Annotated in this window: 48 protein-coding genes (1 of these 48 running past the window's edge); 32 read left to right on the top strand and 16 right to left on the bottom strand. The window is 74.5% G+C overall.

From position 1 onward, the window contains the following. Positions 1–184 precede the first annotated feature (184 nt). Positions 185–1,777, top strand: coding sequence for a Rieske 2Fe-2S domain-containing protein (locus ACFHW0_RS03990; RefSeq protein ID WP_416605525.1), 1,593 nt, complete (start codon positions 185–187; stop codon positions 1,775–1,777). A gap of 154 nt (positions 1,778–1,931) precedes the next feature. Here the strand turns inward: ACFHW0_RS03990 and ACFHW0_RS03985 are convergent, their stop codons facing one another. After that, on the bottom strand, positions 1,932–3,527 hold the full coding sequence (locus ACFHW0_RS03985) for a phytoene desaturase family protein (protein WP_416605523.1): 1,596 nt from the start codon (positions 3,525–3,527) through the stop codon (positions 1,932–1,934). A 182-nt stretch (positions 3,528–3,709) separates the two neighbouring features. Between ACFHW0_RS03985 and ACFHW0_RS03980 the strand changes: the two genes are divergently transcribed. Then, positions 3,710–4,363, top strand: coding sequence for a hypothetical protein (locus ACFHW0_RS03980; protein ID WP_416605522.1), 654 nt, complete (start codon positions 3,710–3,712; stop codon positions 4,361–4,363). 53 nt (positions 4,364–4,416) lie between these two features. Here ACFHW0_RS03980 and ACFHW0_RS03975 read toward each other — a convergent pair whose 3' ends face one another. After that, the gene (locus ACFHW0_RS03975; RefSeq protein WP_416605521.1) at positions 4,417–5,145 is read right to left on the bottom strand and encodes a TetR/AcrR family transcriptional regulator; all 729 of its coding nucleotides are present in this window, start codon (positions 5,143–5,145) and stop codon (positions 4,417–4,419) included. Between the two features lie 103 nt (positions 5,146–5,248). Here ACFHW0_RS03975 and ACFHW0_RS03970 point away from each other — a divergent pair, with 103 nt between their 5' ends. Next, entirely contained in the window at positions 5,249–7,432 is a 2,184-nt protein-coding gene (locus tag ACFHW0_RS03970; RefSeq protein WP_416605520.1) for an MMPL family transporter, read from the top strand. Between the two features lie 71 nt (positions 7,433–7,503). Continuing rightward, positions 7,504–8,667 (top strand): alkaline phosphatase PhoX, encoded by a 1,164-nt coding sequence (locus ACFHW0_RS03965; RefSeq protein WP_416605518.1) that lies wholly within the window; start codon positions 7,504–7,506, stop codon positions 8,665–8,667. Here the strand turns inward: ACFHW0_RS03965 and ACFHW0_RS03960 are convergent. Continuing rightward, on the bottom strand, positions 8,637–9,557 hold the full coding sequence (locus ACFHW0_RS03960; RefSeq protein ID WP_416605517.1) for a YhjD/YihY/BrkB family envelope integrity protein: 921 nt from the start codon (positions 9,555–9,557) through the stop codon (positions 8,637–8,639). The two genes, ACFHW0_RS03965 and ACFHW0_RS03960, sit on opposite strands and share 31 nt — an antisense overlap. Positions 9,558–9,608: 51 nt before the next feature. On the opposite strand from ACFHW0_RS03960, the gene ACFHW0_RS03955 reads away from it, so the two are divergent. Beyond that, a complete protein-coding gene (locus ACFHW0_RS03955; RefSeq protein ID WP_416605515.1) occupies positions 9,609–10,163 on the top strand; it encodes a GNAT family N-acetyltransferase in 555 nt (184 codons plus the stop codon). A gap of 93 nt (positions 10,164–10,256) precedes the next feature. Here ACFHW0_RS03955 and ACFHW0_RS03950 read toward each other — a convergent pair whose 3' ends face one another. After that, positions 10,257–11,573: a family 43 glycosylhydrolase gene (locus ACFHW0_RS03950; RefSeq protein ID WP_416605513.1), complete on the bottom strand. Its 1,317-nt coding sequence runs from the start codon at positions 11,571–11,573 to the stop codon at positions 10,257–10,259. A gap of 524 nt (positions 11,574–12,097) precedes the next feature. Between ACFHW0_RS03950 and dxr the strand changes: the two genes are divergently transcribed. The 5 genes from dxr (at position 12,098) to ACFHW0_RS03925 (ending at position 20,460) form a co-directional block, all read left to right on the top strand. After that, the gene (gene dxr / locus ACFHW0_RS03945; RefSeq protein WP_416605512.1) at positions 12,098–13,312 is read left to right on the top strand and encodes a 1-deoxy-D-xylulose-5-phosphate reductoisomerase; all 1,215 of its coding nucleotides are present in this window, start codon (positions 12,098–12,100) and stop codon (positions 13,310–13,312) included. After that, complete coding sequence (locus tag ACFHW0_RS03940; protein ID WP_416605511.1) at positions 13,312–14,562, top strand: M50 family metallopeptidase; 1,251 nt, start codon at positions 13,312–13,314, stop codon at positions 14,560–14,562. Before dxr ends, ACFHW0_RS03940 begins: the two co-directional genes overlap by 1 nt. 9 nt (positions 14,563–14,571) lie before the next feature. Continuing rightward, complete coding sequence (gene ispG / locus ACFHW0_RS03935) at positions 14,572–15,744, top strand: flavodoxin-dependent (E)-4-hydroxy-3-methylbut-2-enyl-diphosphate synthase (protein WP_366638410.1); 1,173 nt, start codon at positions 14,572–14,574, stop codon at positions 15,742–15,744. A 91-nt stretch (positions 15,745–15,835) separates the two neighbouring features. Further along, the gene (locus ACFHW0_RS03930) at positions 15,836–16,675 is read left to right on the top strand and encodes a DUF4081 domain-containing GNAT family N-acetyltransferase (RefSeq protein WP_121396071.1); all 840 of its coding nucleotides are present in this window, start codon (positions 15,836–15,838) and stop codon (positions 16,673–16,675) included. Between the two features lie 170 nt (positions 16,676–16,845). Then, entirely contained in the window at positions 16,846–20,460 is a 3,615-nt protein-coding gene (locus ACFHW0_RS03925; protein ID WP_416605509.1) for an ATP-binding cassette domain-containing protein, read from the top strand. A 141-nt stretch (positions 20,461–20,601) separates the two neighbouring features. Here the strand turns inward: ACFHW0_RS03925 and ACFHW0_RS03920 are convergent, their stop codons facing one another. The 4 genes from ACFHW0_RS03920 to ACFHW0_RS03905 form a co-directional block, all read right to left on the bottom strand. Next, a complete protein-coding gene (locus tag ACFHW0_RS03920; protein WP_416605508.1) occupies positions 20,602–21,669 on the bottom strand; it encodes an NADH:flavin oxidoreductase/NADH oxidase in 1,068 nt (355 codons plus the stop codon). 155 nt (positions 21,670–21,824) lie between these two features. Beyond that, positions 21,825–23,129, bottom strand: a complete 1,305-nt coding sequence (locus ACFHW0_RS03915) for a dicarboxylate/amino acid:cation symporter (RefSeq protein WP_416605737.1) — start codon at positions 23,127–23,129, stop codon at positions 21,825–21,827. Positions 23,130–23,387: 258 nt separating this feature from the next. Further along, complete coding sequence (locus ACFHW0_RS03910) at positions 23,388–24,023, bottom strand: DUF998 domain-containing protein (RefSeq protein WP_416605507.1); 636 nt, start codon at positions 24,021–24,023, stop codon at positions 23,388–23,390. After that, positions 24,016–24,981, bottom strand: coding sequence for a glutathione S-transferase family protein (locus ACFHW0_RS03905; RefSeq protein ID WP_416605505.1), 966 nt, complete (start codon positions 24,979–24,981; stop codon positions 24,016–24,018). The genes ACFHW0_RS03910 and ACFHW0_RS03905 overlap by 8 nt, the downstream gene beginning before the upstream one ends. A gap of 107 nt (positions 24,982–25,088) precedes the next feature. Between ACFHW0_RS03905 and pcaF the strand changes: the two genes are divergently transcribed. The 9 genes from pcaF to ACFHW0_RS03860 all read left to right on the top strand — a co-directional run bounded on the left by pcaF (position 25,089) and on the right by ACFHW0_RS03860 (position 39,364). Then, positions 25,089–26,291 carry a 3-oxoadipyl-CoA thiolase gene (pcaF, locus tag ACFHW0_RS03900; RefSeq protein WP_416605504.1) on the top strand — a complete coding sequence of 401 codons (1,203 nt, stop codon included), beginning with the start codon at positions 25,089–25,091 and terminating at the stop codon, positions 26,289–26,291. A gap of 381 nt (positions 26,292–26,672) precedes the next feature. Continuing rightward, complete coding sequence (locus ACFHW0_RS03895) at positions 26,673–27,491, top strand: SAM-dependent methyltransferase (RefSeq protein ID WP_416605503.1); 819 nt, start codon at positions 26,673–26,675, stop codon at positions 27,489–27,491. A gap of 4 nt (positions 27,492–27,495) precedes the next feature. Further along, a complete protein-coding gene (locus ACFHW0_RS03890; RefSeq protein ID WP_416605502.1) occupies positions 27,496–29,670 on the top strand; it encodes a putative bifunctional diguanylate cyclase/phosphodiesterase in 2,175 nt (724 codons plus the stop codon). Continuing rightward, entirely contained in the window at positions 29,667–30,167 is a 501-nt protein-coding gene (locus ACFHW0_RS03885; protein WP_121396062.1) for a DUF456 domain-containing protein, read from the top strand. The genes ACFHW0_RS03890 and ACFHW0_RS03885 overlap by 4 nt, the downstream gene beginning before the upstream one ends. Positions 30,168–31,023: 856 nt before the next feature. Further along, the gene (locus ACFHW0_RS03880; protein ID WP_416605500.1) at positions 31,024–32,385 is read left to right on the top strand and encodes a glutamine synthetase family protein; all 1,362 of its coding nucleotides are present in this window, start codon (positions 31,024–31,026) and stop codon (positions 32,383–32,385) included. A gap of 131 nt (positions 32,386–32,516) precedes the next feature. Then, a complete protein-coding gene (locus tag ACFHW0_RS03875) occupies positions 32,517–33,872 on the top strand; it encodes an aldehyde dehydrogenase family protein (protein WP_416605499.1) in 1,356 nt (451 codons plus the stop codon). 4 nt (positions 33,873–33,876) lie between these two features. Next, on the top strand, positions 33,877–34,644 hold the full coding sequence (locus ACFHW0_RS03870) for a 3-oxoacyl-ACP reductase (RefSeq protein ID WP_416605498.1): 768 nt from the start codon (positions 33,877–33,879) through the stop codon (positions 34,642–34,644). Next, entirely contained in the window at positions 34,641–35,354 is a 714-nt protein-coding gene (locus ACFHW0_RS03865) for a gamma-glutamyl-gamma-aminobutyrate hydrolase family protein (protein WP_416605496.1), read from the top strand. Before ACFHW0_RS03870 ends, ACFHW0_RS03865 begins: the two co-directional genes overlap by 4 nt. 317 nt (positions 35,355–35,671) lie before the next feature. Further along, entirely contained in the window at positions 35,672–39,364 is a 3,693-nt protein-coding gene (locus tag ACFHW0_RS03860) for a SpoIIE family protein phosphatase (RefSeq protein ID WP_416605495.1), read from the top strand. A gap of 66 nt (positions 39,365–39,430) precedes the next feature. On the opposite strand, the gene ACFHW0_RS03855 is transcribed toward ACFHW0_RS03860, so the two are convergent. Continuing rightward, positions 39,431–39,748, bottom strand: a complete 318-nt coding sequence (locus ACFHW0_RS03855) for an STAS domain-containing protein (protein ID WP_416605493.1) — start codon at positions 39,746–39,748, stop codon at positions 39,431–39,433. Positions 39,749–39,843: 95 nt separating this feature from the next. Here ACFHW0_RS03855 and map point away from each other — a divergent pair, with 95 nt between their 5' ends. Together map and ACFHW0_RS03845 are read left to right on the top strand one after the other, a co-directional pair. Next, complete coding sequence (gene map, locus ACFHW0_RS03850) at positions 39,844–40,701, top strand: type I methionyl aminopeptidase (RefSeq protein ID WP_416605491.1); 858 nt, start codon at positions 39,844–39,846, stop codon at positions 40,699–40,701. Beyond that, positions 40,698–41,414 (top strand): VIT1/CCC1 transporter family protein, encoded by a 717-nt coding sequence (locus tag ACFHW0_RS03845; protein WP_366638438.1) that lies wholly within the window; start codon positions 40,698–40,700, stop codon positions 41,412–41,414. Before map ends, ACFHW0_RS03845 begins: the two co-directional genes overlap by 4 nt. A gap of 13 nt (positions 41,415–41,427) precedes the next feature. Here the strand turns inward: ACFHW0_RS03845 and ACFHW0_RS03840 are convergent, their stop codons facing one another. The 7 genes from ACFHW0_RS03840 to ACFHW0_RS03810 form a co-directional block, all read right to left on the bottom strand. Beyond that, entirely contained in the window at positions 41,428–42,153 is a 726-nt protein-coding gene (locus ACFHW0_RS03840) for a nucleotidyltransferase domain-containing protein (protein ID WP_416605489.1), read from the bottom strand. 9 nt (positions 42,154–42,162) lie between these two features. Next, a complete protein-coding gene (locus tag ACFHW0_RS03835) occupies positions 42,163–42,663 on the bottom strand; it encodes a nitroreductase/quinone reductase family protein (RefSeq protein WP_416605487.1) in 501 nt (166 codons plus the stop codon). Between the two features lie 28 nt (positions 42,664–42,691). Then, positions 42,692–45,400 (bottom strand): FtsX-like permease family protein, encoded by a 2,709-nt coding sequence (locus ACFHW0_RS03830; protein WP_416605486.1) that lies wholly within the window; start codon positions 45,398–45,400, stop codon positions 42,692–42,694. Beyond that, positions 45,397–46,155: an ABC transporter ATP-binding protein gene (locus ACFHW0_RS03825; protein WP_416605484.1), complete on the bottom strand. Its 759-nt coding sequence runs from the start codon at positions 46,153–46,155 to the stop codon at positions 45,397–45,399. The genes ACFHW0_RS03830 and ACFHW0_RS03825 overlap by 4 nt, the downstream gene beginning before the upstream one ends. Further along, positions 46,152–46,739 carry a PadR family transcriptional regulator gene (locus ACFHW0_RS03820; protein ID WP_121396051.1) on the bottom strand — a complete coding sequence of 196 codons (588 nt, stop codon included), beginning with the start codon at positions 46,737–46,739 and terminating at the stop codon, positions 46,152–46,154. Before ACFHW0_RS03820 ends, ACFHW0_RS03825 begins: the two co-directional genes overlap by 4 nt. A gap of 66 nt (positions 46,740–46,805) precedes the next feature. Further along, complete coding sequence (locus ACFHW0_RS03815) at positions 46,806–47,252, bottom strand: ferritin-like domain-containing protein (RefSeq protein WP_416605482.1); 447 nt, start codon at positions 47,250–47,252, stop codon at positions 46,806–46,808. Then, positions 47,249–47,698, bottom strand: coding sequence for a hypothetical protein (locus tag ACFHW0_RS03810; RefSeq protein ID WP_416605736.1), 450 nt, complete (start codon positions 47,696–47,698; stop codon positions 47,249–47,251). The genes ACFHW0_RS03815 and ACFHW0_RS03810 overlap by 4 nt, the downstream gene beginning before the upstream one ends. Before the next feature lie 229 nt (positions 47,699–47,927). Here ACFHW0_RS03810 and rimP point away from each other — a divergent pair, with 229 nt between their 5' ends. The 11 genes from rimP to ACFHW0_RS03755 all read left to right on the top strand — a co-directional run. Next, entirely contained in the window at positions 47,928–48,629 is a 702-nt protein-coding gene (rimP, locus tag ACFHW0_RS03805; protein ID WP_416605481.1) for a ribosome maturation factor RimP, read from the top strand. Further along, positions 48,626–49,669 (top strand): transcription termination factor NusA, encoded by a 1,044-nt coding sequence (gene nusA, locus ACFHW0_RS03800; RefSeq protein ID WP_416605479.1) that lies wholly within the window; start codon positions 48,626–48,628, stop codon positions 49,667–49,669. Before rimP ends, nusA begins: the two co-directional genes overlap by 4 nt. Positions 49,670–49,685: 16 nt before the next feature. Beyond that, a complete protein-coding gene (locus ACFHW0_RS03795; RefSeq protein ID WP_091620735.1) occupies positions 49,686–50,018 on the top strand; it encodes a YlxR family protein in 333 nt (110 codons plus the stop codon). A gap of 93 nt (positions 50,019–50,111) precedes the next feature. Then, a complete protein-coding gene (gene infB, locus ACFHW0_RS03790) occupies positions 50,112–53,123 on the top strand; it encodes a translation initiation factor IF-2 (protein WP_416605477.1) in 3,012 nt (1,003 codons plus the stop codon). Positions 53,124–53,210: 87 nt separating this feature from the next. Then, positions 53,211–53,504, top strand: a complete 294-nt coding sequence (locus ACFHW0_RS03785) for a DUF503 domain-containing protein (protein WP_101414636.1) — start codon at positions 53,211–53,213, stop codon at positions 53,502–53,504. A gap of 156 nt (positions 53,505–53,660) precedes the next feature. After that, positions 53,661–54,161, top strand: a complete 501-nt coding sequence (gene rbfA, locus ACFHW0_RS03780; protein WP_416605475.1) for a 30S ribosome-binding factor RbfA — start codon at positions 53,661–53,663, stop codon at positions 54,159–54,161. A 101-nt stretch (positions 54,162–54,262) separates the two neighbouring features. Continuing rightward, positions 54,263–55,240, top strand: a complete 978-nt coding sequence (locus ACFHW0_RS03775; RefSeq protein WP_416605735.1) for a DHH family phosphoesterase — start codon at positions 54,263–54,265, stop codon at positions 55,238–55,240. An 88-nt stretch (positions 55,241–55,328) separates the two neighbouring features. After that, complete coding sequence (locus ACFHW0_RS03770) at positions 55,329–55,736, top strand: hypothetical protein (RefSeq protein ID WP_121396043.1); 408 nt, start codon at positions 55,329–55,331, stop codon at positions 55,734–55,736. Beyond that, positions 55,736–55,945, top strand: a complete 210-nt coding sequence (locus tag ACFHW0_RS03765) for a DUF6186 family protein (RefSeq protein WP_366640208.1) — start codon at positions 55,736–55,738, stop codon at positions 55,943–55,945. Before ACFHW0_RS03770 ends, ACFHW0_RS03765 begins: the two co-directional genes overlap by 1 nt. Positions 55,946–56,490: 545 nt before the next feature. Beyond that, complete coding sequence (locus ACFHW0_RS03760) at positions 56,491–56,919, top strand: hypothetical protein (RefSeq protein ID WP_416605474.1); 429 nt, start codon at positions 56,491–56,493, stop codon at positions 56,917–56,919. 235 nt (positions 56,920–57,154) lie between these two features. After that, a protein-coding gene (locus ACFHW0_RS03755; RefSeq protein WP_416605473.1) for a DMT family transporter crosses the window boundary here: on the top strand, positions 57,155–57,671 show its 5' portion. 440 nt of this gene lie beyond the right edge of the window; 517 of the gene's 957 nt are visible here — the first part of the coding sequence; its start codon is at positions 57,155–57,157; the stop codon falls past the right edge of the window.

The raw sequence follows: 57,671 nt of genomic DNA, 5'->3' as shown, positions 1-57,671 counted from the left end.
CGCACGATCCGACCGTGCGAGGCGGGCGCCGGCCCGGAGGACGTGCGCGGGCCGGCAGGTGGGGACCAAGGGCCCGGCTCCGCACGGGCGTATCGGCACTACCGGCGTCGCGGGTAGGTCGCCAGACTCCCTCCGGTAGCGTTTCTGGCGTACACCTTGTTTGTCGTTTTGAGGGGGAACTGCGGTGCGAGTGACCGGTACGGGGCACGCCAGCATGCGGATCGACACGGCCGCGGGCAGCATCCTGTGCGACCCGTGGGTCAATCCGGCCTATTTCGCCTCGTGGTTCCCGTTTCCGGACAACTCCCTGCTCGACTGGGAGACGCTCGGCGACGTCGACTACCTCTACGTCTCCCACCTGCACCGGGACCACTTCGACGCGGCGCACCTGAAGCGCTTCGTGTCGAAGTCGGCCACCGTGCTGCTGCCCGCGTTCCCCACCTCCGAGATGGAGGACGAGCTGCGGGAGCTGGGCTTCACCAAGTTCCTGAAGGCGCCGAACGAGCAGGTCGTGGAGCTGGACGGCGGCTTGAAGATCATGATCCAGGCGCTGACCAGCCCGACCGACGGCCCGATCGGCGACTCCTCGCTGTGGGTGGAGTACGACGGGGTCCGGCTGCTCAACCAGAACGACGCCCGCCCCACCGACCTGAGCGTCTTCGCCGAGCTGGGCCACGTGCACGCGCACATGCTCCAGTTCTCCGGCGCGATCTGGTACCCGATGGTCTACGAGCTGCCGCAGGCGGCGAAGACGGCGTTCGGCAAGCAGAAGCGGGACCGGCAGTTCGACCGCACCTGGCGCTACATCGACGACCTGAGGGCCGACCACGTCTTCCCGATCGCCGGCCCGCCCTGCTTCCTCGACGACGAGCTGTGGCAGTTCAACGACATCCACGGCGACGAGGGCAACATCTTCCCCGACCAGTCGGTCTTCCTGAGCGAGTACGCGAAGGTCGGCGGCACCAACGGCGTCGTGCTGCTCCCGGGCAGCGTCGCCGAGGTCACCACGGAGAGCTGCGAGACCAGCCACCCGGTGCCGGTGGAGGAGTTCTTCGCGAACAAGGTCGCCCACCTGGAGGAGATGCGCGAGCGCAAGCGGCCCGTCATCGAGGCCGAGAAGGCGTCCTGGCGGCACCCCGAGGTGGACGTGCTCAAGGAGATGCAGCGCCGCGTCGAGCCCCTGCTGGAGGAGTCGATCTACCTGGCCAAGGGGGTCGGCGGCCCGGTCCGCTTCGACCTGGTGGGCACCGACGACTCGGGCGGCGAGACGATTGAGTCGATCGTGGTGGACTTCCCCGGCAAGCAGGTCCGGCCGTACGCCGACGAGAAGGTCCGCTACCGGTTCCGTACGGAGCGGGCGCTGATCGAGCACCTGCTGCACATCGGCGAGGTGGACTGGGTCAACTCCCTCTTCCTCTCCTGCCGCTTCTCGGCGGCCCGGATCGGCCAGTACAACGAGTTCGTCTACGCCTTCTTCAAGTGCCTCTCCACGGAACGCCTCCAGTACGCCGAGGGCTGGTACGACGAGCACGAGCGGACCAGCGACGCCGAGGACATCACCCTCGGCGACTGGGTGGTGCAGCGGCGCTGCCCGCACCTGAAGGCCGACCTGACCCGGTTCGGCATCGTCGACGGCGACCAGCTCACCTGCCAGCTGCACGGCTGGAAGTTCGACCTGCCCAGCGGCCGCTGCCTGACCAGCGTCGGCCACAAGGTCCGCGCCCGCCGCGCCGACGAGCAGCACACCCCCGCCCAGCCGGCCAAACCGGCCAACTAACCCCCCGCCCCGCGCCCCGCCGCCCCTCCCGCGTCGATCATGCAGTTGTGGTGGGTGACAAAACCACCCCAAGTCGCCTGGATCGGGCACCATAACTGCATGATCGACGCTCCCGGGCACGGGGACGGGCGAGCAGGGGAGCGGGGGCGGGTGGTCAGCGGGAGAGGTCGGTGAGGATGCGGCGGGCCGCGTTGTGGCCGGCGGCGCCGATGACGCTGCCGGCCGGGTGGCAGCCGGCACTGCCGGCGTAGACGCCGTCGACGCCCGTGGCGTACGGCATCCGGTCCGTGAACGAGACCGTGTTGTCGACGTGGTGGATGTGCCCGCCGGTGATGCCGAAGTGCGCCTCGATGCCGGGTGGCGGCAGAGGCACCGCGTCGGCGATCAGGTCGCCGGTGCCGGGGGCGTACCGCTCGCAGATCCCGATCAGGCGGTCCACGTAGCCGGGCAGCGCCTCGTCCCAGGTGGTGCCGGCCAGCTCGTACGGCACCGACTGCACGAAGAGCGCCGACGAGTGGTGCCCCCGGCCGTCCGAGAGCGACGGGTCCACCGTGGTGTGCAGGTACCACTCGATGGTCGGCTCGTCGGGCAGCCGCCCCGCCTGCACGTCCGCCCACATGGCGCGCAGCGCCGCCATCGGCGGCTCGCCGCCCCCACCGGTCAGCGAGTCCGAGCCGGGCAGCAGGTGGATCGTCGAGCCGAACGGGCTCGGCGCGTCGCCGGGCAGGCAGGAGAAGCGGGGCAGGCCGGTCAGCGCCAGGTTGAGCTTGAGCGTGGTGCCGGGTCGGCGGACCGCCGCCATCCGGTCGGCCAGCGGCGCCGGGAGCGCGCCGTCGGGCAGCAGGTCCATCAGCCGGTACGGGTCACAGGCGCCGAGCACCACCCGGGCCGCGACCTCCCGCCCGTCGGCGAGGACCACCCCGCCCGCCGCGCCGCCGTCCAGGGTGATCGCGCTGACCGGCGCGCCGGTCAGAATCGTCGCGCCGGCGGCCCGGGCGGCGTCGGCGAAGACGCGCGACACGGTGCCCATCCCGCCCTCGGTGATCATCCACGTGCCGTCGGAGCCCGGCAGCCGGCACATGTTGTGGACGAGGAAGTTGTGCCCGGTGCCCGGGTCGTCGGGGCCGGCGTTGAGCCCGGAGAGGCCGTCGGTGACGGCGTACATGCTGACCAGCAGCTCGGAGCGGAAGTCGAAGCGGGCCAGGTGGTCGGCGACCGAGCCGCGGACCAGGTCGACGAAGACCTGCCGCAGCGCCGGCCGGACGTGCCGCTCGGCGGTCTCCTCGACGGGCAGCGGCTCGGCCAGCCAGGCCGGGGCGAGATCGTCGCGCAGCGCGGCCAGCTCGGCCTGGAGGGCGTCGTCGGCGGCCACGTCGGCGGGGCAGAAGAACTCCGCGAGCTGCGCCCGGGTGGCCGCCGCGTCGCTGCCGAAGAGCAGGTACGGCGAGCCGGGGCCGCCGGGGGTGGGCAGGAAGTAGTGCGGGTCGCGGCGCAGCACGGGGATGCGCACGTCCAGCGTGGCGAGCAGCTCCGGCGGCATCAGCCCGAGCAGGTACGACCCGGTGGAGTGGCGCAGCCCCGGCACCTTGCGGAACGGCGCCTCGGTGCGGGTGGCCCCGCCGACGACGTCCGCCGCCTCCAGCACCAGCACGTCCAGCCCGGCGCGGGCGAGCAGGATCGCGGACACCAGACCGTTGTGCCCGGCGCCGACGATCACCACGTCGGCCCGGGGCGGCAGCTCGTCACCCATGCCGGGGGAGCCTACTGCCCGCAGCCGCCGCCGGTCAGCCCTTCACCGCCTGTCGGCCGCTCGTCGTCGGCCGCCCGTTGCCGGCGGGCCCGGTGCCCCGGGAGCGACCGTGGGTCCCACAGTGCGGATCATGACGAAGGGGCAGGTGGAAGGGCAGGTTGGCCCCGGTAGGCTCGCCTGCCATGGCAGCACCCTTCGCCCTGCCCGCCCCCGCCCCGAACGCCGCGGTGATACCCACCGGGCGACGTCGTGCCCGGACCGGGCTGCCCGTCGCCCTGCTCCTCGTCCTGGCCGGGGTCGGCGGGCTCGTCGCGGCCGTCGCGGTCATCGGCGGGAGCCACCAGCCACGGTCACCCGTCGCGGGGCTCGTCGCGGCGAGCATGCTGGCGGCCCTCGGTGTGCCGGGCGGCCTGCTCCTCGTGGTGTTCTGGCGGCAACGGCGGACGAGGATCCTCGTCGACCACGTCGGCATGTGGTTCGACACGGGCACCCGGTGCCAGGTCATACCGTGGCGCACGCTCGCCGGCGTCGGCCTGTTCCACAGCCAGGGGCACAGGTCCAGCTTCCACTCCCTGGAGCTGTACCCGACGGGTCCCATCGACCGCGACGACCCGGTGCTGTGGACGCTGGTGCGCGAGGAGGAGCCGTTCCGCCCCGGGCTGCCCCGCCTGCGCCACCGGCTCCGGGTCGAGGCCGCCCACGTACCCGTGGCCGTGGCGGCGGTCCGCCACCACGCGCCGCACCTCTGGCTCGGTGAGTCCTGGCGCGAGCGCAGCCACGTCGGCCGGCCCGACCGGGCCGGGCACCGGGAGCGGACCCGGGCGCGAGGGCGGTAGCCCGTCCCGCCGATCTGCCGGCCCCAGACGCCCCGGAGACGCCGACGTGCCCCTCAGGAGGGCGCGTCGTCGCCCGTCGGCGCGTCGCCCCGCAGTTGGGCGGTGAACGTCTCCAGCTCCAGCTCGAACAGCGCCTCGGCGTCGGTGACCGCCCAGTCGAACTGGTGGAAGACCTCCATGGCCACCAGGCCGTAGAGCCGGGTCCAGCCGGAGAGGAAGGCGTACGCGACCTCGACCGGCACCTCGCCGTGGCTGAGCCGCAGCGGCTCCAGCCGCCGTCCGCCCAGGTGCCGCCGGAGCAGCTCGGGCGGCGGGGTGCGGAAGGGGGAGCGGCGCCAGAGGGCGAGGAACGGTCGGATGAAGACCGCGCCGAGGCGGGCGCCGGGATGGTCCGGGTCGGCGCAGTCGTCGACGGGGGCGTTGCGCCCGGGGGTCGGGGCGCCGAAGATCAGCCCGAACTCGGCGGGATGCGCCACGGACCAGGCGCGGAAGGTACGGGACATGGCCAGCAGCTGGTCGACCGGCTCGCCCCCGGCGTCGTCCCGGGCCGCCTCCAGCCGCAGCCGCAGCTCGTCGTAGAGGTCGCCGGCAAGCGCCGCGACGAGCGCCTCCAGGCTGGGGAAGTAGCGGTAGATGGCCGGCGCGGTCATGCCCATGTCGCGGGCGATGGCCCGCAGCGACACGGCGTCGGCCCCGCCCGTCACCAGCAGCCGCCGAGCCCCGTCCTTGATCTCGGCGACCGTCGCCGAGCGCAGGCGCTCCCGTCGGCTCGGTGCGCCCATCCGGCTGACTCCCTTGACCGAAACGACCGCCGTTGCGATAGTTAACGGCGTTCACTCAAATAAGCGATGGTCACAGCGTAGCCGTCGTCGGAGGGGGAGGCGAATGTTCGCCTGGTGGGGACACATGGTCGTGCGGCTGCGCTGGTCGGTGCTGGCCGCCGCCCTGGTGCTCGTCGCGGTCGGCTCCACCTGGGGGGTCGGGGTCTTCGGGCAGCTGACCGGCGGCGGCTTCGACGATCCGGCCAGCGAGTCCAGCCGGGCCGCCGAGCGGATCACCCGGGAGCTGGGGCCGCAGGGCGCCGACCTCGTCGTGCTCTGGTCCAGCGACGCCTCGACCGTCGACCAGCCCCACTTCCGTGACCCGGTCGCGGCCACCGTCGCCCGGCTGCGCGAGCGCCCGGAGATCACCAGCGTCACCACCTGGTACGACACCCAGGCCCCCGCGCTGCTCTCCACCGACCGCCGGGCCACCTACGCCCTGGTGCAGCTCCGCGCCGCCGACAAGGACGACAAGGCCGCCGCGTACGAGGAGCTGCGGCCGGCGCTCGCCGCGCCCGGCGTACGGACCGAGGTCGGCGGCGCCACGGCGGCCCTTCAGGAGTCGAACACCCAGACCACCAAGGACATCACCCGCGCGGAACTGCTCTCCATGCCGGTGCTCCTGGTGCTGCTCGTGCTGATCTTCGGCGGGCTGGTGGCCGCCTCCACGCCCCTGCTGATCGGCGGGCTCGCCATCCTCGGCGCGTTCGTCGCCGTCCGGCTGGTCAACATGGTCACCGACGTGTCGGTCTTCGCGATCAACGTCATCACCCTGATCGGCCTGGGCATGGCGGTCGACTACGCCCTCTTCGTGGTCAGCCGGTTCCGCGAGGAGTTGGCCGCCGGGCACGACACCCCGGCCGCGATCCGGCGGACCATGGCCACGGCCGGGCGGACGGTGCTGGTCTCCGGGCTCACCATCGCGACCGCCATGGCCAGCCTGCTGATCTTCCCGCAGGCGTTCCTGCGCTCGATGGCGCTCGGCGGGATGGCCGCCGTGCTGGTCGCCATGCTGGCGGCGTTGACCGTGCTGCCGGCCCTGCTCGCGGTGCTCGGCCACCGGATCGACGCGCTGCGCGTACCGCTGCCGTGGCGGCGTGGGGCGCGCGGTGCGCGGCCGGCGAACGGTGCGACGGGCGGCGCCTGGGCCCGGATCGCGCACAGCGTGATGCGCCGCCCGGTGCGCTACCTGGTCGGGGTGACCGTGCTGCTCCTGCTGCTGGCCACGCCGATCCTGCGGATGGAGTTCGGCGGGTTCGACGACCGGGTGCTGCCCGCGACCGCCGAGCCCCGGGTGGTCTCCGAGCGGATCGCCGCCGAGTTCCCCGGCGGCACGATCGCGCCGATCGACGTGCTGGTCTCCGGGGCGTCCCCGGAGCAGGTGCAGCCCTTCGCCGACCGGGTGGCCGCGGTGCCGGGCGTGACCGGGGTGCAGGTGGCGGCCAACCGGGGCGCGTCGACGCTGCTGACGGTGACCTACCCGGGAGAGCCGACCGGCGACGCGGCGCACGACGTGGTCCGGGCGCTGCGCGACCTGCCGCCGCCGGCCGACGCCGAGGTGCTCGTCGGTGGCCGGCCCGGCGTCGACCTCGACCTGATCGACGGTCTCGCCGAGCGGCTGCCCTGGATGGCCCTGCTGATGGCCGCCGCCATCCTGGTCCTGCTGTTCCTCGCCTTCGGTTCGGTGGTGCTGCCGGTCAAGGCGGTGCTGATGAACCTGGTGTCGATCGGCGCGTCGTTCGGCGTCGTGGTCTGGATCTTCCAGGACGGGCACTTCGCCGACCTGCTCGGCTTCACCCCGACCGGGTTCATCGAGCCGAGCAACCCGATCCTCATGCTCGCCGTGCTCTTCGGGCTGGCGACCGACTACGAGGTGTTCCTGCTCTCCCGGGTGCGCGAGGAGTGGGACCGCACGGGCGACAACACCGCGTCGGTGGCCGTCGCGCTCCAGCGCACCGGGCGGATCATCACCGCCGCCGCGCTGCTGCTGATCATCGTGGTGGCCGGCTTCGCGACGGGCGAGATGGCGTACATCAAGCTCATCGGGATCGGCATGATCGTGGCGATCGTGGTGGACGCGACGCTGGTCCGGGCGCTGCTGGTGCCGGCCACGATGCGGCTGCTCGGCCGCTGGAACTGGTGGGCCCCCGGCCCGCTGGCCCGGGTCTACCGCCGCTTCGGCATCAAGGAGTCCGACGAGCCCGGGCCGGCGGCTCCGGAGGCCCGTCACCCCGCGTTCACCAAATAGAGGCTTCCATCGATGCCCCGTCGGCCCTAGCGTCGACGGGGCATCGTCCCCGCACCCTCCGGGAGCCTCCGATGGACCGTCGTACCCTGCTGCGCGCCACCGTCGCCGGCGGCGCCGCCTTCGCCGGCAGTCTCTGGGCCGGCGCCGCGCTCGCCGCCCCCGCCCAACCCGGACCCGGCCCGTACGGCGATCTGCTCGCCGCCGACGGCAACGGCCTCCAGTTGCCGGCCGGCTTCACCAGCCGGGTCGTCGCCCGATCCGGGCAGCGGGTGCCCGGCACCTCGTACCTGTGGCACCTGGCTCCCGACGGCGGCGCCTGCTTCCCGGCCGGGGACGGCTGGATCTACGTCTCCAACTCCGAGGTGCCGCTGATCGGCGGCGCCTCCGCGGTGCGCTTCCGGGCCGACGGCTCGATCGCGGCGGCGTACCGGATCCTCGGCGGGACCAACGTCAACTGCGCCGGCGGGGCGACCCCCTGGGGCACCTGGCTGTCCTGCGAGGAGGTGCCGTTGGGGCGGGTGTTCGAGACCTGGCCGGACGGCAGCCGGGCGGCCGAGGAGCGGACCCGGATGGGCCGGTTCACCCACGAGGCGGCCGCCTGCGACCCGGATCGACGGGTGGTCTACCTGACCGAGGACGAGGACGACGGCTGCTTCTACCGTTTCGTCCCCGACACCTGGGGCGACCTGCGCACGGGGAAGGTGCAGGTGCTCTGCGCCCCGGCCGACCAGGTGACCGGGCCGGTGACCTGGCGGGACCTGCCGGACCGGGACGGCTTCCCGGTGCCGACGCGTTGGCAGGTCGGCGCGGCCCGACACTTCGACGGCGGTGAGGGGTGCTGGTACGACCGGGGCACCTGCTGGTTCACCACCAAGGGCGACAACCGGGTGTGGGCGTACGACGCGGTCAACCAGCGTCTCGACCTGGCGTACGACGACTCGCTGGTGCCGGCCGGGGCGGCGCCGCTGACCGGCGTCGACAACATCACCGGCACCGCCGGCGGGGACCTCTACGTCGCCGAGGACGGCGGCAACATGGAGATCAACGTCATCACCCGGGCCGGCGTGGTCGCCCCGTTCCTGCGCATCCTCGGCCAGTCCGGCTCGGAGATCACCGGCCCGGCGTTCTCCCCGGACGGGTCACGACTCTACTTCTCGTCCCAGCGCGGCGCCTCCGGCAACTCCACCGGCAGCGACGGGATCACCTACGAGGTCGCCGGCCCCTTCCGAGCCTGACCGTCGGGCCGCCCGGCCGGTGCGGCGCCGGCCCCGCCGTCGAGCGCGGCTTCGGCCGGCGCGGCGCCGCGGCGGTCGCGCCACCGGGACAGCGCGAGGGTGGCGGAGTAGCCGGCCAGCACGATCACGTGGAAGAGGTAGAGCCAGAGCAGGACCGCCACCCCCGCGCCGATCTCGTCGAAGCCCCCGAACGGCACCCCCAGGTCGATCGGGAGCGAGGCGAAGAGCACGAAGCCGTGCAGGAAGCCGGAGAGGTTGGCGGCGGTGAACGACCCGACGCCCAGCGCGGAGAGCCAGTCCGGCGACGCCGGGCCGACCACCCGGAACACCCAGAGCAGCACCGGGGTGAGCACCAGCCAGACCGCCAGGAACGACAGCACCACCCCCAGCGCGCCGGTCCAGCCGCCCTGCCGGACCAGCCCGGTCGTCGTGGGCAGCGCGAGCAGGATCGACAGCAGCAGGGCCGGGGCCGGCGCCAGCAGCGGCAGCAGCAGCAGCCGGCCCCGCCAGCCGACCAGCGACTCCTCGCTGCGCGGCACGGCGACCGAGACGAAGGCGCGGCGCAGCCCCTCGCCGTAGAGCGACGCCGGCAGCAGCGACGCCAGGGCCAGCAGCGGGGTCAGCCCCACCCCGGCCCCGACCAGCGCCTGCACCGCGTGGGGCGCGCCGATCGCGTCCGGCAGCGTGTCCACGGCGTACGAGGTGAGCCGGCGCACCCGCTCGGCCCCCGCCAGCAGCGAGGTCAGCCAGATCGCCAGCAGGGCCACCGGCACCACGGCGATCGCCCCGTAGAAGGTGATGGCGGCGGCGTGCAGGGACAGGTCCCGGCCCCGCAGCGGGCGGAACGCCGCACTGGTGATCCGCTTCGCCCGTTGCCATCCGCCGCCCATCGCGGCTTCTTTCCCCGTACCGTCCCGCGTCACTCATTATGATCACGGGACATGACCGTTCTCACCACCCAGCGCCTGGTACTGCGGGAGTGGACCGAGGACCCGGCCGACCTGGCCCGGCTCTTCGACATCTACTCCCGGCCCGAGGTCACCCGCTGGCTGGGCGCGCCCGGCCTGCCGCTGACGGACCCGGCGCAGGCCGCCGACCGGCTCGCGATGTGGCGGGAGCGGCACGCGGGGCACGGTGGCCGGTACGGCACCTGGGCGATCGAGGTCCGCGACACCGGCGTGGTGGCCGGCACGGTGCTGCTCAAGCCGCTGCCCGGCCGGGACGAGAGCGTGCCGACCGAGGACATCGAGGTGGGCTGGCACCTGCACCCCGACTCGTGGGGCCACGGGTACGCCACCGAGGCGGCCCGGGCGGCGGCGGCGCGGGAGCTGGCCGCCGGCACGCGGGAGGTGTACGCCGTCGTGGCGCCCGGCAACGAGGCGTCGATGGCGGTGGCCCGCCGGCTCGGCATGACCCACGTGGGACGGCGCTCGGACTGGTACGGCGGCGAGTCCCTGGAGACCTTAGTGCTGACCGCTCCCGTCGCCGGGGCCTGACCCCGCTCCGCGTGGAGATCCTGGTAGGAACCGGCCCCCGGAGGGGCACCTTCCCACCAGGATCTCCACGCCCTCTCGGCGCGGGCAGGGCGGCTACGCCACCTCGACGAAGTCGAGTTCCGCCCAGCGGCTCAGGTGGGTGAACCGGAGGGTGTTGAAGCCCGCGTTGAGCGTGACGTCGACGCCCACCTGGCGCCAGACGTCCCAGCCCGTGTCGGGGTAGGTGACGACCTTCGGGTTCGCGCCGTTGACCGTCAGCGTGTGCTGGGCGTCGCCGTAGCCGGCGGCGTAGGCGACGTGGGCGCGGTAGCCGCCGGCCCGGGGCGCGAAGACCGTGACCTCGACCCAGCTGTCCGCGTGGTCGATGTACGCCACCACCTGTCCCTGGGACGTGTTCGGGGCGGCGCGCACGGCGCACCGGTTGAGCCCGCCGCGCTCGGCCTCGTACCGCACCCGGCTGCCCCGCACCACGGGGTTCCCGCCGGCCCAGCCCAGCGCCGCCACGTACATGCCCCGGGCGGAGTAGTTGTTGATCCAGCCGTGGAAGACGATGTGGTCGCCGCCCGCCTCGCGCACCACGTCCGCGCCGCCCGGCCCGCGTACCGCCGAGTCCAGCGACGCGGTGGTCATCAGCGAGCGGTACGCCTTGGTGTACGGGCCGGTCAGCGAGGCGGACGTGGCGTAGCTGGTCTGGTAGCCGTCGCCGCCGTAGCCGCCGAGCGAGTAGAAGAGCACGTACTGCGCGCCGACCTTGGTCAGCACCGGCGCCTCGATGATGCCGCCCTCCTCGGCGCGACCGCTGCGCAGCAGCTCGACCCGGGCGCCCTGGAGGGTCACCCCGTCGGCCGCGACCCGTTGCAGCCAGAGGCTCGTCGGCTGGCCGATGGCGTTGCCGTCGTCCTTGTAGAGCAGGTAACGCAGGCCGGTGCTGTCGGTGAAGCTCGCCGCGTCGATGTCGCCACCCTCGCCGGCGTTGCAGACCAGCGGCTGGGTGCCGACGGAGGTGAACGGGCCGAGCGGCGACGTGGCCAGCGCGGCGCCCAGGCACTGCCGGCCGGTGGCCCGGCTGCGGGCGGTGTAGTAGAGCAGGTACCGCCCGTCGGCCCGCTGGGACACGTCGGGCGCCCAGGTCAGGCCCCCGTTGGCCCAGGCGCCGAGGGTCGGCATCGCGTCGGGCCGCCTGGTCCACGCCCCGGTCAGCGAGGTGGCCGTGGCGACCGGGACGTTGCCGTGGCCGTTGTTGGTGGAGTACGCGTAGTAGGTGCCGCCGAACTTGACGACGTCGGGGTCCGGGAAGTCGCTGGCGATGACCAGCGAAGGTGTCGTGGTGGCAGCCTGGGCCACTCCCGGGCTGACGAGCAGTGGGGCGGCGACCAGCACGGCCGCCAGCCAGACGAGAGCTCTCCGCATGACGAAAGTCAACCACAGTCATCGATGCGTGGAAAGTTTCCTTCGCGGGGGCAGAGTCTGAAGCGCGCCCAGGGATCGGCATCCCGTCCCCGGTCGCGTCCGGAGTGCCGACGGCGGCGCTGCTGTCCGCCTCTGCCCAGGTGCGGGCGGGGCTGTGGTGGCAGCGGTGCCATCAAGGAGCGCCGGTCGGCGGCACCCTCCGGCGGTGCTGAAGATCGGGTGACGTTCCGCCGGGCTCCGGGCCGCGTCCCGCCCGGGTGAGCGTCGACCGATCATGGGATGCGGGCTGGTACGGACGACGCCAAGGGGCGTGTGCTTTCGCGGCGCATCCGTCGCGCAGAAGGCAATGTGCGGTAGTCCAAGAAGCGCGTCGTCAGCGCCCACCGCGACGGCAACGCCCACCCCGGCGGACCTCCTCGACGAGGCGGCGCCGGAGGAAAGCGCGGAGGCATCGGAAGAGCAGGCCGAGGCGGAAGGCTGAGGCTCCCAGCGGGGGCACAGCGGTGGTGGGGAAGAATGGCCCGGTGACTTCGCTCCGGGAACTCGTCCTGCTCGGCTCCACCGGTTCGGTCGGCACACAGGCCATCGACATCGTGCGGCGTAACCCGGACCGGTTCCGGGTGGTCGCGCTCGGCGCCGGTGGCGGCAACGTCGAGCTGCTCGCCGCCCAGGCCCTCGAACTGCGCGTCGACGCGGTCGGCGTGGCGAAGGCGTCCGCCGCGCAGGACCTTCAGCTCGCGTTCTATGCCGAGGCGAGCCGGCGCGGCTGGAGCAGCGGGGACTTCAAGCTTCCCAAGATCGTGGCCGGCCCGGACGCGATGACCGAGCTGGCGCAGTGGCCCTGCGACGTCGTGCTCAACGGGGTGGTCGGCTCGCTCGGGCTCGCGCCGACGCTGGCCGCGCTGCGCGCCGGGCGTACGCTCGCGCTGGCCAACAAGGAGTCCCTCGTCGCCGGCGGCTCGCTGGTGAAGGCCGCCGTGACGCGGCCGGAGCAGATCGTCCCCGTCGACTCGGAGCACTCGGCGCTGGCCCAGTGCCTGCGCGGCGGCACCCGGGGCGAGGTGCGGCGGCTGGTCGTCACCGCCAGCGGCGGCCCGTTCCGGGGCAGGCGGCGCGACGAGTTGACGCAGGTCACGCCCGATCAGGCGCTCGCCCACCCGACCTGGAACATGGGGCCGGTCGTCACGATCAACTCCGCCACGATGGTCAACAAGGCGCTGGAGGTGATCGAGGCGCACGAGCTCTTCGACGTGCCGTACGCCGACATCGCCGTGATGGTGCACCCGCAGTCGGTGATCCACTCGATGGTCGAGTTCGTGGACGGGTCCACCCTCGCCCAGGCCAGCCCGCCGGACATGCGGCTGCCGATCGCGCTCGGCCTCGGCTGGCCCGACCGGGTCGCCGACGCCGCCGCCGCCGTCGACTGGACGAAGGCCCACACCTGGGAGTTCGCGCCGCTGGACGACGAGGCGTTCCCGGCGGTCGCGCTGGCGAAGGCCGCAGGCGAGGCCGGCCGCTGCCGGCCGGCGATCTACAACGCGGCGAACGAGGAGTGCGTGGCCGCCTTCGTGGCCGGGCGGCTGCCCTTCCTCGGCATCGTCGACACCCTCCGGCGGGTGCTGGAGGACGCTCCCGATTTCGACGAACCGGGTACCGTCGAGGACGTGCTCGCCGCGGAGTCGTGGGCGCGCGCGCACGCGCAGGAGATCATCATCGCGGGTTCGGTGGAAGGAGCTTGATGGCGTACCTGCTCGGGGTGGTGCTCTTCGCCCTCGCGATCCTCATCTCGGTGAGCCTGCACGAGGCGGGGCACATGCTCACCGCCAAGGCCTTCGGCATGAAGGTCACCCGCTACTTCGTCGGCTTCGGCCCCACGCTCTGGTCCTTCAAGCGGGGCGAGACGGAGTACGGCATCAAGGGCATCCCGCTCGGCGGCTTCTGCAAGATCGTCGGGATGACCCCCCAGGACGACGACGTCGACCCGGCCGACGAGCCGCGCGCGATGTGGCGGTTCCCGGTGTGGAAGCGGACGATCGTGATGTCCGCCGGCTCGATCACCCACTTCGCCCTCGCCCTGATCGCCCTCTGGATCATCGCGGTCTCCGCCGGCCTGCCCAACCCGGAGTTCCCGAGCACCGAGGCCGAGATCCGCAAGGAGCCGGCGGTCATCGCGCTGTCGAAGTGCGTGGTCCCGGAGAACACGCTGCGCGAGTGCACCACCGCCGACCCGGCCAGCCCGGCCGCCCAGGCGCAGCTGCGCGACGGTGACCGGATCACCGCCATCAACGGCACCCCGATCAACGACTACGGGCAGCTGCTCACCACCCTGCGCAGCCTCAAGCCGGGCGACACGGCGCAGATCGCGTACGTCCGCGACGGCCAGCCGGCCACGGCCAGCACGGTGCTCGCGCAGACCCAGCGGCCCCCGCTCGACGACCCGAAGGGCCAGGTCACCGCAGTCGCCGCGCTCGGCGTCGGCCTCGTGCCCAGCACCCCGACCCGGATCACGTACGGGCCGGTCGGCGCGTTCGGCGCGACCGCCGACTTCACCGGCGAGATGGCCGTCAACACCTTCGAGGCGATGAAGCGCATCCCGCAGAAGGTCCCGGCCCTCTGGACGGCGATCACCGGCGGCGAGCGGGACATCGACACCCCGATCAGCGTGGTCGGCGCCAGCCGGCTCGGCGGCGAGGCGGTGGAGAACAACGCCTGGCTGCTGTTCTTCATGCTCTTCGTCTCGCTGAACTTCTTCATCGGCGTGTTCAACCTGCTGCCGCTGCTGCCGCTCGACGGCGGGCACATCGCCATCGCCTGGTTCGAGCGGGCCCGCTCCTGGCTCTACGCCCGGATCGGCCGCGCCGACCCCGGGCGCGTCGACTACCTCAAGCTCATGCCCGTCACGTACGCGGTGATCCTGATCGGTGGCGTGTTCACGCTGCTGACCATCACCGCGGACGTCGTCAATCCGATCACGCTCTTCTCAAGGTGAGTGCCTGAAGTGACCGCTGTCAGTCTCGGTATCCCCTCCGTGCCGCCCCCGCCGCTCGCCCCGCGCCGGGTCAGCCGCCAGATCATGGTCGGTCCGGTGCCGGTCGGCGGGGGCGCGCCGGTGTCGGTGCAGTCGATGACCACCACCCTCACCTCCGACGTCAACGCCACGCTCCAGCAGATCGCCGAGCTGACCGCGTCCGGCTGCCAGATCGTCCGGGTCGCCGTGCCCAGCCAGGACGACGTGGAGGCGCTGCCGGCGATCGCGAGGAAGTCGCAGATCCCGGTGATCGCCGACATCCACTTCCAGCCGAAGTACGTCTTCGCCGCGATCGACGCCGGCTGCGCGGCCGTCCGGGTGAACCCGGGCAACATCCGCCAGTTCGACGACAAGGTCAAGGAGATCGCCAAGGCGGCCGGCGACGCGGGCGTGCCGATCCGGATCGGCGTCAACGCCGGCTCGCTGGACAAGCGGCTGCTCGCCAAGTATGGCAAGGCCACCGCCGAGGCGCTGGTCGAGTCGGCGCTGTGGGAGTGCTCGCTGTTCGAGGAGCACGGCTTCCGCGACATCAAGATCTCGGTCAAGCACAACGACCCGGTGGTGATGATCCGGGCGTACCGCCAGCTCGCCGAGAAGTGCGACTACCCGCTGCACCTGGGCGTCACCGAGGCCGGCCCGGCCTTCCAGGGCACCATCAAGTCGGCGGTCGCCTTCGGCGCGCTGCTGGCCGAGGGGATCGGCGACACGATCCGGGTCTCGCTGTCGGCGCCGCCGGTGGAGGAGATCAAGGTCGGCAACCAGATCCTGGAGTCGCTCGGGCTGCGCGAGCGGGGCCTGGAGATCGTCTCCTGCCCGTCCTGCGGTCGCGCCCAGGTCGACGTCTACAAGCTGGCCGAGGAGGTCACCGCCGGCCTGGAGGGGCTGCCGGTGCCGCTGCGGGTCGCGGTGATGGGCTGCGTCGTGAACGGCCCGGGCGAGGCCCGCGAGGCCGACCTCGGGGTGGCCTCCGGCAACGGCAAGGGCCAGATCTTCGTCAAGGGCAAGGTGGTCAAGACCGTGCCCGAGGCGCAGATCGTGGAGACCCTGATCGAGGAGGCGCTGCGCATCGCCGACGAGATGGGCGCGGAGCTGCCCGAGGAGCTGCGCAGCCTGCTGCCCGGTGCCACCGTCACCGTGCACTGACCCGTCGCGCCGTCGGCCGGGCGGTCACGGCGTCGGTCCCACTCGTCACTCGGCCCGCGCGGCACCGGGCGGATCTGGCAGGCTGGTATCCGTGCTGACGGTGCCGGTACGGCAACTGGGGGAGTCGGAGCGCCGCGCGGTCGAGCGGCTGCTCGACCTCGACCCGTTCGCGGGCGCGCAGGTCGCCGAGCGGATCACCGCGCGCGGCCTGGCCTGGTGGCGTGCGGAGGGGCGGGTGCTGGGCTACGGCAGCCGCCGCAACCTGGAGTCGATCTGCTGGCTCGGCGGCAACCTCACCCCCGTGCTCGCCACCGAGCCGGCCGTCGCCGCCTACGCCGACCTGCTCGCCGGCGAGGAGCGGCTCTGCTCGTCGATCGTGGGCCGGGCCGACGCGGTGCTCGGGCTCTGGGACCGCCTCTCCGCCGTCTGGGGGCCGGCCCGGGACGTACGCCCCAACCAGCCGTTGCTGGCGACCGACGCGCTGCCGGCGCTGCGGGCGGACCCGGAGGTGCGGCGGGTGCGCGCCAGCGAGGTCGACCGGCTCTTTCCGGCGGCGGTGGCGATGTACACCGAGGAGGTGGGCGTCTCGCCGCTCGCCGACGACGGCGGGCGCGGCTACCGGCGGCGGGTCACCGACCTGGTCCGGACCGGGCGGGCGTACGCCCGGTTCGTCGACGGCCAGGTGGTGTTCAAGGCCGAGCTGGCGGTGGTGACCCGCCGGACCGCCCAGGTGCAGGGCGTCTGGGTGGCGCCCGACTGGCGGGGCCGGGGCATCGCGTCGGCGGCGATGGCGGCGGTGGTGCGTGACGCGCTGCTGCGGGTCGCCCCGACCGTCAGCCTCTACGTCAACGACTTCAACCTGCCGGCCCGCCGGGTCTACGAGCGCTGCGGGTTCCGCCCGGTCGGCACGCTCGCCACCGTGCTCTTCTGAGCCGTCCCGCGCGGCGTCCGCGTGGGACGGCCCTCTGTCGGCGCGGCCCCCTGTCGGCGCGGCCCACGCCGTCGGCCTCCGGGCAGGTGAACGGCGGGTAAATGCGTTGAACCGGCCGGCTCCACCGACCAGGCTGGATGCTCCGCCCGCTTGCCCGAAGGGACTTCGTCATGCGTCTGCTCCGGGACATGTGGGCCACCTCGCCCCGCCGAATGACGCTCGTGACCTGCCTGATCGTGCTCGGTGCCGGCGGCCAGGCCGCCGCCGCCGCGCTGGCCGGCCCCGTCCTGGTGCACCGCGCCGCCGGGTTCTTCGCGCTGCTCGCCGTGGCGCTGGTCGCCGCCGTCCTCACCGACCTCGCGGTGAGCCTGCTGATGGCCGGGCTGACCGCCGACTGGTCCGCCGACGTGCGGCGCCGGCTGTGCCGGGTCGCGCTCGGGCAGGACCTGCCGACCCTGGAGACCACCCCGGTCGGCGAGCTGCTCGACCGCATCGACGGCGACGTCTACCAGGTCGCCGCCGCGGTGCGCAACCAGGGCGTACGGATCGCGCAGGGGCTGGCCGCGGGCGTGCTGTCGACCGCCGTCGCCCTCGCGGTGTGGTGGCCGGCCGGCGTCGGGATGCTGCTGCTCACCGTGCTGCTGGCTGTCGGCCTGCGCAAGCCCACCGCGCGGATCGGTCCGGCCCGGATGGCCGAGGAGGAGGCCTGGTCGGACCTCGCCGCCGTGATGGAGGAGGCCATCCACGGCCAGGACGACGTGCGTACCAGCCTCGCCCGGCCGTACGTGCTGCGCCTCTACGCCCGGCGGGCCGCCGAGGTGCTCAGTCGCGGGGTGCGGGTGTGGCGGATGTCGGCCCAGGTCACCACCGTGGCCGCCGGCGTGATCCGGGCCGGGATCGCGGCTGTGGTGCTCGGCGGTGCGTGGGCGCTGGTCACCGGCCGGGTCGACGGCGCCCGCCTCACCGCGATCTGGCTGCTCGCCGTCGGATTCGGCATGACCGTCGAGCACGTCAGCCGGATGGTCCCCGAACTCCAGTACGCCCTCGGGGCGTGGGGACGGGTGCAGCTGCTGGCGAACTCCCCGCAGGAACCCGAGGGCGGGGCCGCCCCGGCCGAGGGGGATCTGGTGGTGCGGGGCCTCACCTTCCGCTACGCGGGTGCCGACGACGGGCGCGGACCCGCGCTGCGCGGCGTCGACCTGACCTTCACGCGGGGCCGCTCGTACGCCCTGGTCGGCCGGACCGGCTCCGGCAAGTCGACCCTGGCCAAGGTGCTCACCCGGGCCGTCGACGTGCCGCCCGGGACGGTCTTCCTGGCCGGCGACGACGTGTGCGGCCTCGACGTCGAGGCGCTGCGCCGGTGGATCGCCGTGGTGCCGCAGCGCACCGAGATCCTCGCCGGGACCCTCGCCGAGAACGTCGCGCTGTTCGATCCGGACCTGCTCGACGCCGCCGCCCGGGCGCTGCGCGAGCTGGGGCTGGACGGCTGGATCGCCGAGCTGCCCGCCGGCCTGGACACCCGGCTGGGCGACGGCGGGCACGTGCTCTCGGCGGGCCAGGAGCAGTTGGTCGCCTTCGCCCGGATCCTGGTGCGCGACCCGCACGTGGTGATCCTCGACGAGGCCACCGCCCGCCTCGACCCGGTGACCGAGGCGCGGGTGCAGCAGGCCACCGAGCGGTTGCTGCGCGACCGGATCGGCATCGTCATCGCGCACCGCCTCTCCTCCGTGCGCCGCTGCGACGAGGTGGTGGTGATGGCCGACGGCGCGGTGGTCGAGGCCGGGCCGCTGCACTCCTCGGTACGCTTCGCCGAGCTGCTCGCCACCAGCCACGCCACCGCGTACGCCCACGCGGCGCCGGGCCGCTCGGGCGGGGTGGACCTGCTGACCGGCCCGTCGGACCCGTGGCCGCCCGCGGGCCCGGACGAGGCCCTCCCGCCGGCCGCGCCCCCGGCCGTGCCGCCGCTCGTCCCGCCGGTCACGCTCCTGGCCGGCGCGCCCCCGGACGGGTCGTCCGCCGCGACCCCGACGGAGTCCTCGGCCGCGCCGCCGGTCGGGTCGGCCGAGGACGGGACGGGCACGTCCCGCAAGGCCGGGGAGCCGTCCCTGCGGGGGGTACGGGGGCTGCGGGAGATCCTGCGGCTCTGCGTCAACGACGCGCGGTACGGACTCGCCTCGCTCTCGCTGTTCCTGCTGCTCGTGCTCCTCGGGCTGGAGGGACCGGTGCTGCCCTGGCTCTGGGCCGACCTGGTCGACGGCACCGGCGACCCGTGGAAGCCGGCGCTGGGGATCGTCCTCGGCCTGCTGGTGACCCTGCCGGTGCCGTACGTCAACGGCCTGCGGTTCCCGCAGTGGTGGGTCCGGCAGATGCTGCGGATCAGCCTGCGCCTGGTGCACGGCCAGACCGGGCCCCGCCGGGTCAGCGGACACACCCCGGCCGAGGTGGTGGCCCAGGGCGGCGACACCGAGCGGGTGGTGCAGCTCGCCGACAACGTGATGGACCAGGGGATCTCGCTCCTGCTCCTGGTCACCATGACCGCCGTCACCGGGAGCGTGGTGCCGGGGCTCTTCTTCGCGGGCACGATGCTGGTCTCCGGGCTGGCCGCGACGCTCTTCGGCCCCAATCTGGAGCGCTCCGCCCGGGCCACCGTCGCGGCCCGGGCCGCGTTCGCCACCGCGCTGGTCTCCTCGCTGTCGGCCGCCCGTACGGTCAAACTCGCCGGGGCCACCCGCCCGGTGCTGGCCCACCTGGCCGACCTCGACGTGGTCCGCAGCGACCGGCAACGCCGGGAGATCTCGGTGCAGGTCTGGTCCCGGTCGACCCCGTCGCTGGTCAGCGGCCTGTTGCCGATCGGTGCCTGGGCGCTGTTCCTGGCCGGGCAGCTGTCGGCCGGCGCCACGCTGGTGGCGGTCGCCACCCTGGCCGCCGCCCGCTGGTTCGCCTGGACGACGGCCTCGCTGATCTCGCAGATCCCGTCGGCCCGGGTGTGGACCCGGCGGACGGTGGCGATGACCGGCGTGGAGGCGTACTCGGCGGCGGTGCCGGAGGTGGACCTGGGCGCGGGGACCGCCCCGGCGCCCGTCGTGCCGCCCCGGCACCCGCTGCGCCGGCTGGAGCTGACCGGCTTCGGCGTCCGGCACACCGACGGGACGGTGGCCGTACGCGACGTCGACCTGACGGTGGAACGCGGCCAGTTGGTGCTGGTCGTCGGCCCGGTCGGCGCGGGCAAGTCGTCGCTGCTGCGGGCGCTGGCCGGCATCGCGCCGCACACCGGCCGACTGACCTGGAACGGCGATCCGGTCACCGAGCCGGAACTGTTCCTGCGTCCCCACCAGGTGGGCTACGTCGGCCAGCTGCCCCGGGTGCTCTCCGGCACGGTCGCGGACAACATCACCCTCGGCCACCAGGTGGACGCCGCGGCGGCGGTGTCGACCGCCCAGCTCGACCACGACCTGGCCGCGGCCGGGGGCGGGCTCGGGCTGTTGATCGGGCACAAGGGCACCCGGCTCTCGGGCGGGCAGTTGCAGCGCCTCGCACTGGCCCGGGCGCTCGCCCCGCGTACCGAGCTGCTGGTGGCCGACGACGTGTCCTCGGCGCTGGACGTCACCACCGAGCTGGCGTTGTGGCAGGCGCTACGCGAGCACGGCGTGACCGTGGTGGGTTCGACCTCGAAGCGCGCCGCCCTGGTCCGGGCCGACCACGTCGTGGTCCTCCGCTCGGGCACGGTCGCCGCCCAGGGCCCCTGGCGCGACCTGGAACCCCACTGGTCCCATCTGGCCGGCTGACCCACCCCCACCCCCATGCCCGCCCCACCTCCACCCCCGCCCCACCCCCGCCCGCGTCGATCATGAGGTTGGCGGCACGGATGGAGATCGACATCGCCGCCAACCTCATGATCGACGGGGGCGGGGGAAGGAGGGTGGGGGTCAGGTGGCGCGGGCGTACTGGTCGGGCCAGGTGGGGGTGGCGCCGAGCTTGGCGGCGGCCCGGTGCGGCCAGTACGGGTCCCGCAGGAGTTCCCGTCCGAGTAGGACCAGGTCGGCGTCGCCGGTCGCGACGATCTCCTCGGCCTGCTCCGGCTCGACGATCAGGCCGACGGCGCCGGTGGCCACCCCCGACTCCCGGCGCACCCGGGCGGCCAGCGGCACCTGGTAGCCCGGGCCGACCGGAATGGTCGCGGTGGCCGACGCGCCGCCCGAGGAGCAGTCGACCAGGTCCACCCCGGCGGCGGCCAGCTCGCCGGCGAGCACCACGCTGTCCTCGGCCGTCCAGCCCGTCGGCTCCCAGTCGGTGGCCGAGATGCGGGTCAGCACGGGTACGTCCTCGCCGACCGCAGCGCGCACCGCCCGCGCCACCTCCAGCGTGAGCCGCATCCGGCCGGAGCGGTCCCCGCCCCAGCCGTCGTCGCGGTGGTTCGTCAGCGGCGAGAGGAACTCGTGCAGCAGGTAGCCGTGCGCGGCGTGGATCTCCACGCCCGCGAACCCGGCGTCGACCGCCCGGCCGGCCGCCGCTGCGAACGCCTCGACGACGCCGGCGATGCCCGTCTCGTCCAGCGCGGTCGGCACCCGGTAGTCGGGCACGAACGGCGCGGACCCCGGACCGACCGGCGTCCAGCCGCCCTCGGCGTCGGGTACCCCGCCCCGCCGGGGCGCCCACGGCCGGTACGTCGACGCCTTGAACCCGGCGTGCGCGAGCTGCACGACCGGCACCGCGCCGTGCGCGGCGACGAACGCGGTAACCGGCCGCCATGCGTCGACGTGCGCCCCGGACCAGAGCCCGGTGTCCTGCGGGCTGATCCGCCCCTCGGGCAGTACGGCGGTGGCCTCGGTCATCACCAGGCCCGCGCCGCCGACCGCCCGGGCGCCCAGGTGCACCAGGTGCCAGTCGGTGGGCAGGCCGTCCGGTCCGGCGGCGTACTGGCACATCGGCGCCAGGGCGATCCGGTTGGGTAGGGTCACGCTGCGCAGGGTGAGCGGGGTGAACAGGACACTCATGCGGTCATCCTCTCGGACGCGGGCGGGGACCCCGGGGCGGGGCCTCCCGACTCGTCGGGGTCGCGCCGGGCGGCTCGGCCGCGGGCGGCTCAGGCCCGCCGCGAGCGCCGGAGCGGTTCAGGCCCGCCCCGGGCGCCCGCGGGCGTTCCGGCGGCTCAGGCCGGGACGGGGCTCAGCTCCTCCGAGCGGCGCGGGCCGTCGGCGTCGGCGTCCGCCGGGGCGAGCGGCGACCGCCGGCCCGCCGAGTCGTACGCGGCCCGGTCCAGGGTGCCCTCGCGGGCGGCGACGATCGTCGGCACCAGCGCCTGGCCGGCGACGTTGGTGGCGGTGCGGATCATGTCCAGGATCGGGTCGATCGCCAGCAGCAGGCCGGCGCCGGCCAGCGGCAGGCCCAGCGTGCTGAGCGTCAGGGTGAGCATCACGATCGCGCCGGTCAGGCCGGCGGTGGCCGCCGAACCGACCACCGAGACGAAGGCGATCAGCAGGTAGTCGGTGATCCCGAGGTCCATTCCGAAGACCTGGGCGACGAAGATCGCGGCCAGCGCCGGGTAGACCGCCGCGCAGCCGTCCATCTTCGTGGTGGCGCCGAACGGCACCGCGAAGGAGGCGTACTCGCGGGGGACGCCGAGGCGCTCGACCGAGCGCTGGGTCACCGGCATCGTGCCCACCGAGGAGCGGGAGACGAAGGCCAGCTCGATCGCGGGCCAGGCGCCGGCGAAGAAGCGCAGCGGGTTGAGCCGGCCGGCGCCCACCAGCAGCAGCGGGTAGACCACGAACAGCACGATCGCGCAGCCGACGTAGACGGCGGTGGTGAACTTGGCGAGCGGGGCCACCAGGTCCCAGCCGTACGAGGCGACGGCGTTGCCGATCAGGCCGAGGGTGCCGATCGGGGCGAGGCGGATGACCCACCACAGCGCCTTCTGAACGATCTCCAGCAGGGCGCGGTTGATCGCCACGAACGGCTCCGCGGGCTCGCCGACCAGCAGCGCCGCCGCGCCGACGACGAGGGCCAGGAAGACGATCTGGAGCACGTTGCCGTCGACGAACGCGCCGACCGGGTTGGTCGGCACGATGCCGGTGAGGAAGTCGGTCCACGAGCCGGTCCTCGTGGGCGCGGTGGCGCCGGCGGTGTCGAGGGTGACGCCGCGGCCCGGGTCGGTCAGCACACCGAGCCCGATGCCGACGCCCACCGCGATCAGCGCGGTGACGCCGAACCAGAGCAGGGTCTTCAGGGCCAGCCGGGCGGCGTTGGCCACCCCGCGCAGGCTGACCACGCTGACCACGATGGCGGTGAAGACCAGCGGCGGAACGGCCAGCTTGAGCAGCTGGACGAAGAGGCCGCCGACGGTGTCGAGGGTGCTGGTGAGCCAGCTGAGGTCGTTGGCGCGGGCGAGGAAGCCGAGCGCCACGCCGAGGACGAGGCCGAGCAGGATCTGCACGGAGAAGGGGATCTTGCGCAGGGCGGAAGCCATCAGGGTGAGTCCCAGGGTCTGGAGGTCGGAACGGGCAGCGTCAGGAGAGCGGCTGCGCCGGACAGACGCCGCTGGCCTGCAGTCGGAGGTCGACATACAGGCGCACGGTCAGGTGCCAGACGTTGGTCATCGCCCGCCGAGGATAACGCCGGCCGTCGATACTGCGGAAGGAGTCTCCGCGGTGACGCTCCTTACAGCAGGTGCAAGAAAGGACCGTTCCCCCATCCCAGGCGGCACACGTTGCCCTCACCGCCGGAGGGCGACGGCGGTCGCGGAGGTCGTACCCCACAGGACGGCCACCAGCAGCAGCAGCCGCTCCAGGACCGCGATCAGGCCGCCGCGCCCCACGAAGACCAGGGCCACGGCCGTCGCGCCCGCCAGCGGCAGGGCCACCGCCGCGGCCACCGCGGCCAGCCGGCGCAGCGCCGACGGCGCGGCCCGGGTGAGCGTGACCGCCAGCATCGCGAGGACCACCGCGGCCACCGCGAGGATGCTCGCCGCGCCGTGCACCAGGTCCGCCGCGGTGGCCCGCTCGAACGGCGGCAGCGGGCACCCGGCGCTGCACGTCACCGCCCCGGAGACCAGCGCGAAGACGCTCCCGGCCGCGAGCAGCGCGGCCGCCGCCCGCAACACCGGGGGCAGCGCCGCCGCGAGCAGCAGCAACCCGATCGCCAGGGCGAAGACCCCGATCCGGTACGCCGGTGCGTACGCGCTGTCGGTGACGCCCGCCTCGCTGACGTACCCCGTCAGGCCCGGCCCGGGACCGGCGACCACGGCGACGGTCACCGCGAGCGCGCCCCCGACGACGCAGGCGGCGGAGGCCGACGCGGCGGCGGCCCGGGGCGGTGCGGTGCGCGGGCCGGCCCGGCGCGGCTCAGCCACGCCCGTGCGGGGTGGTCCAGCCGGAGGTGTCGGGGCCCAGCGGGACGATCCCCGTCGGGTTGATCGCCGCGTGGGTGCCGTAGTAGTGCCGCTTGATGTGGTCGAAGTCGACCGTCTCGCCGAAGCCCGGGGTCTGGAACAGGTCCCGCGCGTACGCCCAGAGCACCGGCAGCTCGGTGAGCTTCTGCCGGTTGCACTTGAAGTGCCCGTGGTACGCCACGTCGAAGCGGACCAGGGTGGTGAACAGCCGCACGTCGGCCTCGGTGATCGCGTCGCCCATCAGGTAGCGCCGGCCCGCCAGCCGTTCCGACAGCGCGTCGAGCCGGGCGAACAGCGCCGTGAACGCCTCGTCGTACGCGGCCTGCGAGGTGGCGAAGCCGCACCGGTAGACCCCGTTGTTGACGTCCCGGTGGATCTCCGCCATCAGGGCGTCCAGCTCCGGCCGCAGCGTCTCCGGGTAGAGGTCGGGCGCCCCGGGCTTGTGCAGGCTGCGCCACTGGGTGGACAGATCCAGGGTCAGCTGCGGATAGTCGTTCGTGACCACCCGGCCGGTGCGCGTGTCGACCAGCGCCGGCACGGTGACCCGCCCGGTGTAGTCGGGATCGGTGGCCAGGTACGCCTCGGAGAGGAAGCCGATGCCGAGCACCGGGTCGAAGCCGTCGGGATCGAGGGCGAACCGCCAGCCCCGCTCGTCGCGGATCGGGTCGACCGTGCCGAGGGAGATCGCGTCCTCCAGGCCGAGCAGGCCGCGTACGATCCGGGCCCGGTGCGCCCACGGGCAGGCCCGGCACCAGATCAGCCGGTAGCGGCCCGGCTCCAGCGGCCACCGGCCCTGCGCGTCCGGCCCGCCACCGGGCGACGAGTCGGAGTCCGGGGTGACCCGACCGGTGAACCGGTTGGGCTGGCGGACGAACTCCCCGCCGCCGCTGGTCTCTGCGCTGAACTGGGCCCGGGCCATGCCGCCAACCTATCCGCTGCGCGCGCGGATATCCTGGCGGCCGGGCGTCCCCGCGACCCGGAACCGCCCGCCCCCCGCCCCTTCCCACCCCCCGAAGGATCGCGCTGATGACCGTGGCATACCTGGTGGCCGGTGTCCGCACCCCGATCGGCCGGTACGCCGGCGCCCTCGCCGGCGTCCGCCCCGACGACCTGGCCGCGCACGTGACCCGCGAGCTGGTCTCCCGACACCCGTCGGTGGACTGGGCGCGGGTGGACGACGTGATCCTGGGCTGCGCCAACCAGGCCGGCGAGGACAACCGCAACGTGGCCCGGATGGCGGCGCTGCTCGGCGGGCTGCCCGAGGAGGTGCCCGGCAGCACGGTCAACCGGCTCTGCGGCTCCGGCCTGGACGCCCTCGCCACCGCGGCCCGCTCCGTCGTCGCCGGCGAGGCGGACCTCGTGGTGGCCGGCGGGGTGGAGAGCATGAGCCGTGCCCCGTTCGTGATGCCGAAGGCGACCACCCCGTTCTCCCGCACCGCCGAGGTCTACGACACCACCATCGGCTGGCGGCTGGTCAACCCGCTGATGAAGAAGCAGTGGGGCATCGACTCCATGCCGGAGACGGCGGAGAACGTCGCCACCGAGTACGGCGTCGGCCGCGCCGAGCAGGACGAGTTCGCGTACCGGTCGCAGCAGCGGGCCGCGAAGGCGCAGGCCGACGGCCGGTTCGCCGAGGAGATCGTGCCGGTGACCGTGCCGGCGGGGCGGCGCGAGACCAGGCTCGTGGAGGTCGACGAGCACCCCCGGGAGACCTCGCTGGAGAAGCTCGCCGCGCTGCCCACCCCGTTCCGCGAGGGCGGCACGGTGACCGCCGGCAACTCGTCGGGCGTCAACGACGGCGCGGTGGCGCTGCTGGTCGCCTCGGAGGCGGCCGTGGCCCGCTACGGCCTCACCCCGCTGGCCCGGGTCGCCGGCGCCGCCGCGGCCGGCGTACCCCCGCGGGTGATGGGCGTCGGGCCGGTGCCGGCCACCCGGAAGCTGCTCGACCGCCTCGGCCTCGGCCTCGACGCGGTCGACGTGATCGAGCTGAACGAGGCGTTCGCGGCGCAGTCCGTCGCCGTGTTGCGCGAGCTGGGCCTGCCGACCGACGCCGAGCACGTCAACCCGAACGGCGGGGCGATCGCGCTCGGGCACCCGCTCGGCGCCAGCGGCGCCCGGCTGGCGCTGACGGCCGCGCTGGAGCTGCGCCGCCGGGGCGGGCGCCGGGCGCTGGCCACCATGTGCGTCGGCGTGGGGCAGGGCATCTCGCTGCTGCTGGAGTCCGCCTGACCCGTGAGCCGGGCTCCACGAGGGAGCCGGCCGGTCCCGCTCCGGCCGTGGCCGGCCTTCTCCGCGACGCGGCAGGACGCGGGGCCCAGGCGGGTAGCCGACCAGCGGGACCGGTGTGCGCGGGAGGGAGGTCGGTCGCCGGCCCGCCCGATCGACGCGCGGTGGCCGGACCGTGACTGGGTCGGTCCCCGGTGCGGTGTCCGGTCCGTGACGGACATCCGACGGGCCGACGAAGTGGGTCATGGGATCTCCCGGACCCGGGAGTTCCCGGCCTAGAGTGGTGAGCACCACACGACCCGCGGGTCGGCCGGTGCCCCGCGTGCCCCACGCACCCGGCACCGGCTCCCTCCCGCACCGCGGCGACGACCATGAGGTGCAGCAGTGCAGATGCCGGACGGACTTCCCGCCGAGATCGACCTCTCCCGGCCGAGCGCGGCCCGGGTGTACGACTACTTCCTCGGCGGGGCGCACAACTTCGAGATCGACCGGCAGCTGGCCGAGCAGATCGCCGGCATGACCCCGAACCTGGCGGCGACGATGCGCGCCGGCCGGGAGTTCCTGCGTCGCGCCGTACGCACGCTGCTCGACGCCGGCATCGACCAGTTCCTCGACATCGGCTCCGGCATCCCCACCGTGGGCAACGTGCACGAGGTCGCCCAGGCCGCCAACCCGAAGGCCCGGGTGGTCTACGTCGACATCGACCCGGTCGCGGTGGCGCACAGCCGGGAGCTGCTCGCCGGCGACGAACTGACCGGGGTGATCCACGGCGACCTGCGCGAGCCGGAGCGGATCCTGGTCGCGGCCCGTGACCTCGGGCTGCTCGACTTCAACCGGCCGCTCGGCATCCTGCTCGCCGGGGTGGTGCACTTCGTCGGAGACGCCGACCGCCCCGGCGACGTCCTGGCCACCCTCCGGGCCGCGGCGGCCCCGGGCAGCCACCTGGTCATCTCGCACTCCACGTTCGAGGACCAGCCGCAGGAGATGCTCGACGCGCAGCGGCTCTCGGCGCGTACCGACACCGAGATCACGCTGCGCTCCCGGGCCGAGGTGACGAGCTTCTTCGGCGACTGGACGCTCCTGGAGCCGGGCGTGGTGCACATGCCGCTGTGGCGCCCCGACTCGCCCTCCGACGTCGACGAGCACCCGGAGCGGTTCGGCGCCTTCGGCGGCGTCGCCCGGTACGACCAGCCCACCGCCTGAGCCGATGGCCGCCGTCCCGGAGCCCGGCGGCGACGACCTCAGCCGGTCGGGCGCCCAGCGGTACGCGGCCGAGTGGGCCCGGGCGGTGCGCCGGCTCGGTTTCGTGCCGCTCAGCGCGGCGGAGACCGAGCGCCTGCTGCACCTGCACACCGTCCGGCTGGCCCAGGCCCTGCTCGCCGAGCCCTTCTCGCCCCTGCCGGCCGAGGAGGTGGGGCGCGCGCTGGTCGAGGAGCATCTGACCGAGCCCCGCGTGCTCGACTGGTCGGTGCGGGCCCTCGGCGACCGGTTCCCCGCCCGGGTGGTGCCGGGCCGGGCCCACCGGGACGAGACGGCGCAACGGGTCGCGGCGTTGCAGGGCGGGCTCGCCGCCGGCTTCGCCCGCGCCCTGCGCGACCGTACCTTCGCCCAGCAGGAGCGGATCGCCCGCTCGGCCTGGCAGGCCCGCGACGACGTGGAGCAGGCCCTGCGGGACAGTGAGGCCCGGTTCCGGGCGGTCTTCGTGGGGGCGGCCACGGGGATCGGCATCGCCGGCGTCGACGGCCAGATCATCGACGTCAACCAGGCGTTCGCGGACATGCTCGGCTACTCCATCGAGGAGCTGCGGCAGACCAACGTGGCCGCGCTGTTCCACCCCGACGACGCCGCCGGGATGTGGGAGCTCTACCAGGAGTTGATCGAGGGCAAGCAGGACCGGGCCCGGGTGGAGAAGCGCTACTACCGCAAGGACGGCAGCGTGGTCTGGACGGACCTGTCCGTCTCGCTTATCCGCCACGACGACGGCCGGCCCCGGTTCACCGTCGCGATGATCGAGGACATCACCGAGCGGCACGAACTCCAGCAGCGGCTGCGCTTCCAGGCGCTGCACGACCCGCTCACGGGCCTGCCCAACCGGACCCTGTTCTTCGAGACGCTGGGCCGGGTCTTCGACGTCGCCGACGCGACCCGGCGGGTCGGGGTCTGCTTCCTCGACCTGGACGGCTTCAAGGCGGTCAACGACAGCCTCGGCCACGACCTCGGCGACCGGCTGCTCGTGGTGATCGCCAAGCGGCTGGCCGACTGCGTCGCGGGCCGCGGCCACCTCGTCGCCCGGATGGGTGGGGACGAGTTCGTCATCCTGGTCGACGACGGCGCCGGGATCGACGACGCGGTACGCGTCGCCGAGGTGGCCCTGGCGGCGGTCTCCGCCCCGGTCCGCATCGGCGAGCAGCAGCTCGCGGTGTCGGCGAGCGTCGGGATCGTCGAGTGCCCGGTCGGCGGGACGAGCGCCTCGGAGCTGATGAAGGCCGCGGACACCACGCTCTACTGGGCGAAGGCGGAGGGGCGGGGCCGGTGGGCGGTCTACGACCCGGAGCGCGGCGCCCGGGACATCGCCCGTTCCGCCCTGGCCGCCGGGCTGCCGGCGGCGCTGGACCGGGGCGAGTTCGTCGTGCACTACCAGCCGATCGTGTCCCTGGTGGAGGGCTCGATGCTGGCCGTGGAGGCGCTGGTCCGGTGGCAGCACCCGGAGCTGGGGCTGATCGGGCCGGACCGGTTCATCGGGCTCGCCGAGGAGACCGGCCTGATCGTCCGGCTCGGCGAGTGGGTGCTGCGCCAGGCCTGCCGGGACGCGGAGGCGTGGCGACGTGAGTTCCCCCGGGCCCAACTGGTGGTCAGCGTCAACCTGGCCGCCCGGCAGGCCGACGACCCGGGGATCGTGGACACCGTCGCCGACGCGCTGGCCTCCACCGGGCTGCCGGCGGACCTGCTGCAACTGGAGCTGACCGAGAGCGCGGTGATGGGCACCGCCGGGGAGCCGCTGCGGTCGCTGCACCGGCTGGCCGCCCTCGGCGTACGGATGGCGATCGACGACTTCGGCACCGGCTACTCCAATCTGGCGTACCTGCGCCGGTTGCCGATCCACTGCCTGAAGTTGGCCGGGCCGTTCGTCGAGGGCATCCGGGGCGAGGATGCCGAGGCGGCGCCCGACCACCGGGACGAACGGATCGTGGACGCGCTGGTCCGGCTGGCGCACGCGCTGGAGCTGTGGGTCACCGCCGAGGCGGTGGAGACCGGGGTGCAGGCCGAGCGGCTGCGCGCGCTGCGCTGCGACACCGGGCAGGGACGGTTCTTCGGCCCGCCCGCCCCGGCGGCGGAGATCACCGCCCGGTTGCGCGGCGACGACAGGGGAGCGACGGCATGAGCCTGACGGACAGCGAGGCGGCGGTCGCCGTACTGGCCGGGTTGGCGATCCTCGCCGGGCTCGCCGGGGTGGTGGTGCCCGGCCTGCCGGCGCTGCCGCTGTGCTGGGGCGGGGTGCTGGTCTGGGCGATCTTCGGCGGCGCCGGGCCCGGCCGCTGGGCGGTGCTCGCCGCGGCGACCGTGGTCGCCGCCGGCGGCACCGTCGTCAAGTACGCCTGGCCGGGGCGGAACCTGAAACGCACCGGGGTGCCCACCTCGTCGCTGCTCGCCGGTGGCCTGCTGGGGCTGGTCGGCTTCTTCGTGATCCCGGTGATCGGGCTGGTGCTCGGTTTCGTCGGCGGGGTGTGGGCGGCGGAACGGCTGCGGCTGGGCGACTCCCGGCTGGCCTGGCCGGCGACGAAGCAGGCGGTCGCGGCGGCCGGCCTGTCCATGCTGGTCGAGTTCCTCGCCGGTCTGCTCGTCGCCGCGCTCTGGGTGGCCGGCCTGCTGCTCACCTGAGACGGGCCGGGCCGGGCCGGGGCGGTGCGGGGCGCGGTGGTGCGGGTCCGGGCGGTGGGAGGCGGCGGCGTGGGGCGTGCGTCGGGTACGGCGCAGCGCCGTACGGTGAGAGAGAGGTGACGTGCCCCGCGCCGCCGCGTGCCGGGCGGTCCGAGCGCCCGGCGGTGGCCCGTCGCGATCGGGCCTGGTCACGGGCTCAAGCATGCGGCGCACGCGCCGGCACAGCAACGCAATTTGCCCGTCCGCCCATACCCGTCCGCCCGCTCACCCGTCTGCCTGCCCGTCTGCCCGCCCGGTGGCTTGGTCGCCGGCTCGTCCGCCCGTCCGCTCGCCCGCTCGCCCACCCACCCGCCGAACTGCCGGGTCGCCCGACCGGTCGGCGGGAGCGCCGGCGGGCCGGTCGCAGGGTTGTGGGCTTGCCGACCGCCTGTCGAGCTGCCCCGTCGGGCGGGGCACTCGGCTCGGCCCGGCCCGGCCCGTAATCCCCGGCGTGCCCGCCCGGCCCGGTCCGGCCCGACTTCCGTTGGTCCGGACCGGCCGGTCCGGCTCGGGCCGGTCCGGTCTGGTCCACTCGGTCCGGCCCACTTGGTTCGGCTCGGTCTGCGTGGTCTGGCTCGGCCCGGTGTGTGGTCTCTGCCCTGGTTCGGTGCAGCTCGGCTGGGCCGGGTGTGCGGTCTCTGCCCTGGTTCGGCTCGGTCCGGCTCGGCTCGCACGGTGCGCGCCGGTCTCATGGACGGGGCAGCTCGACAGGGCCTGTCGGCAACACCCGGCGCCCCGGGGGCGGTTGCCGGGGTGCCGGGCAGGGCATTGACGGTCAACCGGTTAGCCAGTAGACCTTGGTGATGGAGGCCCGCCGATGAGGAAAGCTCCGCTCACGTTGGAACAGTTGCGGGTCGCCGTCGCCGAGGGCGAGATCGACACCGTGGTGCTGGCCCTGGTTGACATGCAGGGCCGGTTGCAGGGCAAGCGGTTCCACGCGCCCTACTTCCTCGACGAGGTGGCCGCGCACGGCAGCGAGGGCTGCAACTACCTGCTGGCCGTCGACGTCGACATGAACACGGTCGACGGGTACGCGATGTCCAGCTGGGAACGCGGCTACGGCGACTTCGCCATGGTGCCGGACCTCGACACGCTGCGCCGGGTGCCCTGGCAGCCGGGCAGCGCGCTGCTCCTCGCCGACCTGGCCTGGCTGGACGGGTCCCCGGTGGTCGCCTCGCCCCGGCAGATCCTGCGGCGGCAACTCGACCGGCTGGCGGCGCACGGGCTGACCGCGTACGCCGGCACCGAGCTGGAGTTCGTACTGTTCCGCGACTCGTACGAGGACGCCTGGCGGCGCGGCTACCGGGACCTGACCCCGGCCAACCAGTACAACGTGGACTACTCCCTGCTCGGCACCGCCCGGGTGGAGCCGCTGCTGCGCCGCATCCGGCGGGAGATGGCCGGGGCGGGGCTCACCCCGGAGAGCGCGAAGGGGGAGTGCAACCTCGGTCAGCACGAGATCGCCTTCCGCTACGACGAGGCGGTGGCCTGCGCCGACCACCACGTGATCTACAAGAACGGGGCGAAGGAGATCGCCGCCCAGGAGGGCATGTCGATCACCTTCATGGCCAAGCCGAACGCGCGGGAGGGCAACTCCTGCCACATCCACTTCTCGCTGCGCGACGCCGACGGCCGCTCGGCCATGCTCGGCGACGGGCCGGCGCACCTGTCGACGACCGGGCAGCGGGTGCTGGCCGGGCTGCTGGCCACGATGCGCGAGTTCAGCCTCCTGTTCGCGCCGAACATCAACTCGTACAAGCGCTACCAGCCCGGGTCGTTCGCGCCCACCGCGCTGCGCTGGGGCACCGACAACCGCACCTGCGCGCTGCGGCTGGTCGGGCACGGCCAGGGCATGCGGGTGGAGAACCGGGTGCCGGGGGCGGACGTGAATCCGTACCTGGCGATCGCGGCACTCGTCGCGGGCGCGGTGCACGGCATCGAGCGGGAGCTGGAACTGGGCGAGGAGTGCACCGGCAACGCGTACGACGACCCGGCCGCCGACCGGGTCCCCGGCACGCTCCGCGACGCCCTGACCCTCTGGCAGGGCTCGACCGTGGCCGCCGAGGCGTTCGGCGACGAGGTGACGGCCCACTACGCCAACCAGGCACGGATCGAGCTGACGGCCTTCGACGCCGCCGTGACGGACTGGGAACTGATCCGTGGCTTCGAACGCCTCTGACCCCACCTCGCTCCGCGTCGATCATGGAGTTGTGGTGGGCGATCGGTGGCGATCCGTGGCTTTCGTGACGCACCAGAACTGCATGATCGACGCCGTGGGGCGTGGGGTGGCAGGGAGAGGGGAGGGTCGGTTTGAGTGAGGTGGTGGATCCGGCTACCGGGGAGGTCGTGGGGTTCGTGCCCGCCACGTCGGTCGGGGAGGTCGATGCGGCGATAGCGCGGGCGGACGCGGCCTTCCGGCACTGGCGGGGGGTGGCGCCGGGGGAGCGGGCGCGGGTGCTGCGGCGGTTCGCGGCGGTGGTCGACGCGCACCTGGAGGAACTGGCGCGGCTGGAGGTGCGCAACTCCGGGCACACGATCTCCAACGCGCGGTGGGAGGCGGGCAACGTCCGGGACGTCCTCGACTACTACGCGGGCGCGCCGGAGCGGCTGACCGGACGACAGATCCCGGTGCCGGGCGGCCTCGACGTGACGTTCCACGAGCCGCTCGGCGTGGTCGGGGTGATCGTGCCGTGGAACTTTCCCATGCCCATCGCCGCCTGGGGGTTCGCGCCGGCGCTCGCCGCCGGCAACACCGTGGTGCTCAAGCCCGCCGAGCTGACCCCGCTGACCGCGCTGCGCCTGGCCGAGCTGGCGCGCGAGGCGGGCGTGCCCGACGACGTGTTCACCGTGCTGCCGGGCGCCGGCTCCGTGGTGGGGGAGCGGTTCGTCACCCACCCCGCCGTCCGCAAGGTCTGCTTCACCGGCTCCACGCGGGTGGGCACCCGGATCATGGCCGGCTGCGCCGCGCAGGTGAAGCGGCTGACCCTGGAGCTGGGCGGCAAGAGCGCCAACCTCGTCTTCGCCGACGCCGACCTGGAGCGGGCGGCGGCCACCGCCCCGTACGCCGTCTTCGACAACGCCGGCCAGGACTGCTGCGCCCGGTCGCGGATCCTGGTCCAGCGGCCGGTGTACGACCGCTTCCTGGAGCTGCTCGAACCGGCGGTGCGCGCGCTGCGGGTGGAGGATCCGGCCCGGGACACCGCCGAGATGGGCCCGCTGATCTCCGCCGCCCAGCGCGACCGGGTGGCCGGGTACGTCGACGGGGCGAAGGTCGCCTTCACCGGCTCCCGCCCCGACGGCCCCGGCTTCTGGCACGCCCCGACGGTGCTGCTCGCCGACTCCACCGCGGACCGGCACTGGCGCGAGGAGATCTTCGGCCCGGTCGTCTCGGTGCTCCCGTTCGACGACGAGGCCGACGCGATCCGGCTCGCCAACGACACCGAGTACGGCCTGTCGGGCTCGGTCTGGACCCGGGACGTGGGCCGGGCGGTGCGGGTGGCGCGGGCCGTGGAGGCGGGCAACCTCAGCGTCAACTCGCACTCCTCGGTGCGGTACTGGACGCCGTTCGGCGGGATGAAGCGCTCCGGACTGGGCCGCGAGCTGGGCCCCGACGCGCTGCACGCCTTCACCGACGTCAAGAACGTGTTCATCGCAACGGAGGAGTGACAAGGTGCGGGGTCGTCTTGAGGACCGGGTGGCCGTGGTCACCGGAGCGGGCAGCGGGATCGGGCTGGCCACCGTGCGGCGGTTCGCCGCCGAGGGGGCCCGGGTGGTCTGCGTGGACGTCGACCCGGAGGCGGGTGGGCGGGCCGCCGAGGAGGTCGGCGGCGAGTTCGTCGCCACGGACGTCGCCGACGAGGCGGCCGTACGGGACCTCTTCGACGGGGTGGCCGAGCGGCACGGGCGGATCGACGTGGCGTTCAACAACGCCGGCATCTCCCCGCCGGAGGACGACTCCATCCTGACCACGGGGCTGGACGCCTGGGAGCGCGTGCTGCGGGTCAACACCACGAGCGTCTACCTCTGCTGCAAGCACGTCATCCCGCACATGCGCCGGCAGGGCCGGGGTTCGATCATCAACACCGCGTCGTTCGTGGCCCTGATGGGGGCGGCCACCTCGCAGATCGCGTACACGGCGAGCAAGGGCGGGGTGCTGGCGATGACGCGGGAGCTGGGCGTGCAGTTCGCCCGGGAGGGCATCCGGGTCAACGCGCTCTGCCCCGGCCCGGTCGCCACCCCGCTGCTGCTGGAACTCTTCGCCGCCGATCCGGAGCGGGCCGCCCGCCGGCTGGTGCACGTGCCGATGGGGCGGTTCGGGAAGCCGGAGGAGATCGCCGCGGCGGTGGCGTTCCTGGCCAGCGACGACTCGTCCTTCATGACCGCCGCGCAGTTCGTCGTCGACGGCGGCATCACCGGCGCGTACGTCACCCCGCAGTGAGCCGGCCACTGATCGGGATCACCGCGTACGTCGAGCCGGTCGGCTGGGGGGTGTGGCGGGACGTGCCGGCGGTGCTGCTGCCGGAGGCGTACGTCCGGGCGGTCACCGCGGCCGGGGGCCGGGCGGTGGTGCTGCCCCCGGACGACCGTGACCCGGACGTGCTGCGGGTGCTCGACGGGCTGGTCCTGGCCGGCGGCGCGGACGTCGACCCGGCCCGGTACGGCCAGCCGTCGGCGCCCCGCACGGAGAGCCGCCCCGAGCGCGACGCGGGCGAGTTGACCCTGCTCACCGCGGCGCTCGACACGGACCTGCCGGTGCTCGGCGTCTGCCGGGGGATGCAGCTGCTCGCCGTGGCCGCCGGCGGGTCGCTGCACCAGCACCTGCCGGACCTGGTGGGGCACGACCTGCACCGCCCCGCCCCCGGCGTCTACGGCGGGCACGGCGTGCGGTTCGCCCCGGGCAGCCTGGCCGCGACGGTGATGGCCGGGGTGGGTCAGGTCAACTCCTACCACCACCAGGCGGTGGCCGACCCGGGCCGGCTGACGGCGACGGGCTGGTCCGACGACGGGGTGGTCGAGGCGGTCGAGGATCCGCACCGGCCCTTCCTGCTCGGCGTGCAGTGGCACCCGGAGAACGAGCCCGACCCGCGACCGGTCGCCGCACTGGTCCGGGCGGCCCGGGAAGGCCGGGCCGGCCCGGCGCGTCGGTGACTCCCCTCCCTCCACCGTGCCTGCGGGCGGGTGGGGGTGTCGCACATCACAGTCGCCCGCCGGGCGGCGTCTGGCCGGCGCGGTATCGTCCCGTACACGGGACTGAAATGCCGCGCTGGTCCGGATTCGGGTGACCGGCCGTCCCGTGTGGATCCGGCCCCGCGACGCCCCTGCCGGGGAGCGGCGACCGGGTGTGGCGGACATGAACAGCGCACGGCGGGCGGTATGCGTTACGTTGCTCGTCCGTCGGGGTACCAAGCGGGCACGGCCGGTCGGATCACCGGGCCGAGGCGGTGATGGCCGGAGCGGGAGGAACTATGAGCTCGGCCCAGGGGGGCGTGGACGAGGGTTGCCCGTCCGAGGGAGGGCAGGCCGTCGAGTTCCCCCCGATGCTGGCCGCCGCCTTCGCCGGCGGCGGCGAGATGGGCGAGCTGATGGGCCGCCACGACTGGTCCACCCATCCGCTCGGCACCCCCGACCGCTGGCCGGCGACGCTCTGCTCGGCGATCGGCCTGATGCTCGCCTCCAGCGCGCAGATCGTCATGTTCTGGGGCGAGGACGAGCTCGCCTTCTACAACGACGCCTACCGCCCCACGATCGGTGGCAAGCACCCGGACGTGCTGGGTCAGCCGGCCCGCGAGCACTGGGCGGAGACCTGGAGCGTGCTCGGGCCGCTGCTGGAGGGCGTCCGGCGGGACAGCCGGTCGTACCGCGCGCAGGACCACCCCTTCCCGCTCGACCGGCGCGGTTTCCTGGAGGAGACGTACTTCGACGTCTCCTACGACCCGATCCTGGGCGCCGACGGCACCGTCGACGGTGTCTTCTGCATCGTCAACGAGACCACGGGCCGGGTGGTCGGGGAGCGCCGGCTGCGGCTGCTGGCCGAGCTGGGCACGGAACTGGCCGAGGTGGACAGCAGGCCCGAGCTGGGCCGGGTCGCCGCGGCGGTGCTCGACCGGCACCGGTCGGACGTGCCGTTCTCGCTGGTGTACCTGCCCGACGAGGCCGGCGACCTGGTCCTGACCGGGTGCGGCGGCGTCGGCCCCCGGGCGGTCGCCACGCCCTTGCCGGCGCGGCTCGCCGAGGTCACGGCCGCCGGCACCGCCGCCACCGTCGCCGTGACGGACCTGCTCACCGAGGCGCCGGCCGACGCGACCGGCGAGGCGCCGGCCGACGCGACCGGCGAGGCGCTGGTGCTGCCGGTCACCGCCGGCAACGAGACCGTGGGCATGCTGGCCGTCGGCGTCGCCCGCCGGCTGCCGCTCACCGACGAGTACCGGGACTTCTTCGACCTGGTCGCCGCGCAGATCTCCCGGGCCGTCGGGCGGCAGCAGGCGTACGAGCAGGAACGCACCCGCGCCGCCGAGCTGGCCGCCCTGGACCGGGCCAAGACCAACTTCTTCGCCAACGTCAGCCACGAGTTCCGCACCCCGCTGACCCTGGTGCTCGGCCCGCTGGAGGACCTGCTGGCCGACCCGGCGCTGCCCGAGGCGTACACCGACCGGCTCACCACCATGCACCGCAACGCGCTGCGGCTGCTCAAGCTGGTCAACACGGTGCTCGACTTCTCCCGGCTGGAGTCCGGGCGGCTGGCCGCCCGCTACCAGCCCACCGACCTCGCCGACTACACCGCCCGCCTGGCCAGCACGTTCCGGTCGGCCACCCAGCGGACCGGGCTGCGCCTGGTCGTGGACTGCCCGCCGCTGCCGGCGCCGGTCTTCGTGGACCGGGACATGTGGGAGAAGGTCGTCCTCAACCTGGTCTCGAACGCGGTGAAGTTCACCTTCGACGGCGAGATCCGGGTGCGGATCCGCGCGGTCGACGGGGCCGCCCGGCTGGAGGTCACCGACACCGGCGTCGGCATCGTGCCGGAGGAGCTGCCGCAGATCTTCGAGCGCTTCCACCGGGTGCCCGGGGTGCGTTCGCGCAGCCACGAGGGCACCGGGATCGGCCTGGCGCTGGTCCGCGAGCTAATCGAGATGCACGGCGGCGAGGTGGCCGTGCGCAGCGGCGTCGACGAGGGCAGCACGTTCACGGTGACCGTCCCGTTCGGCGCCGGGCACCTGCCGGCCGAGCGGGTCGTCGACGCCGGCCCTCCGGAGCAGGTCGAGCTGGCGCAGGCCGACCTCTACGTCGCGGAGACGGCGCTCTGGACCGGCGCCGCCGGGCCGACCGACGGTGCCGGGTCGACGCGGGGGAGCGGCGCCGCCGGCCGGATCCTGGTCGCCGACGACAACGCCGACCTGCGCGAGCACGTCACCCGGCTACTCGCCCCGTCCTGGGAGGTGGTCGCGGTCACCGATGGCGTGGAGGCGCTGCGGCACGCCGTCGACGGCTCGTTCGACCTGGTGCTGACCGACGTGATGATGCCCCGGCTCGACGGGTTCGGGCTGGTCGCCGCGTTGCGCGCGGATCCGCGTACCCGGCACGTGCCGATCGTGCTGCTCTCCGCCCGGGCCGGCTCCGCCGAGGAGGTCGCCGGGCTCGCGGTCGGCGCCGACGACTACCTCACGAAGCCCTTCTCCGGGCAGGAGCTGACCGCCCGGGTACGGGCCAACGTCGAGCTGGGCCAGCTCCGCGGTCAGATCATCCGTGGGCTGCGGTCCCTGGCCGACGCGGCGGTCGCGGTCAACACCGCCCGCTCCACGGCCGACGTCCTCCAGGTCGCCGCGCGGCACGCCCTGAGCCTCGCCGAGGCCGCCCGGGTGGTGGTCTCGGCCACCGGGATGCGCTTCGAGGCCGACGGCGGCGGGCTGGCCTCGATCGAGCCGTCCTTCGTGCTGCCGCTGACCGGCACCACCGGCGAACGGCTCGGCGAGCTGCGGGTCTGGCGCCCGGACGGTGACGGGGTCCACACCGACGAGGCCGCGCTCACCCAGCTCGCCCGGCTGGTCGGGGTGCGGCTGGAGAACGCCCAGCTCTACGAGGCCGAGCACCGCATCGCCACCACGCTCCAGCACAGCCTGCTGCCCCGGTCGCTGCCGCAGCTGCCGGGCGCCCTGGTGGCCAGCCGCTACCTGCCGGGCAGCGCCGACGTGGAGGTCGGCGGGGACTGGTACGACGTCGTCGCGCTCGGCGACGACGAGCTGGTGCTGGCGATCGGCGACGTCGTCGGCAAGGGCGTGCGGGCGGCCGCGGCGATGGGCCAGCTCCGCAACGCGCTGCGGGCGTACGTCCTGGAGGGCTTCGATCCCGGTGAGTCGCTGACCCGGCTCAACCGGCTCGTCGGCACCAACGAGGGGCGCTCCTTCGCGACGGTGTTCTGCCTGTGGTTCAGCCCCCGCACCGGCCGGATGCGCTACGCCAGCGCCGGTCACCCGTCCCCCCTGCTGATCCGAGGAGACGACGTGGCGTTCCTGCACGACCGGGCGCTCGGGCCGCCGGTCGGGGCGATCCCCGACACGGCCTACCGGACGGTCGAGGGCGAGCTGGCCGCCGGGAGCCGGCTGCTGCTCTACACCGACGGGCTGATCGAGGACCGGCAGCTCGGCATCGACGCCGCGCTGGCCACGCTGCGGCAGGACGCGGCCAGCCCCGGCGAGCACGTGACCGACCTGATCGACGCCGTGGTGCAGCGGATCGCCGGGCGGCCGTTGCGCGACGACGTCGCGGTGCTCGCCCTGGAGGCGGCGGAACTCAACCGGTTCGCGCTGCGGCTGCCGGCCGATCCCACCCGGCTCAGCGTGCTACGCAAGCGGCTGGAGGACTTCCTCGTCGCGCACCAGGTCAGCGAGACGGACCTGTTCGACCTGACGGTCGCCGTCTCCGAGGCCGCCGCCAACGCCATCGAGCACCCGGTCGAGCCGGCCGAGCCGACGATCAGCGTGGAGGTGACCATCGCCGACCGCACGGTGGTCGCCACGGTGCGCGACAGCGGCCGGTGGCGGGAGTCGACCGGATCGGGCTTCCGGGGGCGGGGGCTGTCGCTGATCGAGGCGCTGGGGGAGCTGGCGGTGAACCGTACCGCCGAGGGGACCGAGGTGACGTTGCGTCGACGGCTGGCGGACTGAGCGCGCGGCCGGCGGTCCTCGGCGCGCGGACCGGCGGTGCGGCGGCGGGCCCGGGGGCGGGAGGGCTCAGGCCGGGCGGAGCCAGGCCTGGTCGCCCAGGCCGGAGATGTCCAGCACCCGGTGGACCTGCCGCGACGGCAGCACGGTGAGCGTGCCGGGCAGGTGCTGGGCCAGCCGGACCACGGCGTGGATCGCCGCCGAGTCGAAGAAGGTGACCGCCCGGAGATCGAGCGTCACCCGCTCGGCCGACTCCCGCAGCGCGGTCTGGTACATGACGTCGGCGGTGGCCATGTCGACCTCGCCGGTGACCAGGACGTGGAGGTGGCCGCCGTCGATCTCCGCCTGGGCGGAGAAGACGGGAGACGTGCCACCCCCTTGATCCACGGAGCCACAATTGCACAGCGGACCGGGCACGGCAACAACCGCTCCGGGCGGGCGGTGGCGGGGGTCACCCCTCCGCGCGGCGATAAACTCGCGTCATGACCGTCCGTGCGCCGCTGACCCCAGGCACGCTCACCCCGTTACGGCCCGTGCCCGCCCACATCGTCCGCCCGGAGTACGTGGGCAAGAAGCGTCCCCAGGAGTGGCGCGGCTCGCACGTGCAGACACCGGAGACCATCGAGAAGATGCGGGTCGCCGGTCGGCTCGCGGCGCGGGCCACCCAGCTCGCCGGCGAGCACTGCAAGCCCGGCGTGACCACCGACGAGATCGACCGGGTCGTGCACGAGTTCCTCTGCGACCACGGCGCGTACCCGTCGACGCTGGGCTACAAGGGCTTCCCGAAGTCGTGCTGCACCAGCCTCAACGAGGTGATCTGCCACGGCATCCCCGACTCCACGGTGCTCGCCGACGGCGACATCATCAACGTCGACGTGACCGCCTACCTCGACGGGGTGCACGGCGACACGGACGCCACCTTCTGCGTCGGCGAGGTCAGCGAGGAGGCCCGGCTGCTGGTCGAGCGGACCCACGAGGCGATGATGCGCGGCATCCGCGCCGTCGCCCCGGGCCGCCAGATCAACGTGATCGGCCGGGTCATCGAGTCGTACGCGAAGCGCTTCGGCTACGGCGTCGTCCGCGACTTCACCGGCCACGGGATCGGCGAGGCGTTCCACAGCGGACTCTACGTGCCGCACTACGACAGCCCCCGCCCCACGGACGTGATGGAGCCGGGGATGACTTTCACCATCGAGCCGATGATCACCCTCGGCACCCACCAGTACGACATGTGGGACGACGGCTGGACCGTGGTGACGAAGGACCGCAGGTGGACGGCCCAGTTCGAGCACACCATCGTGGTGACCGAGGACGGGCACGAGATCCTCACGCTGCCGTGACGGACACCCCGGCGGCGCTGCGTGAGGCGCACCACGCGGACGTCTCCGGCGGCTGGCTGCGCCCCGCCGTCTTCGGGGCGATGGACGGGCTGGTCACCAACATCGCCCTGATCGCCGGGGTGGCGGGCGGCGGGGTGTCGCCCCGCAGCGTCGTGCTCACCGGCGTGGCCGGCCTGGTGGCCGGCGCCATCTCGATGGGGCTGGGGGAGTACACCAGCGTCCGCTCGGCGAACGAACAGGTCGCGGCCGAGGTCGCCAAGGAACGTCGCGAGCTGGAGCGGCACCCCGAGGCCGAGGCGCGCGAACTGGCCGAGGCGTGGGTCGCCCGGGGGCTGCCGCGCGACCTGGCCATGGAGGTCGCGCAGGCCGTCCGGCGCAACCCGCAGGAGGCGCTGCGGGTGCACGTCCGGGAGGAGCTCGGCGTCGACCCCGACGAGCAGCCCAGCCCCTGGGCGGCCGCGATCTCGTCGTTCCTGTTCTTCTCGGTCGGGGCGCTGGTGCCGCTGCTGACGTACCTGTTCGGCGCGACGAGCCTGTGGCTGGCGCTCGCGGTCGGCGGGCTCGGGCTCTTCGTGGCCGGGGCGGTGGTCGCCCGGTTCACCGCCCGGTCCTGGTGGTCCGGCGGTCTGCGTCAGCTCCTGCTCGGCGCGGCGGCGGCCGGCGCCACGTACCTCGTCGGCACCCTCATCGGCGTGCAGGGCGGGCTCGGCTGAGCGCGGGCCCTCCTCAGCCGTCGAGCAGGTCGTCGACCGTGCCGTCGACGGGGCGGCCCCGGGCCGCCAGCTCCTCCGCCTGGCGGGCCAGGACGGCGCCCACCTCGGTCATGTCCGCGCCCGCGAGTCCCGTCCGGCGCACCGCGTCGCCCGGGTCGCGGAAGTAGGTGCGGCTGAGCAGGCCGGCGACCGTGGCCGCCGCCAGCCGCGCCTCGCCGAGCATCAGCAGCGCCTGGTCGGTCTCGTACCACTCGGCCAGCCGGGCGGCCCGGGCGTGCGCCGCGCCGCCCCGGTACCAGGCCCGGCGGGCCGCCGTGCTGAACTCGGCCGGCCGGGCCCGGGCCAGCCGGCCCAGGTGCTCGTCGCGCAGCGTGCGCAGCCAGCCGGTGGGGTCGTGCAGCGCCCGGGTGCTGACGTAGCGGTCGGCGGTCAACGGCCAGAGCGGGGAGATCATCCGGGCCTGGCGCAGGTAGTCGTCGGCGCCGGCCACGGTCAGGTCGACCAGCACGCCGTCGACCCGCCGGGTCGCCGGGGACGGTCCGCCGCCGGGCCGGTACGTCACCACGAGCAACCCGACCTCGCCGTCCCCGCCGCCGTCGTCGTCGCCGTGGGCGAGCGGGCCGTGCACCGCCACCGCCAGCACGTCGGCCGGGAACCGCCGGCGCGCGGCGTCGGCGACCCGCTCGGCCACCGCCCACCGTGGGTCGTCGGGGTGAGGTTCGCCGTCGGCGCCGGTCACCGCACCAGCCTATTCGCGCCCGGTCGGCCCGCCCGGCACGCCGCGCCCGGTGGGCACCAGCCGGAAGACCAGGATCTCCCGGCCGCCGGCCCGCTGGGCGTACGCCCGGTAGGCGGGCCACTCGGTGACCAGCAGCGTCCAGAGGCGGTCCCGTTCGGCGCCGGTGGCGACCTGGGCGCGTACCGGGACGCGGCGGCCCCTGACGGCCACCTCGGCGGCGGGATCGGCGCGCAGGTTCATCGCCCAGCCGGGCTGGTGGGCCTGGCCGAAGTTGGAGCCGACCACCACGTACGCGTCGCCGTCGGGCACGTAGAGCAGCGGATTGCTGCGCGGCTTGCCGGAGCGGCGGCCGGTGGTCGTGATGACCAGCGACGGGATGAGCCCGAGCGCGACCACCCTCCCCCGGGTGAGCCGCCCCACCAACCGGTCGGCGGGGACGAGCAGGCGGACGGCGGCGCCGAACCAGCGATGGTGACCGACACGGCGGGTCAGGGCTCCCAGTACGGGCACGGCGACAAGTGTGCCCGCTCCCGGCCCGTCAGTCGAGACGTCGCTCGACCGGCAGCCGGGACCGGGTGAAGAGGCCCGCGCCGAGCATCGCGACCAGCGGCACCACCACCAGGACGCCGAGCGTGGTCCAGGGCACCACCACCGGGTACGGCTCCGCGACCGGCCACAGGCCGGCGTACCGGCGGTTGAGGGCGGTCAGGATGATCGACGCGGAGCCGAGGCCGGCGACGATGCCGAGCGCGGAGCCCAGCACGGCGATGACCCCGGACTGGCAGAGCGAGAGCAGCCGGCGCAGCCCCGGGCCGGCGCCGACCGCCGCGAGGGTGGACAGGTCCGCCCGCCCCTCGGCCGCGGCCAGCCCGGTGGCGATGCCGGCGGCGCCCACGGTGATCACCCCGGCCGCGGCGGCCAGCAGGAGCAGCAGCGGCCGTCCCGTGTCCGCCAGGGCGCCCCGCTCGATCTCCACCTGCGCGCCGAGCGGACGCACGGCGGCGACGAACCGGTTCTGCCGGTCCTCGTCGGGTACGCCGTCGGCGGTGATCGCCCAGCCGAGCGGGCGGACGGTCAGCCCGAGCCGCTCGGCGGCGGGCCGGGAGAGCAGCAGCCGGTGCGCGCCCAGCCCGGTGGGCAGCGGGTACCCGGCGACGGTGGTGCTGGTCGGGGTGTCGGGCCGGGCCTGCCCGGGGTGGGTCACCCTGACGTCGACCCGGCCGTCGCGCACGTAGCGCGGATCGGTCACCACCGCGCCGCCGGCCCGCAGCACGGCGGTGGCGGCGGCGACCTCGGCGGGAGCGGCGCCGGTGAGCACCGGCAGCGCCGTGCCGTCGTCCACCACCACGTGGAAGTACCCGCCGAGGTGCTCCTCCGGGACCGTGCAGCGGGCGTCCGCGCGGGCCCGGCGCTGCTGCTCCGGGCTCAGCCGGTCGCCGGGCGTCCACGGGCAGGCGCGCTCGGCCGGCAGCACCGGCGAGACCACGCACGGGTCGGTGTCGGGGCCGCCGCCGCACCCGGGTTCCGCGAGCGGCGCCACGGCCCGCACCCCCAGGTGGGCCCGGGCCGCCTCGGCGACCCGGGGCAGGGCGGGCGGTTCGTTCGGGCCGTGGCTGGTCACCAGCACGGTGCCGGCCGGCAGGGCGGGTCGGTACATCGTGGCCGACCGGGCGTCGTCGCTGGCCAGGTACACGCCGATGGCGACGCTCCCGGCGACGGCCGCCATCACGGCGGAGATCGCCGGGGCGGTGGACGACCGGTTGCGGCTGGCGTCGCGCAGCGCGATCCGGGGCGCCAGCGGCAGCGACCGCCCGAGGCGGGCGAGCAGCCCGACCAGGGTCGGGGTGGCGAAGACCAGCCCCAGTTCGCCGAGGACCAGGCCGGCGAGGATCACCGCCGGCGCGGTCCGGGCCGCCCCGAACGCGGCCACCGCGGCCCCGCCGACGGCCAGGGCCACCCCGACGCTGAGCCAGCGTCGGCCGTGGGCGGGCGGGGTGCGCCGGCCGGCGAGCCCCGCCACCACGTCCTGCCGGGCGGCCGTCCAGGCCGGGGCCAGCGCGGCCAGCACCCCGGCCAGCACCGCGACGGCCGCGATCGCCGCGAGGGCCTCCGGCCAGCAGCGGTACGCGCCGAAGCGCGCACCGTAGAGGTGCTGCTCCACCAGCGGGCGCCCGGCGAACGCGGCGGCGACGCCCAGCGCGACCCCGACGGCGGCGCCGAGGGCGCCCAGCACCACGCCGTCGGCCAGCACGATCCGGCGCAGGTGGGCGTCGTCCCCGCCGGCCACCGCCACCAGCGCGAGGTCCCGGCGTCGCCGCCGTACGCCGACCGCGAACGCCGGCCCGACGAGCAGCACCACCTCCAACAGCCCCAGCCCGCCGACGAGCACCGAGACGCTCATCCCCTCCACGTCCATCGGAAGGCGGGCGTCCGGTCCGAACGCGACGATGTCCGACGCGGGGGCGGGGGTGCGGGCGTGGACCAGGATGCCGTGCCCGTTGAGCCGGCGGAACAGTCCCTCGTCGGGGGGCCCGGGCAGGTCGACCAGCCAGCTCGTGTCCGGCTCGGTCTCCATCCGCCCTTCCGACGGGTGCAGCGTCACCACCGCGCCCAGGTCGTCGGGGTACTCGGCCACCCCGACCACCCGCCAGGAGCGGGCACCGTCGCCGGAGGTGACGGTGCCGCCGAGGTGGGCGTCGAGGCGGCGCAGCGCCGCCGGGCTGACCACGATCTCGTCCACTCCGGCCGGCGCCCGCCCGGAGTGGAACCGGACCAGCCCCCGCCCGAGCGGATCGGTGAGGTCCACGGCGCGTCCCACGACCGTGTCGTCGATCCGCTCGCCGACCCGGGCGTCGAACGACACCCAGCGGCGCAGCGGGACCACCCGGCTCCCGGCCGGCAGCAGGGCGGTGACCTGCTCGGCGGTGACGACCCCGGCCGGGGGCGCGTCCTCCCGGTCGGCCTGCCAGGCGTCGCCCCAGGCGCTCTGCACGATCGGCTGCCGCACCATCCAGCCCAGCTCCGCGTCGGCCGCGCCGAGCTGGCGGTCGGTCCGCTCGGCGGGAGTCAGCTCGGACATCCGCCAGCTCACCGCGGTGAAGGTCAGCACCAGCACCGGAAGCGTGATCATCGCCAGCACCAGCGCCGTACGCCCCCGGGCCCGCCGGGCCTCCCGCCGGGCGATGCGCAGCGCCGCCCACCAGGAGCCGGCCGCCCGGGCGAGTCGGCCGCCCCGGCCCCGGTTCACCGACCGCTGCCGCTCAGCAGCTGCTCCACGCTGCCCAGCGGGGCCGTCGTGTCGACCAGCACCCCGTCGCGGAGGAAGACCACCCGGTCGGCCCAGGCGGCGTGCCGCGCCTCGTGGGTGACCAGCACGGCGGCGGCCCCGGCGTCGACCCGCCGGCGCAGCAGGTGCAGCACCGCCTCGCCGGTCTGCGAGTCCAGCGCGCCGGTCGGTTCGTCGGCGAGCACCAGTCGGCGCTCCCCGACGAGCGCGCGGGCGATGGCCACCCGCTGCTGCTGCCCGCCGGAGAGCTGGTCGGGGAACCGGTCGCCCAGCTCGGTCAGGCCGACCTCGGCCAGCGCGTCCAGCGCCAGGCGGCGGGCCCGCCGCACGCCCGTGCCGTCGAGTTCGAGGGGGAGGGCGACGTTCTCCACGGCGCTGAGGCTGCCGAGCAGGTTGAGGTCCTGGAAGACGTAGCCGATCCGGCGGCGCCGCACCTGGGCCAGCCGCCGCCGGTCCAGGGCGCCGAGCGGCTCGCCCTCCACGTACACCTCGCCCGCGGTCGGGCCGTCCAGCCCGCCGGCCAGGGCGAGCAGGGTCGACTTCCCCGAGCCGGACGGTCCCATCACGGCGACGAGTTCCCCCGCCTGCACGGCGAGGCTCACCCCGCGCAGCGCGTGCACGGCCGCCGCGCCGGCGCCGTGGGTGCGGTGCACGTCACGCACGTCCAGCACGGGCGTGCCCGGGCGCCCGTCCGTCGGCCGGTTCCCCGTGCTCACCGTCGCGCCTCCTCGTCCGCCCGGTCCACCGCCTCGTCAGGCGTCGTCGGGACGCGGCCGGGCTCCGCCGGACGGTAGCGCACGAGGCTGCTCTCGCAGTGGTCCAGCCAGCGCACCTCGGCCTCGGCCTGGAAGACCATGGCGTCCAGCACCAGCCGCCACGGCAGGTCCTCGGGGCGGTCGCTGGCGTACTTCAACCGGGTCAACTCCTGCAACGTCCGCATGGTCGCGCTGCGCTGGGTCTGCACCACCGACCGGACGTCCACCCCGGGGGTGGTCAGCGCGAGGGCGAGCTTGATCGCCAGCTCGTCGCGGGGCCGGTCGGTGCGGCTGATCGGGGTGGCGAACCACAGGGCCAGGTCCGTGCGCCCGGCGTCGGTGATCTCGTACGGGCGCTGTCCCGTCTCGCTCTCGGGCAGCGACCGGACCAGCCCGTCCCGTTCGAGGCGGGACAGGGTGGTGTAGACCTGCCCGATGTTGAGCGGCCAGGTCGAGCCGGTCGACTCCTCGAACGCGGCACGGAGCTGGTAGCCGTACATCTGGCCGCGTTCGAGCAGGGCGAGCAGCCCGTGACGGATGGACATGGCAACGGAGTATGCATACCTGGTATGCGACCCGCAACCGGAGCGGGCGCCGAGGGGGCCGGCCGGTCAGGCGGGGCGGCCCGGGAACGGCACCGTCAACGGGGTGATCCCGGCCGTCCGCCGCCAGCGGGTGGCCCGCAGGGCGTACTCGACCAGGGCGGCCAGGGCCCTGTCCCGGTCGGCGCCGCTGGTGGCCGGCACCGCCGCCCGCCAGAACGCGGCCGTGCGCTCCTCCACCTCGACGGCCAGTCGCAGCGCGCTCGCCCGGTCGGTGACCGGGAACGGCAGCGTGTAGCCGGCCCGGTCCGGCGGGACGTTGCCGCCACCGGCGCTCAACTGCACGATCAGGTCGTCGCGGCGGCGCCGGTGCGCGGCCTCCGCCTCCTTCGCGGCGTTGCGGGCGGCGCCGGTGAGGCGTACCCCGATGGGCCCGTACGCCCAGATCGCGGCGTACTCGGCGGAGAGCGCCGCGCCCAACGCCCCGGCCGGCCCCGACGGTGTCGGCGCGGTCACCGCAACGCCTCCACGTGCGTGGCCCGGGCGGCGGCGATCGAGGCGAGCAGCGCGGCCCGCTCGGCCGGCGCCGCCGCGCAGGCCCTGGTCGCCGCCTCCCGGGCGGCGCGTTCGTCCTCGCGCAGCGCGGCCCGCGCCGCCGCCGGGTCGCCCGGCGCGGCGGGCGTGGCCGCGGCGGACGCCGAGGGCAGCGGTACGCCGATGACCCGGGCCAGTTCGGCGGCGTGCGCGCGGTGCGCCTCGGCGATCGGCGTGAGCAGGGCGGCGAGCGCGGGGTGCGCGGCGGCGGCGTCCCGGTGCCCGGCGGCGAGCCGGAGCGACTCGTCGAGCAGCGGCGCGAGCGGATCGGGCCCCGGAGCGGGCTCGTCGTCGCGGTCGAGGATGCCGCAGCCGGTCAGCGGCGCCGCCGCCCCGCCGAGCGCCAGGAGGGCCCCGGCGCGCAGCACCCTCCGCCGGGAATGCCCGGTCGTCTCGCCGCGTCGTGTCGTTCTGCCCGTCGCCACCGGACAAGTCAACACCATCACCGGCCGTACGTGGGCGACCGGCGTCGGTGCGCCGCCCGGCCCGGCGCGCGGCAGGCGCGTTACGCTCTGCGCAGCCACCGGCGCGTCAGCTCCGGTGGCGTGCCGGCATGGCGGCCGACCGGGTGCCGTCGATCAGCAGAAGGGTGCGGAGATGACGCAGCGTGGCCGTGCCACGAGGTCGACGGGTCCGGCGGGGAGACCCCGACGCGCCGACGCCCCACGGGGCGGGGAGCGTGCCGGCGGCCCGCGCGGCGACCTCGCCGCCCGGCGGGCCCGGCTGCGTGAGGTGATCGAGCCGGTGGTCGCCGGCGCCGGCTACGACCTGGAGGACCTCTCCGTGTCCCGCGCCGGCCGCCGGCACGTGGTGCGGGTGATCGTGGACGCCGACGGCGGGATCAACCTGGATGCCGTCGCCGTGGTCTCCCGGGCCGTCTCCGCGGCCCTCGACGCGGCCGAGGAGGCCGGGGGCGACATCGTCGCCGGGGAGTACCAGCTGGAGGTCAGCTCCCCCGGCGTGGACCGGCCGCTCACCCTGCCCCGGCACTGGCGGCGCAACGTCGGCCGGCTGGTGAAGGTGACCGCCCGCGGCGCGGGCGCCCCGCCCGGCCAGCAGGCCGAGCAGCCCGCCGGCGACCGGCAGGTCACCGGCCGGGTGGTCGAGGCCGACGACGAGCGCGTGGTGCTGGAGACCGACGCCGGCCGCGCCGCATGGACGTACGCAGAGCTCGGCCCCGGCCGGGTGCAGGTCGAGTTCCACCGCCTCGACGAGATCGAGGAGACGGACGAACCCGACGACATGGACGACACCGACGACTTCGACGACGAAGATGATGTGGAGGACGAGGAGAGGTGAACATCGACCTCGCGGCGCTGCGCGCACTCGAGCGCGAGCGGGAGATCCCGTTCGACACGATCCTCGCGGCGATCGAGACCGCGCTGCTGACCGCCTACCGGCACACCGAGGGGGCGGAGTCGCACGCCCGGGTGGAGATCGACCGCAAGTCCGGCGCGGCCCTGGTCTACGCGCAGGAGCTGGACGACGACGGCACCGTCGTGCGGGAGTGGGACGACACCCCGCACGACTTCGGCCGGATCGCCGCCATGACCGCCAAGCAGGTGATCCTCCAGCGGCTGCGGGAGGCCACCGACGAGGTGCACTTCGGCGAGTACGTCGGCCGCGACGGTGACCTGGTCACCGGCGTGGTGCAGGCGCACGAGGCGCGCAGCGAGAAGGGCATCGTCAGCGTCGACCTCGGCAAGCTGGAGGGCGTCCTGCCCCAGTCCGAGCAGGTGCCCGGCGAGCGCTACGCGCACGGCGAGCGGATCCGCTGCGTGGTGGTGCACGTGGCCAAGGGGATGCGCGGGCCGCAGATCACCCTCTCCCGGTCGCACCCGGCGCTGGTCAAGAAGCTCTTCGCGCTCGAGGTGCCGGAGATCGCCGACGGCACGGTCGAGATCGGCGCGATCGCACGTGAGGCGGGTCACCGTACGAAGATCGCGGTCCGCTCCACGACCCAGGGGGTCAACGCCAAGGGCGCCTGCATCGGCCCGATGGGGCAGCGGGTACGTGCCGTGATGAGCGAGCTGCACGGCGAGAAGATCGACATCATCGACTGGTCGGACGACCCGGCGACGTTCGTCGGCAACGCCCTGTCGCCGGCCAAGGCCCTGCGGGTCGAGGTGGTCGACCTGGCCACCCGCACCGCCCGGGTGACCGTGCCGGACTTCCAGCTCTCCCTCGCCATCGGCCGGGAGGGGCAGAACGCCCGACTTGCTGCCCGGTTGACCGGTTGGCGGATCGACATCCGGTCCGACGCCGAGCAGTCCGGTGCCACCGGCCGGGGCGGAGCTGATCACGTCCCGGAGCCGGGCGGCGCGATCTCGGGCGCCTAGGGGTAGACTTTCTCCAGTGGTACGACGCGCGCTGCCGGAACGCACCTGTGTGGGTTGCCGACGACGCGCGCCGGCCAGCGAATTGCTGCGGATCGTCGCGGTCGGCGACGAGGCTGGTCACAGCCTTCGGCCCGATCCGGCCCGCAGGCTGCCGGGTCGGGGAGCGAACATGCACCCGGATCCGGCCTGCTTCGCGCAAGCGGTGCGGCGACGCGCTTTCGGGCGTGCGCTGCGCATCACCGGGGTCCCCGACCACGGTGAGCTTGCGGAGCACGTCGATGCGCCAACCACTACGTCCGGTCAGCCCGACCGGGCGAGGGTCGCTAGCAGGGTAGGACGACCGACATGAGCACACGATGAAGTCCCTGAAATGACCAGGCTTCAAGTGCACGAGTGAGGTCGCTGCGGGTGCTGCCCGCACGACCTCGGAGTGAGGAGTGCAGTGGCAGGTAAGGCCCGCGTACACGAGCTTGCAAAAGAGCTCGGGGTCGAAAGCAAGACCGTTCTCGCCAAGCTCAAGGAGATGGGCGAGTTCGTGAAGTCCGCGTCCAGCACCGTCGAGGCGCCCGTCGCCCGACGGCTGCGTAGCGCATTCGTCGCCTCCGCCGGATCTCCGGCACCGGCCGCCCCACCGGCGGCCGCCCCGGCGCCGACCCCGACCCCGACGCCCTCCCCGGCCCCCGGTGGGCCCCGGGTCTCGGCCAAGCCGATGCCGCCCCGGCGGCCGGCCGCGCCGACGCCCGGTCCCAAGCCCAAGGGCCCGGTGCCCGGTCCGCCGCAGCCCGCGGCGCCGGTCGCCAAGCCGGCGAGTGCCCACGACATCGAGGTGGCGGCCGCCGAGGCGCGTGCCGCCGCGCTGAAGGCCGAGCAGGAGGCGGCGGTCAAGGCCGCCCAGGCCGCTCGGCAGCAGCAGCGTGAGAACGTCCGCCGGGAGCCCCCGGCGGACGGTGGCAACCGTCCCGGTCCCCGACCGGGTCCGGGTGCCATGCCGCCCCGCCCGGGTTCCCCGGCCGCCGGTCGTCCCGGCGCGCCGGCGCCGGGCCCGGGTGGTCGTCCGGGCGGGCGTCCGCCGGCGCGCGGCGCCGGTAACAACCCGTTCGGCATCCAGGGCAGCCAGCAGCAGCAGCGGCCCCCGGCCGCCGGTGCGGGTGGTCCCCGGCCCAGCCCGGCCGGCATGCCTCCGCGTCCCAGCCCGGCCTCCATGCCGCCCCGTCCGAGCCCGGCCTCCATGCCGAGCCAGCGTCCCGCTACCGGTCGCCCCGGCCCCGGTGGCGCCGGTCGCGGCCCCGGTGGCGGCGCGGGTCGTCCCGGTGGCGGTGGCGCTGGCGGTGGCTTCCGCGGCGGTCCCGGTGGCGGCGGCGGTGGCGGTGGCTTCCGCGGCGGTCCCGGTGGCGGCGGCGGTGGCGGTGGCTACCGTGGCGGTCCCGGTGGTGGCGGCGGCGGTGCGCCGGGCGGCGGTTTCCGTCCGGGTGCTCCGGCCGGCGGCGGTGGCCGTCCGGGTGGTGGCGGTCGTGGCCGTGGCGGCGGTGCCGCGGGTGCCTTCGGGCGTCCGGGTGGCCGGCCGACGCGCGGTCGCAAGTCCAAGAAGCAGCGCAGACAGGAGTTCGACAACCTGTCGGCTCCGACCATGAGCTCGGGTGCCCCCCGGGGTCAGGGTCAGGTCGTGCGGCTCTCCCGTGGCGCCTCGCTGTCGGACTTCGCCGACAAGATCAACGCCAACCCGGGTTCGCTGGTCCAGGAGATGTTCAACCTGGGCGAGATGGTCACGGCGACCCAGTCGTGCTCCGACGACACCCTGCTCCTGCTGGGTGAGCACCTCGGCTTCAACGTGCAGATCGTCAGCCCGGAGGACGAGGACCGCGAGCTGCTCGCGCAGTTCAACATCGACCTCGACGCCGAGGTCGCGGAGGACCGCCTGGTCAGCCGTGCGCCGGTCGTGACCGTCATGGGTCACGTCGACCACGGTAAGACCAAGCTGCTCGACGCGATCCGCAAGGCGAACGTCGTGGCCGGCGAGGCGGGTGGCATCACCCAGCACATCGGTGCCTACCAGGTCCACGTGCCGCACGAGGGCGAGGACCGCGCGGTGACCTTCATCGACACCCCGGGTCACGAGGCGTTCACCGCCATGCGTGCCCGTGGTGCCCAGGTCACCGACATCGTGGTGCTCGTCGTCGCGGCCGACGACGGTGTCATGCCGCAGACGATCGAGGCGTTGAACCACGCCAAGGCGGCCGACGTGCCGATCGTGGTGGCGGTCAACAAGGTCGACAAGCCGGAGGCGAACCCGGACAAGGTCCGCCAGCAGCTGACCGAGTACGGCCTGGTCGCCGAGGAGTACGGCGGCGACACCATGTTCGTCAACGTGGCGGCGAAGCCGGGCATCGGCATCGACGAGCTGCTCGAGGCGGTCCTGCTGACCGCCGACGCGTCGCTGGAGCTGACCGCTCCGATCGACGGGCCGGCGCAGGGTGTGGCCATCGAGGCGCACCTGGACAAGGGCCGCGGTGCGGTGGCGACGGTGCTGGTGCAGAAGGGCACCCTGCGGGCGGGCGACTCCATCGTCGCCGGTGGGGCGCACGGCCGGGTCCGGGCGATGCTCGACGAGAACGGCAACCAGGTCGCCGAGGCCGGTCCGGCCCGTCCGGTCCTGGTGCTCGGTCTGACCGCGGTGCCCGGTGCCGGCGACACGTTCCTGGCGGCCGAGGACGACCGCACGGTGCGCCAGATCGCCGAGCAGCGGCAGGCACGGCGGCGGGCGGCGTCGTTCGCCAACTCCCGCGGCCGGGCCACCCTCGAGACGCTCATGGAGCAGCTCAAGGAGGGCGAGAAGACCTCGCTCAACCTGGTGCTCAAGGGCGACGTCTCCGGTTCCGTGGAGGCCCTCGAGGACGCGCTGTTCAACCTCGACATCCCGGAGGAGGTCCAGCTCAGGATCATCCACCGGGGCGTGGGCGCGATCACCGAGAGCGACGTCATGCTCGCGAGCGCGTCGTCCGAGCCGGTCACGATCATCGGCTTCAACGTGCGGGCCGCCAACAAGGTCCGCGAGATCGCCGACCGCGAGGCTGTGGAGATCCGGTACTACACCGTGATCTACCAGGCCATCGAGGAGATCGAGGCAGCGCTCAAGGGCCTGCTCAAGCCGGAGTACGAGGAGGTCGAGCTGGGCACCGCGGAGATCCGCGACGTCTTCCGCTCGTCCAAGATCGGCAACATCTCCGGTTGCATCGTCCGGTCGGGCATCATCCGGCGCAACGCCAAGGCGCGCCTGCTGCGGGACGGGTCGGTGGTGGCGGACAACCTCACCGTCAGCTCGCTCAAGCGCTTCAAGGACGACGCCACGGAGGTGCGCGAGGGCTTCGAGTGTGGTCTGACCCTGGGTGGTTACAACAACGTCCAGGTCGGCGACATCATCGAGACCTTCGAGATGCGCGAGAAGGTTCGCGCCTGATCCGGTGAACCACTGATCAAGGGGTTTGCGCCGAAAGGCGTAAACCCCTTGATCATGTGGAGGGCCCTGCGGGTATCGTCCGGGGCGATGTTCACCGGAACCGCGGTCTTCGACCTGCTGCTGCCGGGCGACTCCCGGTCGCTCAAGGCCAAGAGATCATACGTACGGCCGATCGTGGCGGCGCTGCGCCGCTTCGAGGTCTCGGCCGCCGAAGTGGGAGCGCTCGACCTGCACGGTCGGGCCGAGATAGCCGTGGCCGTGGTGGCCGCCGAGGCGTCGCACGTCCGCGAGGTGCTGGACTCCTGCGAGCGCCTGGTGGCCGGCCGGCCGGAGACCGAGTTGCTCTCGGTGCGCCGGCGGCTGTACGGCGAAGAGGACTGACCCGGCGGCGTCTGTCCGTCGGAAGCCGGGACGGAGCCGGCGCCGCGCGGCGCGGGTGGCCGCGCGGGTAGTGTTCGGGTTGTTGGGCCGTCGGCTCCGGGGCGCTCCGCGTCGCCGGACGACGGCCGGGAGCGGGACGCCGTGGAGGTGGCGAAGATGTCGGATCCGGCCAAGGTACGCCGGCACGCGGAGCGGGTGCGTGAACTTGTCGCGTCGGTGGTGCGTAGCCAGATCAAGGATCCCCGGCTCGGCATGATCACCATCACCGACGCCCGGATCACCGCCGACCTGCGCGACGCGACCGTCTTCTACACGGTGCTCGGCGACGCGGCGGCCCAGGCGGGCACGGCGGCGGCGCTGGAGAGCGCCAAGGGCATGCTGCGCAGCACCGTCGGCAAGGCGCTCGGGCTGCGGCACTCGCCGACGCTGACCTTCGTCCTGGACGACGTGCAGGACCAGGTCAAGCACATCGACGACCTGCTCGCCCAGGCCCGCAACGCCGACGCCGAGGTGCAGCGCATCGCCGCCCGGGCCGAGTACGCGGGCGAGCCCCAGCCGTACCGGCTGGACGAGGACGCCGACGAGGACGCCGACGAGGCCCGCGACGCCGACGAGGACGCCGACGAGACCCCGCCCCGGGGCGGGGACCCGCGGTGACCGAGCCGTCCGGCGGCACGACCGGTGGGGCCCTCGCCGAGGCGCCGCCACCGGTCGACTCCGGCCCGACCGAGGCGGAGTGGGCCGCCGGCGTCGCGGCCGTGCGGGAACTGCCGCCGGACGGGCGGGTGCTGCTGATCTGCCACGTCAACCCGGACGGGGACGCGCTGGGCAGCATGCTCGGCTTCGGGCTCGGGCTGCGTCGGCTGGGCGTGCGGCGGATGCAGGCGACCTTCCCCGGCCCGCCGGAGGTGCCGGAGCCGTTCCGTGGGCTGCCCGGGCTCGACCTGCTGGTGCCGGCGGCCGAGGCGTACCCGGACCCGGACCTGGTGATCTGCTTCGACGCGGCCAGCGAGTCGCGCCTCGGCGACCTGGTCGACCGGCTGGAGACCGCCGGCGAGGCGCTGGTGCTCGACCACCACGCGTCGAACACCCGCTTCGGCCGGATCAACCTGGTGGACCCGCACGCGGCGGCCACCTCGGTGGTCGCCGAAGGGCTGCTCGCCCGGCTCGGCGTCGGGCTGGACGCCGGGATCGCGGAGTGCCTCTACGTCGCCCTGAGCACCGACACCGGCTCGTTCCGGTTCGAGGCGACCACCCCGGCGGTGCACCAGCTGGCGGCCCGCCTGCTGGCGACCGGCATCCGACCCGGTGACATCTCCCGTCGGATCTTCGACACCCGGCCGTTCGGCGCCGTCCGCCTCTTCGGCGAGGTACTCGGCCGGGCCCGCCTGGAACCCGCCCGGGCCGCCGGGCACGGCCTGGTGTGGACGTACGCGACCCAGGACGACCTGGCCCGGCACGACCAGCGCCCGTACGTGCTGGAGGCGCTGATCGACTCGGTCCGGTGCACCGCCGAGGCCGACGTGAGCTGCGTGGTCAAGCAGACGCCGACCGGCGACTGGGCGGTGTCGATGCGCAGCAAGGGCGCGGTCGACGTCAGCCGGGTGGCGGTCGCGCTGGGCGGCGGCGGGCACCGTTTCGCCGCCGGCTTCACCGGTTCGGGGACGGTGGACGAGGTCGTCGACCGCATCCGCGCGGAGCTCGACGGCGCGCTGACCGGCCCCGGCCGGCACTGATCCGGAAGGGCCCGGCGCAGGAAGATCAGGGTGAGCTCGGGGGAGTGTCCGTCTTCCCGGTTCCGGCGAGTACGGGGAGAATCGCGGGATGGAACAGCCCCACGACCTCACCGTCGAGGCGCCCCGCGCCTGGGACCGTCCCGCCGTCACCGTGCCGGTGCTCGTCTGCCTCTCGCTGGTCGGCGGCCGGTTCCCGTCCTTCTCGACCGAGGCCAACCTCTGGACCCTCGGCACCGGCGGGGTGTTGATCTGGTTGGGCCTGAGCAACCGGGTGCCCCGGCGGCCCGCGCCACGGCGGCTGGGCGCCCCGGCGGCCTGGTGGGCCCTGCCGGTGGTGGTCTTCGGGGTCTTCGAGGGGACCACGTTCGTGCTGGCGGCGGGGGACGACTTCCCCACCTTCTCGCGGCTGGCCGATCCGCTGCTGGAGGACCAGCTGGTCCGCTCGGCGGTCTGGCTGGGCTGGCTGTCGGCGTTCTGGGGGCTGGTGCGGCGATGATGCGGATGCTGGCCATCGGGGGCTTCCTGGCCTCCCTGGTGCTCTTCGCGGCCGTCGAGTGGGCGGCCCGCCGCGAGGGTTCGCGGATCCCCACGCTCGGTGAGGTCTGCGCCTACGTGATGCGCTACGAGGTGGGCCCGGTGCCGGTCGGCCGGATCGGCCTGTTCGGCTTCTGGTGGTGGCTGGGCTGGCACTTCCTGGCCCGCTGACCGCGTGCCCCGCATCCTCCGGGACCCGTGCCGCGGCGGCCCCGGCCGCGAACACGAGTCCAGATCGCGGGAACCATGGGCAGTATGTGGACCTGAACGATAGCTTGGGAATCGGCCGGCGTCGTGTGGCGGCGCCGGCCGTGGGCGGTGTCGCCACACCCGGTGGCGCCTCCCTCCAGGGTCGGACCGACCCGGGCTTCCGCTGCCCACAGCCGCTCCGGTGACCCCGGGCCGCTGACGGGCGCTCAGCACGACCGCCCGAGAGGGCTGCCGTCCGCCGGCGGCCCACGCCCTGGAAGGGGACCACCATGCCGAGCAAGCCCAAGCCGCAGACCACCGACGAGGCCCGCGAGCAGATGCGCCGCGCGCTGCAGACGTCCATGGACACCCGTCAGTGACCGACGCCGACCGGCGGTGACGCCGCCGGCGTCCCGCGCCGACAGCGTCACCGCCCACCCCGGCCCCGGCTCCGGTCGCGGGCGTCCGTCGCCCCCGGCCAGGAAAACGACTTATCGTCCGGACCGGTGGACCGTTACGGTTCCCGCATGCGCCGGATCCTCGTCGTCGGCAGCGCGGGCGCCGGTAAGAGCACCCTCTCCCACGAGGTCGCCCGCCGGCTCGACCTTCCGCTGATCCACCTCGACCGGCACTACTGGCAGCCCGGCTGGGTGGCCCTGGGCGACGCCCGCTGGCGGGCCACGGTCGCGCTATCCCCGCCGGTCCCGTCCCCGGCTGCTCACCGCGGTCGCCACGCACTCACCGGCGCTCCCGGTGGTCCGGCTCCGCAACCGCGCCGAGGTACGCCGCTGGCTCGACTCCCTGCCCCCGGCCTGAGCGTCCGCGTCTCCACGCTTCCGCCCGTCGCCCGCGACGTCACCGTCGAGCGGGGCGACCTGCTCGACGAGACGTCCGGGCCGTGCCCCCGGCCACGCCACCCGCAAATGTCGAGGCACGCCGGGGCGGCTCTCCGCTAGGGTGCGGGCATGAGGCCTTTCCAGGGCGTTCTGCCCCCGCCGCGCTCCTGACCGGAGCGCCACGCCACCGGCCCGCCTCCCCCTGCGGGATGGCCGCCGGTCCACTCGCCGGGCGGCCCGCCTGAACGGCGCCCCCCGCAGGGCCCGGGTGGAATCGCCCGCCGCCTGTCCGTCGTGTGTGCGCTCCGACTGACGTCGACCCTGTCAGCGGCCCGATCCTGCCTGGAGCGCACCCGTGACCCGATCGTCTTCTCTGCCGTCGTCCACGTCCACGTCCACCCCACGCCGCCACCGTCCCGCGCCGAGCGTCGGCGCCCGCCGGGGGCTGCTCTACGTCACCGGCGCCGCCGTGCTCTGGGGCACCACCGGTGTCGCGGTGCAACTCGTCCGCGAGTCCACCACGCTCACCCCGACGGGCATCGGCTTCTACCGCCTCGCCATCGGCGCGCTGGTGCTGGTCGCCCTGGTGGCGCACCGGCTGGGCCCGGTGCTCGCGGCGCTGCGGTCGCAACCGGTGGCCCTCGTCGGGGTCGGGGTCGGGCTCGGGGGCTACCAGGCGCTCTACTTCCTCGCGGTCGCGGCGGGCGGTGTCGGGGTGGCCACCGTGGTCAGCCTGGGGCTCGCCCCCGTCCTCATCTTCGGGTGGGAGTCGCTGCGCGCGCGGCGGCTGCCCGGGCGGACCATGCTGGGCGCCCTGGTGACCGGCGTCGCCGGCCTCGTGCTGATCACGGTGTCGGTCGGGGAGCCGGGCG

Source organism: Micromonospora sp. LOL_025 (assembly GCF_048060285.1).
Classification (GTDB): domain Bacteria; phylum Actinomycetota; class Actinomycetes; order Mycobacteriales; family Micromonosporaceae; genus Micromonospora.
The sequence above is the reverse complement of the archived record's forward strand: the minus strand, read 5'-3'. Positions and strand labels throughout refer to the sequence as shown.

What these genes read in the sequence shown, in the direction of transcription:
- ACFHW0_RS03985 (WP_416605523.1), bottom strand. Translation starts at nt 3,527, where the DNA reads ATGGGTGACGAGCTGCCGCCCCGGGCCGACGTGGTGATCGTCGGCGCC.
- ACFHW0_RS03980 (WP_416605522.1), top strand. Translation starts at nt 3,710, where the DNA reads ATGGCAGCACCCTTCGCCCTGCCCGCCCCCGCCCCGAACGCCGCGGTG.
- ACFHW0_RS03975 (WP_416605521.1), bottom strand. Translation starts at nt 5,145, where the DNA reads ATGGGCGCACCGAGCCGACGGGAGCGCCTGCGCTCGGCGACGGTCGCC.
- ACFHW0_RS03970 (WP_416605520.1), top strand. Translation starts at nt 5,249, where the DNA reads ATGTTCGCCTGGTGGGGACACATGGTCGTGCGGCTGCGCTGGTCGGTG.
- ACFHW0_RS03965 (WP_416605518.1), top strand. Translation starts at nt 7,504, where the DNA reads ATGGACCGTCGTACCCTGCTGCGCGCCACCGTCGCCGGCGGCGCCGCC.
- ACFHW0_RS03960 (WP_416605517.1), bottom strand. Translation starts at nt 9,557, where the DNA reads ATGGGCGGCGGATGGCAACGGGCGAAGCGGATCACCAGTGCGGCGTTC.
- ACFHW0_RS03955 (WP_416605515.1), top strand. Translation starts at nt 9,609, where the DNA reads ATGACCGTTCTCACCACCCAGCGCCTGGTACTGCGGGAGTGGACCGAG.
- ACFHW0_RS03950 (WP_416605513.1), bottom strand. Translation starts at nt 11,573, where the DNA reads ATGCGGAGAGCTCTCGTCTGGCTGGCGGCCGTGCTGGTCGCCGCCCCA.
- ACFHW0_RS03940 (WP_416605511.1), top strand. Translation starts at nt 13,312, where the DNA reads ATGGCGTACCTGCTCGGGGTGGTGCTCTTCGCCCTCGCGATCCTCATC.
- ACFHW0_RS03925 (WP_416605509.1), top strand. Translation starts at nt 16,846, where the DNA reads ATGCGTCTGCTCCGGGACATGTGGGCCACCTCGCCCCGCCGAATGACG.
- ACFHW0_RS03920 (WP_416605508.1), bottom strand. Translation starts at nt 21,669, where the DNA reads ATGAGTGTCCTGTTCACCCCGCTCACCCTGCGCAGCGTGACCCTACCC.
- ACFHW0_RS03905 (WP_416605505.1), bottom strand. Translation starts at nt 24,981, where the DNA reads ATGGCCCGGGCCCAGTTCAGCGCAGAGACCAGCGGCGGCGGGGAGTTC.
- pcaF (WP_416605504.1), top strand. Translation starts at nt 25,089, where the DNA reads ATGACCGTGGCATACCTGGTGGCCGGTGTCCGCACCCCGATCGGCCGG.
- ACFHW0_RS03890 (WP_416605502.1), top strand. Translation starts at nt 27,496, where the DNA reads ATGGCCGCCGTCCCGGAGCCCGGCGGCGACGACCTCAGCCGGTCGGGC.
- ACFHW0_RS03885 (WP_121396062.1), top strand. Translation starts at nt 29,667, where the DNA reads ATGAGCCTGACGGACAGCGAGGCGGCGGTCGCCGTACTGGCCGGGTTG.
- ACFHW0_RS03880 (WP_416605500.1), top strand. Translation starts at nt 31,024, where the DNA reads ATGAGGAAAGCTCCGCTCACGTTGGAACAGTTGCGGGTCGCCGTCGCC.
- ACFHW0_RS03860 (WP_416605495.1), top strand. Translation starts at nt 35,672, where the DNA reads ATGAGCTCGGCCCAGGGGGGCGTGGACGAGGGTTGCCCGTCCGAGGGA.
- map (WP_416605491.1), top strand. Translation starts at nt 39,844, where the DNA reads ATGACCGTCCGTGCGCCGCTGACCCCAGGCACGCTCACCCCGTTACGG.
- ACFHW0_RS03820 (WP_121396051.1), bottom strand. Translation starts at nt 46,739, where the DNA reads ATGTCCATCCGTCACGGGCTGCTCGCCCTGCTCGAACGCGGCCAGATG.
- rimP (WP_416605481.1), top strand. Translation starts at nt 47,928, where the DNA reads ATGACGCAGCGTGGCCGTGCCACGAGGTCGACGGGTCCGGCGGGGAGA.
- ACFHW0_RS03785 (WP_101414636.1), top strand. Translation starts at nt 53,211, where the DNA reads ATGTTCACCGGAACCGCGGTCTTCGACCTGCTGCTGCCGGGCGACTCC.
- rbfA (WP_416605475.1), top strand. Translation starts at nt 53,661, where the DNA reads ATGTCGGATCCGGCCAAGGTACGCCGGCACGCGGAGCGGGTGCGTGAA.
- ACFHW0_RS03770 (WP_121396043.1), top strand. Translation starts at nt 55,329, where the DNA reads ATGGAACAGCCCCACGACCTCACCGTCGAGGCGCCCCGCGCCTGGGAC.
- ACFHW0_RS03765 (WP_366640208.1), top strand. Translation starts at nt 55,736, where the DNA reads ATGCGGATGCTGGCCATCGGGGGCTTCCTGGCCTCCCTGGTGCTCTTC.
- ACFHW0_RS03760 (WP_416605474.1), top strand. Translation starts at nt 56,491, where the DNA reads ATGCGCCGGATCCTCGTCGTCGGCAGCGCGGGCGCCGGTAAGAGCACC.